This window comes from Mucilaginibacter rubeus, from assembly GCF_014643835.1.
GTDB classification, from domain to species: domain Bacteria; phylum Bacteroidota; class Bacteroidia; order Sphingobacteriales; family Sphingobacteriaceae; genus Mucilaginibacter; species Mucilaginibacter rubeus.
On record NZ_BMKD01000009.1, the window covers coordinates 57672 to 115342 of the forward strand.

Genomic DNA, 57671 nt, shown 5'->3' on the forward strand with positions numbered 1-57671 from the left:
TCATCAAGCGAAGCCATCATGCCAACCAACGAACCTTCGCTGTGTCCCAGAATAATTATCCGTGAAAAACGCTCATCTGACGAAAGCATGTTAAGCAAGGCGGCGGCATCTTCTACATAATCCTCAAACCTGATCTCGTTTTCCTTAATGGATGTAGTGCTTTGCCCTACCAAACGTTTATCATAACGCAAGGATGCTATGTCTTTTTTTCCCAACTCGTTAGCTATCATCTTATAAACATTGGCATGGAGGCCCAGTTTTGGACTGTTACCATCCCTGTCGGTAGGACCAGAGCCTGCAATGATCAATACCAACGGCACCTTTCCGCTAGCGTCCTTTGGTATAGCTAATGTTCCGGATATTGAACCCAATAAAGTTTTAACCGTTACAGGCGACTCGACCAGAGAAGGATCGGTAGCTATGGTTGTACCCGCCGCGGTACTTGCCGCAGCAGTTGTAGCCGGCGCTTTGTACGGTGTCAATGACAGGCCCGTAAATTTATTATCGGCGTTTAACGACAGATTTAATAAAAAAACACTTTTCTGAAATGTAGCTTTATAATGCGCTATCGGGGTTTCATAGCTTTCAAGATCGGCCTGTAACAATGGACCTAATTGTGTTTTTAACTGCACAGTTGTACTTTTGAAATCGGCTTGTGAAAGTGCCTTCTTCATTTCTGGCCCAAACAAGCTGTATATGCTATCCGGCTGATTGTTATTGTATAGCTGTTTAAATTTATTTAAAGCTGTAGCATAATTGTCCGGAGGTGTTTGTGCAAATAAATTCCCTGCAAAACAGGCAACTAATATAAACAGACAAAGTGTTTTCATGTTATAATGGTCAATATACAGTACGATGATGTATTGAGGCCGAAAATAAAGAAAAAATCAGGTTGTTTTGTTTATTTATACTATTGCATGCTTTTTTGTAAACAATATTTGATGCTGCCCTGTAAAAACCTTTTACCCGGCATAATCCATACTAATGTTGCAACATTCTTTTATATTATATAATTAAAATACCAATACAATACATATAATTTTATATATATTGTATTATATTGCGGTACATTTTTATAATCTTTTAAACTATAGCAAATTTCTACATTACTGATTAATGAGGGTTTTAATAGCAGGCTTATTTTTTGCATTCCTGGCGGGAGGGTATTGTATTTCGTTCGCCCAAACAAAATCTTCAATAATACAGGGTAAAGTTTTAACAGAAAACAACCAGCCCGCCGATGCAGCTACAGCCATTCTCCTTGCGGCTGCCGACTCATCTATATTAAAATCAAACCTGGTAAATAAAAACGGGCAGTTTGAATTTACCGGCCTGCAGCCCGACAGCTATTTAATACTTATCAGTAAAATAGGATACGTAAAAGTTTATACGGGGCCATATAAGGTTAACGCTGGTCAAATAATAACTGCCAATGATATTGTTTTAAAACTTTCAAACAACCAACTGCAGGAAGTTAAAGTAGTTGCCCGGAAGCCTTACATAGAGGTAAAGCCCGGCAAAATTGTATTAAGTGTACAAAACAGCATCCTGGCCGAGGGAAATTCGGCCTTTGATATACTAAGGCAATCGCCTGGGGTAAGGGTTAACAGTAACGAAACTTTAAGTATTAACGGCAGACAAGCAGCATTAATAACCATCGACGGTAAACCTACCAACCTTACCGGCGATGATCTTACCAGTTTGCTCCGCAGTATGCAAAGCAGCACTATCGACCAGGTTGAAATGATCAGCAGCCCGTCGGCCAAATATGACGCCTCGGGCGGAGGTATCATCAACATCATTTTAAAAAAGGGTAAAAACCTGGGCACCAACGGTACGGTTACTGCCATGGCGGGTTATGGAAAGTATTACAAAAGTACAGCAGGCATTGTTTTCAACAACCGCACCAGTAAGCTCAATATTTTTGGAAATTACACTTACGATAATAATAAAGGCACACGCACTATTACAACCAACCGTAACATTACTTATAACGAAACCCTAAGTAATTACGATGTTGATTATAACAATATTCAAAAAACCACTAACCACAACTTTAAAATAGGGGCCGATTATACCATCAACCCAAAGCAAACTATAGGCTTTTTAGTAAGCGGAATTATCAGGAGTGATGATTTTACAAAGCACAACGACCTGTACATCGGCAATCAGCATCAGCTCGATTCAATAATCAGGGCCCGTTCAAACCTTGACAGGGGCAGCAACTATTTAAACTACAATATCAATTATAACGCGGTGTTGGATAAAAGCGGCCGCAGTATCTCGGTAGATGGTAACTATTCAACCTACACCCGCCACTCTAATGAATTTATTACCAATAGCTTTTTTACCCCGGCGGGCAATACTTACCGCGATGATCTTGAGTTGGAAAACCTTTCGCCGTCAGATATTCACATCTGGACATCAAAAGTTGATTTTGTTAACCCATTAAACAAAACCTCACGATTGGAGACAGGCATTAAATATAACAACACCCGCAGCAATAATAATCTCATTTTTGGCCCCAAAATAAACAACATATATGAGGCCGACCCCAACTTCAGCAACAGGTTCCTTTATACCGAAGCAGTGAACGCGGGGTACATCAATTATGTAAATAAAATAGGTAAGTGGGATATTACGGCAGGTGTACGTGCCGAAAACACTCATGCAACAGGTAAATCATGGGGATTAAATGAGCAGGTACCGGCGATAAATACCAATAATTATTTTAACCTTTTTCCGCAGGTACAGATAAGTTATGAGGCCGATAAAAAAAACATTATCGGTATTGGTTATAACCGAGGTATTCACAGGCCACTTTACGAAGATATCAATCCATTTTTGTACTACACCGACCTATATGATTATCGGGCCGGCAACCCACAGCTAAAGCCGGAATATACCAACACCATACAAATCTCCCATACCTATAATCAAACCTTTTCAACCGAACTGTATTATACAGTTACCAATAATGCTTATGATTTCCCGGTATATCAACAAAACGATTCGACTAAGGTTAACATAACTCTCCGTAAAAACTTCGGGCAGATCTTTGTTTACGGGGCTTCATTCTACGCGCCTGTACAATTTACCAGGTGGTGGTCGGGCAGTTTTAATCTTGATGCTATTTATGTGCGTTACAAAGCTTACGCACAAAACGGGGATTTTGACAGGGGTAAGCAGGATATTATTTTTGGCAGTACACAAAACTTCACCATCACCGGTACATTACTTGGTGAAATATCGGGCAGGTATGAAACCCCAACCATTTACGGCATCAATGAATTAAAAGCAAGCTATTCGGTAAACGCGGGTATCAGCAAGCAAATATTGGATAAGCGGGCCACTATTAAATTAGCACTAAACGATGTATTTAATACCGACAGGGGGCGCAACCATGCCAATTATCAAAACATTGATCTTTCGGAGGTAAATAAACGCGATACGCGCATCGTAAGGCTCAATTTTACCTATCGTTTTGGCAAAAGCACCATTAAATCGGCTAACAAACGCAATACGGGTAATGATGATGAGCGCCGCCGCACCGGAAATTAATGATGTGCGTACCTAACCTTTAACTCGGGGTATTTACCCTTTATACGGGTAACAAAGAAATGCCCAAGCGAATCGGAGCCAATAAACTTATTATAGGCAGATAAAGGAAAACCGAAGTACTGCCACACACCGCCATTTTCCCGAAATTCAAGTTCAAGAATGCGGGCGTCCGGATCGTAGCCAACGCTGCTTAAAGCCGATGATTGTACTGTACGTCGTTGCATTTATTATATATACTATATTAAATACAAAAAAGTTTTTAAAATATCAGCCCGCGTGACCGCTTATCATACTGGTTAAAATAATAAGCAGCACAAGTACTGTAATAGCCGTGTACAGGTAATCCTTTTCCATAATAAAACCAATAGCCGAAAATAACACCCGGATAACCGGTGTAGCTATCAGCAAAATTATCCCCGCCTGTATAATTGCCCGGCCGCGTAAAGTAAAGATACCGTGTATAATGCCACCAGGATTACTCACAAAATCGGGCACACCAACAAACTTGCTGTAATCAACATGGGTTTGCCCATGCCTGTACAAGTAAATAACCCCGCCAATAAAAATAACGCTCATTGATACCAGCACTCCCGCGCGCAGTATCCAGCCTATCACGGCCTGCATATCGGTATCTTTGAATTTGCTCATTTTATATCATTATGTCATTTGGTCATTAAGTCATTCTTACCCGCCATTGCTTTATTAAGTCATTTTTCTTATCAGGTCGACCAGCCATGTCACTTAACCTCACACAAAAATGACTTAATAACGCAATGACCTAATGACAAATTATATAGTCCCTGTAATTCCTTTATATATCATTTGCGATGCCAAAAACGTAACCACCACGGCAAAAACTACACGTAGCCATCCCGACGATGAAGTATGTACCAATATTTTTGATCCGCTTAAGGCACCTAATAAAACCCCAATAGCTACCGGCATCGAAAGCCCGGGATCAATGTACCCCCGTTGCAGGTAAACTACCGCGCTTGCTGCTGCGGTAACCCCTATCATAAAATTGCTGGTAGTAGTTGATACCTTAAAAGGGATGCGCATAACACCATCCATCGCCAAAACTTTCAGCGCTCCCGAACCTATGCCCAGCAAGCCTGATATTACCCCCGCAAAAAGCATCATGAAAAAGCCGCCACCTACGTTCCTTACCGAATAAGTAATTTCGCCTGCCGGGCCGGGGAAACTGCCGTTTAGTTTCAGCCTTTCGGCCAATGCACTTTTTTGCTGATGGATTTGCTGCGATTTTTTTCGTAACGACATTACAGCCGAGAGGATCAGGATCACTCCAAATAATACCGCTATAAAATTAGTCGGGATATAAACTGCTATCAGTGCGCCAACCATGGCGCCGGCCGTTGTGGCAATCTCCAGGAACATCCCCAGCCTGATATTGGTAATCCCTTCTTTAACGTAAGCTGCTGCCGAACCTGATGACGTGGCAATAACCGAGATCAGCGAAGCCCCGATGGCGTACTGAATATCCACTCCAAGTAAAATAGTAAGCAGCGGAATAATAACAACCCCTCCGCCCAACCCGGTTAACGAGCCCAGCAAACCCGCTAAATACGATCCAACAAGTATAATAAGCGTTAGTACTGTTACCGACATAGGGTAATTGATATTTACCGGCTAAAGTAAGGATTTTATCATTAGGTCATTGAGTTGTTGCCTATGTTAATTGAGCGTGAAACTTACCCGAAATGTCAATGACCCAATGACAATGAAATGAATGACCCAATGAACTAATTTCTTAATTTCGCACCTATGGGTTACTCAAGTTTACAAGCCTGCATTGCCGATCTCGAAAAAAACGGCCGCTTATTACGCATTAAGGAACAGGTGGATCCTTACTTGCAAATGGCGGCCATACACCTGCGTGTATTTGAAAACGAAGGGCCTGCCATACTATTTGAAAACGTAAAAGGGAATCGTTTTCCGGCAGTATCCAACCTGTTTGGTACACTCGACAGGTCGAAATTTATTTTCAGGGACACACTTGAAAAGATCAAGGTACTCGTCGATATTAAAAACGATCCGATAAAGGCCATCAAAAATCCTTTTAAATATGCGGGCATTGGGTTAACGGCGCTCTCGGCGTTGCCTATGAAAAGCGGCGCAGGCGCACCCATTAAATTTGGCAAATGTAACATCAGCGATATCCCGCAAATTGTAAACTGGCCTATGGATGGTGGCCCGTTTGTTACCATGCCCCAGGTGTATACCGAAGATGTGGATAAACCCGGCATCATGAACGCCAACCTGGGCATGTACCGCATCCAGCTTGCCGGTAATGACTATGTACAAAACCAGGAGATCGGTTTACATTACCAGATACACCGGGGTATTGGCGTGCATCAAACCAAAGCCAATGCCAAAGGGCAACCATTAAAAGTCAGCATTTTTGTAGGCGGGCCACCGGCACATCCCGTAGCTGCCGTAATGCCCCTGCCCGAAGGTTTATCAGAAATGACTTTTGCAGGTGCATTAGGGAACCGTCGCTTCCGATATTTTTATGATGCCGAAGGTTTCTGTATTTCGGCTGATGCTGATTTTGTGATCACCGGCACAGTTATGCCGCACGAAAATAAACCTGAAGGGCCCTTTGGCGATCATTTGGGCTATTACAGTTTGGTACATCCTTTCCCGCTGATGAAAGTACATAACGTTTATCACCGTAAAGATGCTGTATGGTCGTTCACTGTGGTTGGTCGCCCGCCGCAGGAGGACACCAGCTTTGGGGCTTTGATCCATGAAATTACAGGTTCGGCTATTCCTAAAGAAATCCCCGGCCTACATGCTGTGAATGCGGTTGACGCGGCAGGTGTGCATCCCCTGCTTTTTGCCATTGGCAGCGAGCGCTATACCCCCTATCTCAAAGAGCGTAAGCCGCAGGAGATAGTTACTATCGCCAATCACATATTGGGCAAAGGCCAGCTAAGTCTTGCTAAATACCTATTCATTGCCGCGCAGGAAGATGACCCAAAACTTAATGTAAACGATATTGGCGGTTTCCTGAAGCACATTCTGCAAAGGATAGATCTTACCCGCGACCTGCATTTTTATACCAATACAACTATCGATACGCTTGACTATAGCGGCGAAGGCTTAAACTCGGGTAGTAAAATAGCTGTTACCGTAGCCGGCGAAATCAAGCGTGAACTGTGGGCTGAGCTGCCCGATTGGTTTAGTCTCCCCCGCCCTATCAGCGCTTACAAAATGGCCATGCCTGGTGTGCTCATGGTTGAAGTGCCCAAACATGTAAATCACAAGGACATAGATAATATTATCAGCATTATAGAATACAGCCTGCAGGATGAAGACCTTACCGGCTTGCCTTTAATAGTGCTTTGTGATGATGCCGGTTTTGCCGCCCAAACCATTAACAATTTCGTCTGGGTAACCTTTACCCGCAGCAACCCGTCGCATGATATTTATGGTGTTGGCAGCATTACCGAGCATAAACACTGGGGCTGTAAAGGTCCACTGATTATTGATGCCCGGATAAAACCACATCACGCCCCCGTGTTGGAGCGGGTACCGGAAGTAGAGAAAACGGTTGATAAGCTGGGCGAAAAGGGTGGATCGTTGTTTGGGATTATTTGAGGAAAGGCTAAAGGCTAAAGGCTAAAGGCTAAAGGCTAAAGGCTAAAGGCTAAAGGCTAAAGGCAATGCGTTTTGAAATGCTTTGTTTTATTTTTTTTAAGGTTTTTGCTTAGGGATAGTAGCGGATACCGGCCATGAGCGGAATGCCTGCAGGCGTATGAGCGGATAGCCCGGCCGCAGGCAACGCCATTATTAATTTCGGATTTGAGATGTTATTGTACTAAAAAGTCACAAGTGAACCCTCACACAATCAACCGCACAACACTTGCGCCAAAAGAAGATACATACATCCCCGTTGCCGTGTCCCCACGGTAACCTTTACATTAGCCCAATATTTAAAGATGTATTTCAATCCATTCAAATTAAACATCCCAATTATCCAAAATCTAACTTTAAACGCAATCAAGGCACTTTTTCAAAAAATAAACCTCTAATAAACTCTTAATCTACAATCACTAATCACTATATTAGCATCCTTTTAATTTTAATCATGAATATATTTTACGGAACAGGGGTAGCTATGGTAACCCCTTTTCATGCGGATGGTCAAATTGACTACAACGGGTTGAGAAACCTGATTGAACATTTGATTGATGGCGGGGTGGAATACCTGGTGTCGTTAGGTACAACCGGCGAAAGTGCCACATTGAGCGAGGCTGAACGAAAGCAGGTTTGGGCTTTCACAGCCGAAGTGGTAAATAAGCGCGTTGGCCTGGTGGCGGGTATTGGCGGTAATAATACTCATGAAGTTGTTGAGCAAATAAAATCGTTTGATACAGAAGGCTATGATGCTATACTTTCAGCAAGTCCGCATTATAACAAACCTACCCAGGAGGGTATTTATCAGCACTACAGGGCTATAGCACAAAATACTAAACTACCTATAATCCTGTATAACGTACCAAGCCGTACAGGCAGTACCATCAGCGCTGAAACAACTGTACGCCTGGCAAAGGAGTTTAAAAACATAATCGGTATCAAAGAAGCATCGGGCAATTTCGACCTGTTTAACCAGTTGATGCGCGACAAGCCCGAGGATTTCCTGTTTATATCAGGCGATGATCCGGTTACTTTGCCCATGATGGCTTTAGGCGGAGTTGGTGCGATATCTGTTATTGGTAATGCTTTGCCGCGTCAATTATCTGACATGGTTAGGCTTTTGCTGAACGGCGATTACAAAGCAGCACATGCCGCGCATTTTGATCTGATTGAGTTTACCCGATTAATGTTTGCCGAAGGTAGCCCTGCAGGTGTTAAAACTGCCCTAAAACAATTAGGCATCTGCGGCGATACAGTGCGGCTACCATTGGTACAGGTAAGCGAAAAAACTGCCGGTGCTATTGTGGAAGAGCTTAAAAAGCTGGCTCCGGTAGCAGTAAAAGCATAAAATACAAGAATCATCCTCTACAGGCGTCATGGCGAGGTACGAAGCAATTCCCTATTAGCAGGTATACCCTGTAAAGTTTGCGATTGCTTCGTACATAGCAATGACGTTTTTTATATTCCCTGGAGGGCTTTTTTAGTCACATGTCGAAAGCTTTCCATAAAATAAAAAACCCGGTCCATGGACCGGGTTTTTTATTGGAATAAGATGATAAAAATCTTACTAAGCCTCTTTATTCTTCGCCTCCTGAACTTCAAGGCGGATTGCCTGTGCCAGGTTTTTAAGATCCTGCATACCTTTACGTACACGTGTACCGGCAGCGCTGTTTCCTTTATTGTAGAATTTGTCGGCGTCGGCCTCTAAAGCTGCTACAAGCTCTTTTACTTCAGTAAATTTTTTCATTTAATTACTCCTTTTAAATTTTGAGGTTTATTGTTTTAATTAAAGCTAAGCTAAAATGTTTTTTGGTAATTAAAAACTTTTGAAGCCAAAAAATACGGCCTTAACAGTGGTTTTTTTCCACATTTTTGCCCATTTTGATTTATTAACCGTTGCTTATTTTTTATTAAAAAGTTTAAATCAAACCTATATTTAAAAATAAGATTCATTAATAATTAAAATACAAGCCATAATTCGGCATAAATAATATTTACAGCAAACCATACAACTTAAACGTAGTATTTTAAATACTATTAAGTATTAACATATTCAGCTGGTTTAAAAAGTCTGTTGTAGTATGTCAGGGTAGTGTTCGTGCACTTTTAGTATCAATTCGCCAAATAAAGTGTTAGCCCAGGCAAACCATTTGCGGGTAAAGTCCTTTGCATCGTCTTTATTAAAGGATTCGTGCATGAAACCGGTGCCTGCATGTGTGCTTTTCAGCCATTTGATGCACTGTACAATCTCTGCTTTATCGGTTGATGTAATACCGCGCATAATGATTGCCATTGGCCAAATATAACCTATACCCACGTGCGGGCCTCCAATGCCTTCGGCAGCGGTGCCTTTAAAGTAGTAAGGATTACTATCGCTCAGTACAAATTTACGGGTACTTTGGTACAACGGATCATCAACTTTTACAGAATCAAGATAAGGCAGGGCCAACAGACTCGGTACGTTCGAGTCATCCATGAAAAGTTGATTTCCATAACCATCAACTTCAAACGGAATAACCTGGCCAAATTGCGGGTGATTACCTACAGCGTATTGCTTAAGCGCTACCTGAACTTCATTTGCTAATGCTTTGCAGGCATCAGCGGTCGCACTATCATGGCCTATAGTGCTGTACATTTCGGCCATCTGATTTAAGCTTGCTACCGCGAAATAGTTTGACGGGATCAGAAATGGATAAATGGTAGCATCATCCGACGGACGGAAGATAGAGCAGATCAAACCAACGGGTTTAACGGGATTCCCATAGCCTCTGTTTGGTGCGGTATCACTTTGTGTCTCGGTTTTGCGCTGGAAAAAGTAGGGGCCTTTACCATCCTTACGTTGCTGTTCTTTGAAAGTAGCCAGGATGATCTTACCTGCTTTTTGCCAGCTCTCGTCGAAAAAGCTGCTGTCGCCACTTATTTTCCAGTAATTATAAGCCAGCCTTACAGGGTAGCAAAGTGAATCTATTTCCCATTTACGCTCGTGCAATTCGGGTTTCATGGTGGTGCGGTCGCTGTCCCACTCGCTGCCGGTTGGGCCCTCGTTAAAGGCATTTGCATATGGGTCAATGATCACGCACTTAGCCTGGCGGCTCAATACACCCTGGATTAATTTTTTTAATGCTGGGTCATTTTTAATGAGTGGCAAATATGGCCAAACCTGTGCCGACGAATCGCGCATCCACATAGCATTAATATCGCCCGTGATTACGAAGGTATCAGGCTTACCATCTTTTTCAGAATAGTTTACGGTAGTATCTAAAGTGTTTGGATAGCAGTTTTCGAAAAGCCACGCAACTTCAGGGTCTTTAATATCGGCCTTAACTTTTTTAATGATGGCCTCAACCGCCTTACTGGTAAACTTACGGTCGGCCAGTTTTGGGCGCTGGCTTTCAAAGGCAGGAGCCACAGCCGAAGCAAATACAGGAGTTACACCTAAACCGATACCGGCAGCCGCAACGCTGTTAATTTTTATAAAATGTCGTCTGGTTAATTTCATGGTTTTGATATGGTAGGCGTAAAAATAGAAAAGGGTTTTTGTTAAACAAAAAAGCTTGCTAAAATAATTTAGGAACGTTTTATCAAGGATTTTCAAGGGGTGGTAATCTTCAACGTAGAGACGCATCACATACGTCTACTAAAAGGGCAAAAGCCCCTCGTAATTTATTCACCATAGCGGCATTTCAAACGAGAGACGCATGTGATGCGCCTCTACATCAGATGCAAAAAAAAACAAAAAAAGCCCCGGATCTCTCCGAGGCTTCTAAGTATTATCAAATGCGTTTAAGCAATTTCCAGTTTATTCTCTTTGTAATAACCGGCCTTTAATTTTTCACCGATAGCGCTGTACGCATCAAGGGTACGTTGTACATCCTCCAAACTATGAGCCGCTGTTGGGATCAGTCTTAGTACAATTAAGCCTTTAGGGATAACCGGGTACACTACTATCGAGCAAAAGATACCATAGTTCTCGCGTAAGTCTCGGGTTAGGGCTGTAGCCTCAAAAAGATCACCCTTTAGAAATACCGGGGTAACCATAGTGTTTGAAGCACCCAGATCAAAGCCACGTTCTTTTAAACCTGCCTGCAAGGTATTTGCAATCAACCATAATTTCTCGCGAAGTTCTGGTTGGGTCTTTAACATTTCAAAGCGTTTTTTCAAACCTAATACCATTGGCATTGGCAATGCCTTGGCAAATGTTTGCGAACGCATGTTATAGCGCAGATAATGGATAATATCCTGATCAGCAGCTACAAAAGCGCCAATACCCGCCATTGATTTGGCAAAGGTGGCAAAGTACACATCCACCTCGTCCATACAATCCTGCTCTTCATGTGTACCCGCACCGGTTTTACCCATGGTACCAAAACCGTGTGCGTCATCAACCAGTAAACGGAAGTTAAATTTCTTTTTAAGATCAGCAACTGCTTTAAGTTTGCCTTGAGCGCCCGACATACCAAAAACACCTTCGGTAATCAACAGGATACCCCCGCCGGTTTGCTCTGTTAAACGGGTTGCCCGTTCCAGCTGCTTTTCGCAGCTTTCAATATCGTTGTGCTGGTAAACAAAGCGCTTACCCATATGTAAACGTACGCCATCAATGATACAGGCGTGCGATTCGGCATCGTAAACAATAACGTCATTCCTGTCAACCAATGCATCAATTATCGATACCATTCCCTGGTAACCATAATTTAGCAAAAAGGCCGATTGTTTGCCAACAAAGGCAGCCAGGTTGTTCTCCAGCTCTTCGTGGTGAATGGAGTTTCCCGACATCATCCTTGCACCCATAGGGTAAGCCATACCGTAATCGGCAGCGGCTTGCGCATCAGCCTGCCTTACTTCAGGATGATTAGCCAAGCCAAGGTAATTGTTAAGACTCCAAACTAAATGCTCTTTTCCTTTAAACTCCATGTGCGGGCCTATCTCACCTTCCAGCTTAGGAAAAGAAAAATAACCATGCGACCACTTTTGATGCTGACCTATCGGCCCACCCAAGCTTTTTGTTATTTTATCAAATAAATCCAAAATGAATTGTTTTTATAAATTTAGTTGCAAATATAGCCGTTAAAACACCTTTAAACAATAGCTATAACTTTTTAGAATAGGTTATAACCTTTAGGAAAGAAGCAAGACTATTAGAATCAAGAGCCAAGACTACATCCGTATAAAACTCTTTGAGCCATTTCATTGCCAGGGACGAAACAATCGCGGACTGTACAGGGCGGACTTGCACTGCTACTCGGCCAGTATGCGATTGCTTCGCTCCTCGCAATAACATACTGGCTTAGTATCCAATAAAAAAAGGAGACCAACGCTCAGATATAATTCTTTTGTTGATCTCCCATTCAATTATTGTGGTTTCTCTATTCTTTCTTGTCTCTTGACTCTAAAAGTCCTGACTCTCTTAATCAGCGTTTCCGTGCAGGTACGAGTTATTATTCCTGATCTCCACGTTACCTTCGCTATCCTGCATCAGGGAAAAACGTGAGATCTGGCTTTCGTCAGATGCCGGGGTATCCTGCAGGGCTATCTCTTTACGTTTATAAGCCGGAACATTTTCCAATTCCTGAATATTACCTGTACGCAGTTTCATGCTCAGGTCTTTCAGTCTCATAATGCGCTCGCGCGATTTTTTTAACTGCTCTTCTATAGATTCGTTGGTTTTGTTATCATCAGCCCCAACAGGTTGCGGTGCAGGAGTTGGCTCTGGTTCAGGCTCGGGCATACGTGGCTGTTCCCTTACAGGCTGCTCATAGCTCACCGGCTCACTCATTTTAAAAGTGAAACCAGCAGTATCCGGCTCGTTATCAACCTCTGGCTCTTCATTCATTAGGCTATGCCTTACAACAGCAGGTTCTTCCTGGCGACTACCGGCAAACATATCAAACAACCCAGCTTGCTTTGCATCTTCTTTAGGTGCTTTAGCATAAGGCTCGGCAGGAGCATCAACCTTAACTGGTTTAATAAATTCGTTAACCGGCCTTGCCTGCTGAGGCTCTTCGGGAACCAGCATTGAAACTATTTTCTTGTTGCTGTTTTCCTTTTCGCGCTCATCTTTGGTTTGGAAACCGGTAGCAATAATGGTTACCGATAATTGCTCACCCAGGTTTTCGTCGATACAGTTACCCCAGATCAGGTCAGCAGCTAAGCCGGCTTCTTCCTGGATATAATCAGTAATTACGCTGATCTCATCCATGGTAACCTCTTTAAGGCCCGAGCTGATGTTCAGCAATATATACCTTGCACCTTCAATCTCATTATCTTTCAACAATGGTGATGCCAATGCACCTTCAACAGCTTTAAGGGCACGGTTTTCACCATCGGCGCTAAAGCTGCCCATGATAGATACACCGCTATCCTTCATTACCGTGCGCACATCTTTAAAGTCGACGTTGATATAGCCCGGCAAGGTGATGATCTCGGCAATACCTTTAGCTGCTGTAGTCAATATATTATCAGCCTGGGCAAATGCAGAGCTCATTGTCAGGTTACCAAAGATCTGCCGAAGCCTGTCGTTCGAGATCACCAGAAACGAATCGACATACTTGCGCAGTTCTTCCAAACCAGCATCCGCCTGCATTTTACGGCGTTTACCTTCAAAAGAGAAAGGTGTGGTTATGATACCCACCGTTAATATATCCATTTCGCGCGCAGCCTTGGCAATGATAGGGCTTGCGCCTGTACCTGTACCACCGCCCATACCAGCTGTGATAAACAGCATTTTGGTATTAACGCCCAACATCTGTTTAATATCGTCGATATTTTCAATAGCCGAATTTTTGCCTACTTCGGGTATTGAGCCTGCACCCATGCCCTCGGTTAAACTGGCACCCAATTGCACCTTGTTAGGTATAGGGCTCAGCTCCAATGCCTGGGCATCAGTGTTGCATATTATAAAATCAACACCGGTAATTCCTTGCCTGTACATATGGTTTACCGCGTTACCACCACCACCGCCAACACCAATTACCTTGATGATTGACGATTTTTCTTTTAACATTTCAAAATGCATAATCTTCGTTTTCAGCTATATGTAATTCAACCCAACATTAGATTTTACCATCGTAATAATAACACTTTTTCAACAAGATTTATCCACATTTGTGAGCAATGTGAATAAGTTTAACCCTTGTGAATAAATATTATTTCAGAAAGTCCTCATCCTTAATGTCATCCTTAATAAATGTGATGCTTTTTTTCAGCAGCCTGTCTAACAAGCCCCCTTCTTTACTTTTCGCATCGTACTTTGGCTTAGCCGTTTTCACTTCGGCAGGGATCGCTTCATTCATGTATTCCATTTTCTGGATCCCTTTAATGAGCAAACCAATACCGGTAGCAAAAGTTGGGCTCTGCAATTCTTCGTATGTACCTTTCGGCAGCACTTCGTTTTTAGCCAGGTGCTCGGTTGGGTAACCTACGCGGCAATCCAAACCGGTAACAAACTCAACCAGTTGACGCAAGTGTTTCAACTGCGCACCACCACCTGTTATCACGATACCAGCAATCAGCTTTTTCTCGTAGCCTGATGATTTGATCTCGTAGTAAACATGCTCCACGATCTCTTCCATACGGGCTTGAATTACATAAGCCAGGTTTTTCACCGAAATTTCTTTTGGCTCACGGCCACGCAAACCTGGCACACATACAATCTCATTTTCCTTGTTCTCATCGGCCAGGGCAGATCCAAACCTTACTTTCAGTTGCTCGGCAATGTTGCGCATTACTGAACAGCCTTCGCGGATATCCTCAGTTACACTATTGCCGCCAAAAGGGATAACAGCTGTATGGCGAATGATACCTTCATGGAAAATAGCTACGTCGGTAGTACCGCCACCGATATCAACCAAAACCACGCCGGCTTCTTTTTCCTCTTCGCTCAAAACAGATTCTGAAGATGCCAGCGGCTCAAGGATCAGTTCCTGGCTCTCCAGGCTGGCCTTGTTAACACATTTTACAATGTTTTTAATGGCCGTAACCTGACCAGATATAATATGGAAGTTAGCCTCAAGCCTAACGCCAGCCATACCTATCGGATCTTTGATCCCAGGTTCATTATCCACAGTAAACTCCTGTGGCAACACATGGATGATCTCCTCGCCCGGAGGCATCACCAGGTTATACATATCCTCTATCAGCTTATCAATATCCTTACGACCGATCTCTGATTGCAGATCGCGACGGGTTATTAAACCGCGGTGTTGCAAGCTTTTGATGTGCTGACCTGCAATGCCTACGTTCACTACCCTGATTTCTACATTTGATTGCGAGCCCGCCACCTCCACCGCCTGATGAATGCCTTGTACTGTTTTATCTATATTTGACACCACGCCGCGCGTCACCCCCGCAGATTCGGCCTTGCCAATCCCTAAAACCTCAATCTTCCCGTTCTTGCTCCTGCGCCCAACAATGGCACATATCTTGGTAGTCCCGATATCCAATCCTACTACAATTGGCGAACTTTTTTCCTGAGTTGAGCTTTTGTCCATATTACAATTTAATTTGAGATGTATCCCTTTTCGTCCTAAGCGAATCCTGTTTGGCAGTTTTAGCTGCCTTAATTGAATCTGCTTTTATATTTTCATTTTTTATACCAATAACCTGGTTGGTATATTTTACATTGATCACTTTATAAGTATCCCAGCCTACCTTTGGCAGCACCTGCTTGTAAAAAGCCTGCAGGTTGTTCAACTTTACGTTAAGCGAATCCGCATTACCGATCAGGATCCTTTGGTTGCCCACTCTCGGAATCAGCTCTATCTCGCGCTCACTGTTCACATACATCTGCGCTATCTGTGCATCCCAAAGCGAATCCTTACGGATATAATCAGCCGTTTTAAACAAATCTTTAGCCAGGCGCGTATGTAACGAATCAACCCGGTTGGTAAACAGCTCTTCGATAAAACCATTAGCTACCAATACCCTCGCGGTAAAGTTTGATGATAGCGGAATCTTTAAGCCGTTTTGATCTACATAAAAATCCATATCATAATGGTTCATGATGCGCAATATCGGCTGGCGCTGGCTTACTTCAACCCTCAGTACACCGTCCATTTCGGTATAAACTTTAGCAAACTCAATAAACGGGTTCGCTTTCAATTTATCTTCCAGTTCCTGGATATTGATATTTTCGATAGGCCTGCCTACCAATGAGTGACTGGTAACTTCAATAATATGATCAACCTCCTGCTTGTCAATAAAATATTGCCCGCCGGGGATGCTTACGTTTACCGCGGTACACTTTACACCCGCTTTTTTTGTTTCAATAAAACTCATAAGCACCACAAGGCCACCCAGGCTTATTACCCAGGCACAACCTATTAACAGACGCTTCCAAATGAGTTTTTTATTCATTGCTTAATACTTGTTTTAAAGGTTGTACCAGCGTGTCAATATCACCGGCACCTACCGTTAACAATAGTTCGGGCTTTTCGGCAGCTACAGCGGCTACCGCGGCCTCTTTACTCAGTATCTTTTTATTTTGCAATTGCATGCGGTTAAGCAGCATTTGCGAGTTAACCCCTTCTATCGGCAATTCGCGCGCCGGATAAATTTCCAGCAATATCAGCTCGTCTACCATATCCAGCACCTCGGCAAAACCATCGGCAAAGTCGCGGGTGCGGGTAAATAAATGAGGCTGAAATATGGCCGTTAACTTCTTAGCCGGGTATAATCTTTTTATTGATGATATACAAGCCCTCAGTTCCTCGGGGTGATGTGCGTAATCATCAATGTAGATATGCTCCGGTGTTTTAACAATGTATTCAAACCTGCGTTTAACTCCTCTGAAGGATGCCAGCGCTTCTTTAATATTTTCCGGTGATATAGCCAGTTTCAGTACCGCTTCAATGGCTGCTACGGCGTTCTCCACATTGTGGGTGCCGGCTATGCCCATTTTTATATCCGTGATATTTACCGCATTACTGTTATAATCGAAATAGAAATCGCCGTCAATGATCCTCACGTTTGAAGCATGTGCATCAGCAGTTTCATCTTCGAAAGCATAGGTGTAACCACCATCCAAAGGCAAACCATTTTTGTGCACCAGCGTACCACCCGGTTTTATCTGCGAAGCGAACAGCTTAAACGATTCGGTTAGATGCGCGTGATCACCATAGATATCCAAATGATCGGCATCCATTGAGGTGATGATAGCCACATCCGGATATAGGGTAAGGAACGAGCGATCATATTCATCGGCCTCAACCACCATTACGTTGTTTTTGCCATACAGCACATTGGTTTGGTAATTTGATGAAATACCACCCAAAAAAGCAGAGCAATCATTACCCGATGCCTTAAGCAAATGCGCTACCATGGTTGAGGTGGTAGTTTTGCCATGTGTACCCGCCACAGCAATAGTAAATGAGCTCTTGCTGATCAAGCCTAAAACCTGCGAGCGTTTATAGAGCTCAAAGCCGTGGTTTTTAAAATAGTTAACAATGTGCGAATCCTTCGGTACCGCCGGTGTATAAATAATCAGCGTATCGTTGCATGGTTTTTGGAAACTCATAGGGATATAATCCGCATGATCTTCAAAAACAACCTGGATCCCCTCGTTGTGCAACTGGTTTGTTAAATCAGTCGACGTTTTGTCATATCCGCAAACAATGCAACCCAAATGATGGAAATAGCGTGCCAGGCCGCTCATACCGATGCCGCCTATGCCTATGAGATAAACTCTTTTTATATCGTGCAGTTCCATTTCAATTTGTTTTAAAAAGGCCCTCCTCCCTTTGGAAGAGGAGGACCATCATTTTAATTGTTACTTATTATTTGGATAAGTTCCTTTGCTATTACTTCATCGGCATTTGGCATGGCCATTTTACCAATGTTTGTGCTCAATTTTTTTTGCAGGTCGCGGTCTTCCAGTAATTCAAGCGCCCGGTCAACCAGTTTTGCCTCAGCATCTCTGTCGGCAACAAAAACGGCTGCGTTTTCATGCACCAGCGCTAACGCGTTTTTTGTTTGATGATCTTCGGCCACATTTGGCGAAGGCACCAGGATCACCGGCTTTTTAATGGCACACAGCTCGGCAATAGTGCCTGCACCCGCCCTTGATATGATAATATCGGCGGCGGCGTAAGCCAAATCCATCCGGGTTAAAAACTCCCTGATCTGCAGATCGGGGTGATAATTTTCGCCCAACTTTTCGATAATGCTTTTATAATAAAACTTACCGGTTTGCCATATCACCTGTACATCGGCAGCCAGCAGTTTATCTATACCGTTCATGATACTATTGTTCAGCGTACGCGCGCCAAGACTACCGCCGGTTATCAGTATCGTTTTTTTAAAGTGCGACAAATGGTACAACTCCAAAGCCTGCATATGCTTACCGGCAATGTTCACCGCATCCTTACGGATAGGGTTACCAGTTTTGATGATCTTATCGGCAGGGAAAAACTTCTCCATACCATCAAAGGCCACGCATATTTTTTGGGCATGTTTACCTAACCATTTATTGGTAATACCTGCATACGAGTTTTGCTCTTGTATGAGGTATGGGATCCCTTTCAGTGATGCAGCATATAATAACGGACCCGATGCATATCCACCTACACCTACTGCAGCATCGGGCTTAAAATCTTTAATGATTTTGATAGCCTTGCGTACACTATTGGCAAGTTTGATAGGGAACATCAGGTTTTTTACGATAGAACCGCGCTGAATCCCCTGAATATCCAAACCGATGATCTTGTAACCCGCCGCCGGCACCTTATCCATTTCCATGCGGCCGTTAGCGCCCACAAACAGGATTTCGGTATTGGGATCAATATGTTTTAAAGCATTGGCAATAGAGATAGCCGGGAAGATATGTCCTCCTGTTCCGCCACCGCTTATGATGATACGCGGCGACGCCCCCCCCGCCCCCTGAAGGGGGTGCTTTTGATTGGCTGCTTTCATATCATTGCTTTTATCTGCCACTTCTTATTAATTTTTATATAACCTTGTCAATCGTTCCTCCTTTAGGGGGGTTACGCCGTCCTGATCTCTCCCACTATAATCTTATTAGGCCCGGCATTGTCCTCTTTAATAGTCTTATCTTTTTTAGGTTCTTCAATATCTTTACTCACCGACAGTATAATACCAAAGGCGATGCTTGTAAACAATATCGAAGTACCACCCATACTTACCAACGGTAGCGGCACGCCGGTTACCGGCCCTAAGCCTACAGCTACAGCCATATTGGCAAAAGCCTGTATTGTTAAACTAAAACTTAAACCACAGGCCAGTAGTGCCCCAAACGCTTTCGGAGCCTTCGTTATGATCTTGATACATCTATACAGCAGGAATACATAGATCCCTACTACTATCACTCCGCCTACCAAACCATACTCCTCAACTATAATGGCGTAGATCTCATCAGAGTATGACTCGGGCAGGTAATTTCTTTCTGTGCTGTTCCCTGGGCCTTTGCCAAATAACCCGCCTGTTGCGATGGCAATTTTTGCGTGATCGCTTTGGAAAGATTTATCGGCCTTTGCCAGTTCGGGGTGCATAAATACCTTCATACGGGATACGTAAGTATGCCTCCTCGGCCCCAAGAATATTACGCCCAGCAACAATATAAAACCTGCAGCACAGGTAATAGCTATTTGCCTGATACTGATCCGGCCGATGATCAACAGTAATATGCTAACCCCAAATAACATTAACGCTGTTGAAAGGTTAGCTAATGCAATCAGGATAAACACCACACAAACCGAACCCATGATAGGCAAAAAAGATTCTTTAACATTCTTAATGTTTTCCTGCTTGCGCGATAATGTACGGGCCAGATAAGTGATCAATGCCAGTTTGGCCAAATCCGAAGTCTGAAAGCTTAACCCTGTTCCCGGGATAGCTATCCAGCGGCTTGCATTATTAATATGACTACCAAAAACCAATGTATACAGCAACAGCGGAATGGTAACGATCATCATTACCTTAGAGATACCTGCATAATAGCGGTAATCAAGCTTGTGCGAAAAATACATCAGCGCAATCCCACCTACTATCATGAACACGTGTTTCATGAGGATGATCTCGACCCCCTTACCCTGCTTAAATGCCAGCGTACCAACCGAACTATATACCGCCAACAAGGATATAACAGAAAGCAGTATGACTATAAGCCATATCCAGCGATCTCCTTTTGTGTTATTTAATATCCTATGCATTGCAACTTTATTTTCTTTATTTGTCCATAGCCCATAGTCGATAGACCATGATTTAATTTTCATAATCTATGGACTATCGACCATCGACTATGGACTGTTTTACTTACAATTCCTTCACAGCGTCCTTAAACTGCCTGCCGCGGTCTTCGTAGTTTTTAAACAGATCGAAGCTGGCGCAAGCCGGTGATAATAGCACCGTATCGCCTTTAGTTGCCAGGTGATAAGCTACGGTTGCCGCTTCCTGGGCTGATGACGTGTTTACTATAATTTCAACCATATCATCAAAGGCTTCGTGGATGCGTTTGTTATCCTTGCCTAAACACACAATGGCCTTTACCTTTTGCTTAACCAGATCATTAAGCATACTATAATCATTTCCTTTGTCAACACCACCCAAAATCAGCACTACATCGCTGGTCATACTTTCCAAAGCGTACCATGTTGAATTAACATTGGTAGCTTTTGAATCGTTGATGAAGCGGATACCGGATATATTGGCAACAAACTCCAGGCGGTGCTCAATGCTTTTAAAGTTGCCCATGCTCTCCCTCATCGTTTCGTTGCGTAGCTCCAACACTTTTGCCACAATACCCGATGCCATGGAGTTGTAAATATTGTGTTTGCCTTGCAGGGCCAGATCTTGAATTGACATTGTAAAATGTTCTTGTGTTGTGTTAATGACAATATTGTCGTTGTTATCCAGGTATGCCCCCGGTTCAAATTTTTGCTGTATGGAAAACGGCAACAGCTGTGCCCCGAACGTTCGCTCTTTCATTCCCTTTATTGTTTCCGGATCATCGGCACAATAAATGAAATAATCGGCTGCAGTCTGGTTCTGCGTTATCCTGAATTTGGATGCCGCATAATTTTCCAGTTTATAATCATACCTATCCAAATGATCAGGTGTGATGTTTAGTAGTACCGCTATATCAACTTTAAACCTGAACATATCATCAAGCATAAAACTGCTTAGCTCCAGCACATACCAGTCAAACTTTTCGGTAGCAACCTGGTAGGCAAAGCTTTTGCCGATGTTGCCCGCCAACCCAACATTCATCCCCGCATCTTTTAAAATGTGGTAGGTTAAGCTGGTGGTGGTCGTTTTACCGTTTGAACCTGTTATACCAATGATCTTTGCATCAGTGTACCTCCCGGCAAACTCAATCTCCGATATCACAGGTGTCCCATTTTCATGCAGTTTTTTTATGATCGGGGCCTTATCCGGAATACCGGGGCTTTTGATCACTTCTACCGCATTCAGGATCAGTTCTTCAGTATGCTGTTTCTCTTCAAAAGGAATATTCCAATCTTCGAGTTGCTTTTTGTAGTTATCGGCAATGCCGCCAAAATCCGACACAAAAACATCAAAGCCTTGCTGCCGCGCTAAGTAGGCTGCTCCAGCACCGCTCTCTCCCGCACCAAGGATTACTATCCTCACTTTAGGAATTGACTGCGTTGATATGTTATTGTCCTGACTCATTTCTTTTTTCTTTTGGGATTACACCGATCTTTTGGTGATTCCACCGATTTCTTTTTGGTGATTCAATGATATCACCGATTCGCTTTTCTAATATTTTTCTTTCCCTAACCTCTAAGCTTCAATCACTAACCTCTAACGAAGTTTCAACGTTATCACCGTCACTATCGCCAGTATGATACAGATGATCCAGAAGCGGGTAACAATCTTTGCTTCATGGAAACCCTTTTTCTGGTAATGGTGATGCAGCGGCGCCATTAAAAACACGCGCCTGCCTTCGCCGAATTTCTTTTTGGTGTATTTAAACCATGAAACCTGGATAATCACCGAAAAATTCTCTACCAGGAAAATACCACACAGCAATGGCAGCATCAGTTCCTTACGGATCATGATAGCAAATACCGCTATGATACCACCTATAGCCAAACTACCAGTATCACCCATAAACACCTGTGCCGGGTACGAGTTGTACCATAAAAAGCCTACGCAAGCCCCGACAAAGGCACCGGCGAAAATTACTAGCTCACCCGAGTTAGGGATATACATGATGTTCAGATAGTCAGCAATAACCGTGTTACCCGATACATAGGCCAGGATAGCCAGCGTAATGCCGATGATAGCCGAGGTGCCCGTCGCCAGGCCATCAATGCCATCTGTGATGTTGGCCCCGTTGGATATGAACGTGATAATGAGGATCACGAAAAACAGGAATACCACCAGCGCGTATTGCTCGTAACCTTTCCCTAAAAACTTCAACACCTTGGCATAATCAAACTCGTTATTTTTGTAGAATGGCATGGTTGTTTTGGTGGAGTGCACATCCTGGGTATAAACCGGGGTGCTGCGCTTCATGTGAAACTCAACCGGGGCATCGTCCTTAACGGGTAATACAACCTCCTGCCGGATGATGATATTACTGTTGAAATACATTGTCCACCCAACAATGAGTGATAAACCTACCTGACCAATGATCTTAAACCTGCCTGCTAAACCCTCTTTATTCTTTTTAAATACTTTAATATAATCGTCCAGAAAGCCGATGGCACCCAGCCAAACGGTGGTAATGATCATCAGGATCACATACACATTCTCCAGCTTGGCAAACAGCAGTGTTGGTATTAAAATACCCAGCAAAATGATGATACCACCCATAGTTGGCGTACCTGATTTTTGCATCTGGCCTTCCAAACCTAAATTCCTTACGGTTTCGCCCACCTGTTTAAAGCGTAGATAATCTATTAGCCGCCTGCCATAAACAGTAGTGATCAGCAATGAAGTAATTACAGCCATCGCCATCCTGAACGTGATGTATTGAAATACACCTACCCCGGGGATACTGTAATTTTTGCTTAAATAGTTAAACAGGTAATACAACATTGCTTTTTCAATTTGCAGATGTGCAGATTTCAGATGTGCAGATGATTGACTTGCTCATCTTAGTTCTTGCAGATTTGCGTTTTTAATTCCTTTTACTCTCTATCAATTAGTTGATGGTTATACCAAATCCTGGAATTGCCTTTCCAGTTCTTCCATATCATCGAAGTGGTTTTTCACCCCGTTTATTTCCTGATATTTTTCGTGCCCTTTGCCCGCTACCAGGATAATATCACCCGGATTTGCCAGCATACAGGCTGTTTTAATCGCCTCATGCCTGTCGATGATGCTTACTGTATGACGCTTAAATGCCGGGTCGACACCTTCTTCCATTTCCTTGATGATCTGCGCCGGATCTTCGGTACGCGGATTATCGGATGTCAGGATCACTTTATCACTCCACTCACATGCGGTTTTGGCCATGATGGGGCGCTTGGTTTTATCCCTGTCGCCGCCGCAGCCAATTACCGTAATCACCTTTTCATTTCCCTTGCGGATATCATGTATAGTGCTCAACACATTCTGCACAGCATCCGGCGTATGGGCATAGTCAACTATACCTACAACTTTGTTCGGTGCTGTGATATATTCAAAGCGGCCTTCGGCACCTGTAAGTTTGCTCAGGCTCGTAAGCACTTTCGCTTTATCCTGCTCAAGCAGCATCGCGGTAGCGTAAACACCTAACAGGTTGTAAGCATTGAATGTGCCCACCATTTTAAACCATACTTCCTCGCCGTCAATTTGCAGTAATAAGCCGCTGAACTGATTTTCGAGGATTCGGGCTTTATAATCGGCCATGGTTTTAAGGCCATAGCTTTTTTTATGTGCTGCTGTATTTTGCAGCATTACATTACCATTTTTATCATCGCTGTTGGTAAGCGCAAAAGCATCTTTAGGTAAACCATCAAAAAATTCCTTTTTGGCATTCAAATACCTCAGGAAGGTTTTGTGATAATCCAAATGATCGTGCGTTAAGTTGGTAAACACACCACCCGCAAAAACCAAACTCTCGATACGTTTTTGCGAAATGGCATGTGAGCTTACTTCCATAAAGCAATAGTCACAACCGCTGTCTACCATTTCGGCAAGCAAACTGTTTAGCTCAACCGGATCAGGCGTGGTATGGGTTGATGGGATTACTTTACCATTGATCTGATTTTCGACAGTTGAAAGCAAGCCACATTTATACCCAAGATCGCGGAACAGCTGATATAACAACGTTGCGATAGTTGTTTTGCCATTAGTACCAGTTACCCCAACCAGTTTCAGTTTGGCTGATGGATTATCATAAAAATTAGCAGCTACAATGCCAAGCGCCACAGCCGAATCGGCCACCATCAAAAAGTCAACCTCGCCGGTAGTATGGGCAGGCAGGTCTTCGCAAACCACTGCTACAGCACCTTTTTTTATGGCCTGGTCAATATAGTCGTGTCCGTCAACAACGGTGCCTTTTACGGCAACAAACATGGCCCCGGGGATCACTGCCCTCGAATCAAAAGCTATCGCCGTGATCTCCACATCAGCACTTCCCTGCAACTCAGTGAAGGCCAGTCCATCAATTACATCGCTTAAATACCTCATTGCAGTTCTATTAAAATTCGTGATCCTTTTGGTATTGCACTTCCTCCGGTAACCGATTGATTGGTTACTATACCGCTACCGCGTACAGTAACCTTATAGCCGGCGTTACCCATTACATATAACGCATCGCTAAGCCCCATGCCTGTTACCGAAGGCACGGTACCATTTTTATAATTTACCTCTTCAAACGGGATACCATTGCTTGTATCAACAGTGCTGTTAGCCGAAGCATACAACGGTTTAACACCCAATTTTGAATAAACCTTTTTCAGGGCCTTCATATTGCCCTGTTTTACCTGCGGCATTACCGTATTGCCTACATAATGGGCCTGCGGGGTTTGGTTAATGTCCAGATCGTTGGCATAAACCCTGTCGGCCACTTCCCTAAATACCGGGCCGGCAACCTTTGCAGCCAGGTAGTCGCCCTGGGTTGGATTATTGATCACCACAATCATCGAATATTTAGGATGATCGGCCGGAAAATAACCGCAAAAAGAGGCCTGGTATTTTTTATCCTTATAACCTTTTGTTCCGTTAGCCACCTGTGCTGTACCGGTTTTACCCGCCACACTGTAAAGCTTATTTTTAATAACATTTTTGCCGGTACCATTAAGTACTACACCTTCAAGCATACCACGTACCTTACCCAGCGTAGCTTCCGAACATACCTGCTCATTGATCACCCGGGCCTGGAATTGCTCAATAGGGTTACCCAATCTCCTGATCTCACGAACCAGCAGCGGGGCTATCATTTTACCATTATTGGCCACTGAATTGTAATAAGCCAGCATTTGCAGCGGCGTAATATTCATTTCATAACCATAAGCCATCTCAGGCAAACTGTAATTTTTGTTCCAGCTGCGGTTTGATGGATTTTTGATCACCGGCCTGCCTTCGCCGGGAATTTGTAACTGAAGCTTTTCATTCAAATGATAGCTGTACAATTTATTGATATACTGCCACGGGTTATTATGGTAAAATTTATCGACCAATTTTGCCGCAGCCACGTTTGATGATTCTTCAAAAGCACGTTTTACCGACATTTCATAGTTATCATGCTCGGTATCTGTAATTGTCGGCCCTTTCGGGAATTTATATTTACCACCCTCAGCATTAACTATGGTGCTGGTGTCAATCTTATGCTGATCGAGCATGGTCATGTACGATGCCAGTTTAAAGGTCGACCCCGGATCGATAGCGTTACTGATAGCATAGTTCATTTGCTCTTTGTAATCACCGTCCTTAGTACGCGTGTAATTAGCAATAGCCCTGATCTCGCCGGTAGATACTTCCATAAGCACAACGCAGCCATGATCGGCCGCGCTTTTAACCAATTGTTTTTTCAACGCATCCTGAGCCACATCCTGAAAATTCACATTGATGGTTGAAATAATGTCAGCACCATCCTTAGGTGCTATTTCATCATCATCGTCAACCGGCATCCAGATACCGCCAGGTATCCGCTGCATTAAACGCCTGCCGCTTTCACCATTTATATATGATGAATAAGCACCTTCCAAACCAACCGGGTTCTTTACGTTTTCGTTTTTATAACCGATAGTACGTGCCGCCAGCGACTGAAATGGCAGGATCCTTTTATTTTTTTGAATAACGATCAACCCACCTTTGTATTTGCCCATGTTAAACACCGGGAACTGGCGGATCTTTTTCAAATCCTGGTAAGATACCTTACGCCTGATCAACACATAGCGTGAACTATCCCGGCGGGCCTCGCGCAATACACGCGAGTATTCCCTTGCCGATCTGTCACCAAACATACCCGATAGCTTTGCAGCTAACAGATCGATATTGTTGTTAAACGCCGTATCCGATGCAATACCACTGGCCAGCATGTCCATATGCAGCTCATACTCCGGCACCGAAGTAGCCAGCAAGCTTCCATCAACAGAAAAAATATTACCCCTTGCCGCTTCAACGGTTTGGTATTGCGCCGAAAGATCGGCAGCCATAGCTTTCCACTTATCGCCCTGAACATATTGCAGGCGGCAAAGCTGTACCACAACGGCAATGGCCAAAAGCAAAACAAGACCAAAGGCTAAATAAACCCTGGCCAGTATGTTAGTCCTAATTCCCATCTGCAACCTCCTTCACTGTTATTTTTCCCGGTGGATCAACGGATTGACTTAAGCCTAATGTATCTGCCCGCTTGGCCACTTCGGTAAGCGTACTTTTAAAAGCCATATCGGCCTTTGTCGATTTATAATCCCAGCCCAGTTCCTTAACCTCTTTGGTAAGCGCATCAATTTCACGCACCGATTTTTCGGCATAGTGCATATTTCCTATATACACCATCCCCAAAAAGGCTAAAAACAAAATAAAGGGCAAAGCATTGGTGGCCTTCTCGGTTGTAAGAAAGCCTTTGGTAAAAAGTTGCGTAAAAAAGTTATCAGGCAGCTCCCTCGCAGGCCTCTCCTCAATTACCTCTTCAACTTCTTCCTCCTCCTGAATTTCTGTACGTAAACGATTGGTCATTTTTTTACAGCTATCCTTAATTTAGCGCTCCGTGCCCTGTTATTTTTGGTTATCTCTTCTGCCGATGCCGTTACAGCCCCGCGGCTCACTGCGTCAAGCGGTTTATTATCGTTTCCATAAAGGTCTTTCTCCACCTCGCCGCTGAACTTGCCTTTGGTTATGAAGTTTTTTACCAGCCTGTCCTCAAGCGAATGGTATGACATTACCACCAACCTGCCTCCAACACCTAAAACCTCGGCCGACTGCGTTAAAAAATCTTTTAAAGCCTCCAGCTCCTGATTAACCTCTATCCTTAATGCCTGAAACACTTGTGCCAGGTATTTATTTTCTTTTCCTTTCGGGATGCGTGCGCTGATCACATTTTTCAGATCAGCAATGGTAACTATTGGCATATTCAACCTCGCGGTAGCAATAGTTTCGGCCAATGATTTCGCATTCTGAATTTCTCCGTAAATGCCAAAAATCCGGTGCAGGTCGGCAACCGAATAGTTATTTACCACATCCTTTGCAGTTAGCTCGCCCAACTGGTTCATGCGCATATCCAGCCCGGCATCAAACCGAATGGAAAACCCTCGATCCGCCTCATCAAACTGGTGCGATGACACGCCCAAATCGGCCAGAATCCCGTTTACCGGGATAGCCCCATGTAAACGGCAAAAGTTTTTGAGATACCTGAAATTCTGATCTACAAAAACAAAACGTTCATCATCAATTAAATTCCGCTGCGCATCGGCATCCTGATCAAAAGCGATCAGCCTGCCGTTAGGCCCCAGGTGTTTTAAGATCTCGCGCGAATGCCCGCCACCGCCAAAAGTCACATCCACATAAGTACCGTCCGGATCAATGTTTAGCCCATCAATACATTCCTTCAGCATTACCGGTACATGGTACTCACTCATTCCTGCTCCTTACTTTTATTGCCCATCACCCTTTTTGCCAGCGCTCCAAAACTTTTTGGCTCATCATCCATCAGCTTGCGATGCGCTTCGGCATCCCAAACTTCAATTTTATTCAGCTGGCAAGCCAACACTACATCACCTTTTATACCCGCATATTCCAACAGAAACTTTGGCAATAATACCCTGCCGGCAGCATCAGGCATAAGCTCGGTGGCACCACGGGTAAAATATCGTATAAAGGCTATATTATCCTCTTCGTATTCATTAAGTTTGCTCAGTTCTTCAAGTCGTTTATCCCATTCCTTTTTAGTGTATATGACAAGGTATTTTTCAAACCCACGATTGACCACCAGGCCTTCAGATTCCAGTTCAGGAAGCTTTTTTTTAAGGCCAGCCGGTATCATCATCCTAAATTTAGGATCAAGCTTACACTCAAATTCACCGGTTAAAAACGACATTGTATGACTTGGGCAATTTTGTAACGTAAAAGTAAATACTTTTACCACTTTCTACCACTTTCCCCCACTAAAAGTTTTCAACAATTTTTAGCCGGGTCTGTTTTATATTTTTTGAAGATTTTCCAAAATTTCACCTGCAACAAAACAGACTAATAACCAATTAGTTAAATCACATTTCAGTTATAAATATTGAATTATTAGAAAGTGGGAGAAAAACCCATTTATTGCGAAAGCATTACTTTGATAACCTCAGCTATCTGACCTGCCTTGGGGTACTAATATTTTGTATATTAAGCTATTGAACATAACAAATCGCATATACACCTATAAAGTACAAAGACCCGGCCTTAGCATAATGCAACGCACTCATTCCGTCCCTTTTGCATAGAAATATTACGGAATATTACCGACAACGAGCGGAAAAGCTGGAAATATTGGTAAGATATAAGAAAGTATGGGAGCCCTTACCGGCCTTATTGGATCAGGGTTGGGGAGCCGGTGAGATGAATAGTAAGTATTGATACCACATCCGTGATTGCAAGGTACGAAGCAATCATCGACTTAAATGGCGAACCTGTAGGGCCCTTTCCGCTTCGTACCCTATAATAATATTGTAAAAACGAGATTTCCTTTATAAGCCCGAATGATAAATCCCTTATGATATTGTATTATACCGTTGCCTCAGCAGATACCACTCTCATTCTGCCACGAACTGGTTTTTCCTTCTTTTTACGAATCCGGTTTAACCACATCATAACCCCGGTTACCGGGAAGATCAGCGAAATAAGTGTAATAAGAAAAGCTAAAACCTGGGTAGGCCAGCCATAAATGGAACCTGTATGGATTGGTTTAATTACCCCTCTGATACGCTGCCCGAGACTTTTGTCAGCATACAAAATAACTCCGGCAAGCTTGCCGCTGTACTGATCGATATAATAAGTATCAGTGGCCAGTTCAGCGGAACCTTTTTTAAGCACATTAAAAGTATAAACCGCTGCCGTATCGCGCGGATAACGGATGGTGTAATTTTCGGCATCAGCTATTTTGTTGCCTAAGGCACTAACAGCCGCATCTGGCGAGATGGCGGTAACGCCGGGTTGATGAACAGAAAGCAGAGCCTTGATATCTTCTTTACCAGCAATTTTTGAGTTAGTAAGGAAAAACAAAGTGTTATTTGCCCACTTAAAGGTCATTACCAAACCCGAGGCAGAAATGATGATCAAAAATATAGAGGTATAAAAACCGGTGACAATATGCAGATCATGCGTGAGGCGCTTGCCGCTGCCGTCCCATTTTATCTTAAGCCGCTGCTTCATAATGGCCTTGGTTTTAGGCCACCAAAGTATTACGCCCGTAATCAGTATCCCCAGGAAAAAGAGGGTTGAAATACTGATCACCCAATCGCCCACACTATTCTTTCCGCCTAACAGATAACGGTGAAACATTTCTACCGAATACAGGAATGTTTGCCTGCGGTTAAACCGATCAACTATTTGCCCGGTATAGGGGTTTACAAAAGCTATAAGGTTTGCGCGTTCGGCACCTTTTGCTTTGATATCTTTTTTTCCATGAGCTCCTGCATGCCTGTTTGCTTTTGGGGCGGCAACCGATTTATTATTTTTCTTTTCGGGCACAATAAGCCCAACCTCTACCGCACGCGCAGGATCATCATAAACCATAACCGTTGCCAGCTTTGATTTATGGATTTGTTTTAATACCCCTGCTGTTAAATCAGCCAGCAGCAACCTCTTTTCCTGCGGCTTTACGAAGTACCGCTGCGGATGAAGTGCCTGCTGAATTTCCTTTTCAAAAACCAGCATTGTACCTGTTAAGCACGAACAGAAAATAACCACCCCGGCAGCAAGGCTTAAATAAAGGTGTATGGTGCGAAAAAAAACTTTCATCGGTTGTTATAAGCATAAAAACCGGGCATGTTGCCATGCCCGGTTAGTTTAATTAATTAAAATTTATAACTCAATGTGGTCAGGAACTGCCTTGGCGGTATAGGGTTAATGCTATAGTTTTCGTGCACATTGTAATTAAGCACGTTGCCAATATTAGAGATCTTACCAATAATGGAAATCTTTTTATAAGTATAACCCACCGAAGCATCAACCGTTGTAAAGCCCGGCACATTAACTAATCTTGATATAGTTTGGGCTTGACCAACTGTATTGGTATTACCCGCAACACGATCGCCCAGGTAATAAACAGACGCACCTACTTTGAATCCTTTTAAATCGCCATTGTAAAAGGTATAAAATATGCTTGTATTGGCGGTGTGTTTTGGTGTATTCAGCAAAGGCTGGCCGGCTATGTTACTGCCCAGCGCGGTTCCTGTTTTAGTATATTTGGCATTGGTATAGCTATAGCCCGCCAATACATCCAAGCCCTTTACCGGGTGACCGGCGATATCAAGTTCCACCCCATCGCTTTTGGTTTCACCGCTCAGCACTTTGATGTTGGTATTGGTGTTCTCTTTCCCATCGGGACCGAAAGGTGCAGTTTGGGCCAGGTTATTATTTTTAATACGGTATGCTGTTACATTTACCGACAGGTTGCCATTCAGGAAATCATTTTTAACGCCAACTTCATACTGGTCAACTATCGACGGATCAAGCGGAGCGCCATTAATATCAGACCCCGTATTCGTAATGAAAGAATTGGAATAGCTTGCAAACAAGGCAGTATTTGCTATTGGTTTATAAACGATCCCAACACGCGGCGAAAACGCTTTATCTTCTTTCCCGGCAGCTGGTTTGGCTGGGGCAATAGGGCTGTAATTGGTAACTGTCGTAGGCGCTACATACTGGTATGACCAACGGATTCCCGCAAGCACCTTAACTTTTTCAGATAAACTGATCAAATCGTTAGCATAAGCGCCAAAACGATTGGTAGCCGTTAAAATGCTATAAAACGGGTTCATCTGCGGTTTATCGGTACGGAGGATATACTTATTAAGGTCAAAAATGTTGATGGTATCATAAACCGCTTTTTGCTTAGTATTTGTTTGGTCAAGATAAGTCGAAACCCCATCTACGGTGGTAACGTAGGTATAAGCATTATTGCGGTACCAATCGGCATCAACACCGACCAAAATATTGTGTTTTATAGCACCTGTGTTAAATTGTCCGGTAATATTGAACTGGCCGGTATAATAATCTTCAAGCGTTTTAGCCCGGTTCAGTGTGCGGCCCCAGTCACCATTGGGGTTAGGCAATACACGTTCGGTGGTTTGGTATTGGCGGTTAAAGTGCTGGTATGAAAAACCGCCGCTTAACTGCCAAAGGCTATTAAGCTGATGGTTAATGGTTGCCGTTGCGGTAGTTTGTTTGGTATTACCGGTTGACCATGATGCACCCAAATACCGATTACGAGGAGCGTTGGCAATAACGTTATTGATTTGCCCGGTTCCGAAATCGGGGGTAAAATCGTAGTTAAGATAATCACCTTCAACAATTAAAGTCGTTTTATCACTTATTTTGTACAGGAATGAAGGATTGACGTATTCTTTTTCTGATTTTACATTATCGCGAAAGCTTTTGGCATTTTCATAGGTACCATTTACGCGATATGCTAATTTGGAAGATATAGGGCCGTAAACGTCAAACGACGGGCGGTAAAGATCATAGCTGCCGTAGGTCATCGACACCTGGCCGCCCTGCGTAAATAAAGGTTTTTTGGTTACCATATTCAGGATGCCGCCGGGCGCAACGTTACCGTATAACAATGCAGCACTGCCTTTCAATATTTCAACACGCTCCAGTGAACTGATTTCCGGCACAACGCCCGAGTTAACCCTGAACCCGTTTTTAAAAATGTTATTGCTTCCAAAATTATAACCACGGGCGCCAAATGTTTCCTGGGTATTGCCCCTTCCACTGTACAGGTACACGCCATTTACGTTTTTGATAACATCGCTTAAACGCAATGACTGCTGCTGATCAAGCACATCGCGGCCTATTACAGTAACGCTTTGCGGCAAGTCCATTGGCGATACGTTCATTTTGCCGATGCTTAACTTTTTACGGTTGATGGTTTTTGTTGAAGAAACTACCACCTCATCTAACTGGGCCGAGCTTTCATTAAGTTTAAAGGATACTTCGGTTGTTTTATTTGCGAAAACTTTTACAGTTTGCTCTTCGGTTTTTGTACCAACATATGAAGTAACCAGGGTGTAGGTGCCCGGTTTAACGTTATTGAAAGCGAATGATCCGTTATCGGTTGTGGTGGTACTTTTATTTAATCCTTTAATGGCAACATTTACAAATGAAGCCGGCTTATCGTCGCTGGTTTTAACAACACCGGTTATTTTGCCGTTATTGCCTTCGTCATCAGCTTTAAGGATCAAGATATTTACAAACAGGAATAAAATTAAAAAGGGGATTGTGCGCAGGTAATAGTAAAGATTATTCGTCATTCTATTTAGATTAAGTCTAATTAAGCGCAAAAGTATAAAAAGACTTTTTATCTGCAAGTTTTATTTATAATTAGTTTAAATAAGCGCAAGCATAAAGGCCGCAATTTTCACTTGCAGCCTTTTATCGTAGGAAAAAAATGTATTAATTAAGCACTATAGTAGCCGGACCGGATACTTTAGCTATATGGCAATTACATCCACCCGAAATTTTAAACAGCGCGGTTTGGGTGGCACCTGTTTGGATATTGGTTACAGTAAGCTCCACGTCATCGCCTTCGGTCGAGAACTCATTTTTATTATTATCTGTAGCGATGGTATACAAATGCGGGCCTACAGTTGTTGAAGGAGGCCCCGGGTTTCCTTTAGCTATTACGGTTTGTTTGGTACGTAGATTTACAACCTTTACATCTTTTCCAAATGCCATTTGACCATCCTTATCAACAAAATTTACATATAGCGATGCGAAGTTCAGCGTGCAGGCCTGGCTTGGACAGCCGGTTTGCTGATTATGTTTTTTACAGCCCAATAAGACTGAAGCTATCATAAAAAGGATGATATATTTATACATGGCTATAGGTTTAATTAATAACCTTTACGACATTATGGTATAAAATGCGACAGCCCCATGTAAATACATGAGGCTGTCGTACTTGCATTGCAAGTATTTTATTCCATAACCCTAACCTTTAAGTAACTTGGGTTTGTTTTGGATGTATAAACTTTATGTGTAGCCTTTTTAAAATCGGTATCTTTTGCCTTCATAATATCCTGAAACTGCTGTGTGTTCCTATCAATAAGCGGGAACCAGGTACTTTGTATCTGAACCATCATGCGGTGCCCTTTTTTGAAGGTGTGCAGCACATCCTGTAATTCAAAATTTACCGGCGTTACTTTTCCAGGCACAAAAGGTTCGGGCTTATCAAAACCGTTGCGGAACTTGCCGCGCATGGCCTCGCTGCGTACCATTTGCTGGTAGCCACTCAGGTACACCTCCTTGCCAGCCCATTTGGTATTTTTGGTAGAGTCGGGATAAACATCAATCACTTTAACCACCCAATCAGCATCTGTGCCAGTAGTTGATACTTTAAGATTGGTCCAGATATTACCTGCGATGGTTACATCCTTATCTAAAATATCAGTTTCGTAAGTAAGCACATCCGGACGTTGCGATGCAAAACGCTGATCGGCGGTCATGTATTCGCGCTTCATATCCATATCAATACTATTGATGAAAGGCACCGGTTTGTTAGGGTCGGATATAAACTCATCAAAAGTATTTGCAACTGCTACAGGGGCTGCGAAAGACAACTTGCCACCGGGAAGCAGGTATAGATTTTTTTCTGTAGCTTCTTTTGGAGGCCAGGTGTTATAGGTTTTCCACTGATTAACACCGGTTTCAAACGTTGATACCGGCTTCAGGTCAAAGTCAGCAGTACCTTTTAAATAGTGGCTAAAAAAGGCGAACTCAATTTTTTCACGGTAGAAAGGGCCTGTAGGGCCGCCGAACCCCACATCGCCCAGGTGATCCCCGTCACCTCGTGCCCAGCCCCCGTGCACCCAAGGGCCCATGGTAAAGTAAACCGGGGTTTTAGGATTTTCTTTAACCAGCGTTTTATAGGTATTGATAGCTCCGTATAAATCTTCGGCATCGTACCAGCCGCCGGTTACCAGTACCGCTGTTTTTATATCATGCAAATGATAAAGCACATTACGGTCTTTCCAATGCTGATCGTAGTTAGGGTGATCAAGCATTTCGTTCCATAAACGGATAGTATCCTTATAGTATTTAGTGTTTGAATTTTTTACCGATCCCATCTTCAGGAAAAAGTCATACCCATCTTCGGTGCCTGCGTCAAAGCCTTTGCCACGGCGCTGGGTTGGTTTATCGTCCTGCCTGTTGGTAAAGCCCGGATAAAAACCAAAGTTTGCTACCAGCATAAAGGCACCGTTATGAAATGCGTCATCGCGATACAGGTCGGCAATTGGAGCCTGCGGCGATGCGGCTACCAGGGCCGGGTGACGGCTTAACAAAGCTGTTGTGGTATAAAAGCCCGGATACGAAATACCCCACACACCAACCTTGCCATTGTTATTGGGGATGTTTTTCAGTAACCAGTCGATAGTATCGTAAGTATCCGTGCCTTCATCAACATCTTTATTGGTTTTATGATCTTCCTTTTCGGGGGTCATTTCTTCGTAAATACCTTCACTCATCCAACGGCCACGTACATCCTGGTAAACAAAGATGTACCCATCGTGAGCGAATAATGATGATGGCCCAAGGCTGCCTTTATACAGTTCTGTACCATAGGGCGCTACGCTATACGGGGTCCTGTCCATCATAAAAGGATATTTTTTTGACTGGTCCTTAGGTACATATACCGAGGTAAACAGCTTTTTACCATCCCTCATTGGGATCTGGTATTCATATTTCTGGTAATTGGCTTTAATGTAATCAGCATCCGGCGCTTTGGGCTGCGCGTACAGGCCTGATGCCGAAAGCAAAAGGCAGAAAATGAAAAGTAAATTTTTCTTCATAAAATTTTTGTCAGTCAATCAAATGTAGCCGAATAAAATAAAAAGGACAACTAACCATACGGCAATTTACAAAAAGCCTCTTTTTTGTTACAGAACAAAGGTTTTTGTTATAGTTAAAATTAAGTGTAATAAGCACATTTATTAACCATAGTAATATTTTTATAAAATAATAATTAAAACCTGTAGGCGATTATACACGTTTAATGGTCTATTACTTTGAACCAAATAATACCGGAGCGAGGACCTAAGCGCCCGGCAACCTAAAATATTTAAACAGTTTTTTTTTGAGATAGTGACTATCCCCTGGCTATGCCATGGGCCGGCTTTATGCAAACCAGTTATGCTAAAACAATTTATCTTTTTATAAACAATTTAACAAACACACCAATTATGAGAACAAACTTTAATCTACCACTTACAAAAACACTAACCGCCTTATTCGGCGCAGTTGTACTCCTCACATCCGCCTGTAAAAAAGAAAAAGCGGCACTGCCTACTGATGCCGGCAACACTCCGTCAAAGTTAAGCACCAATGCCATAGGCGTGGCCGGGCCTAAGGGTGTTTGCTATGTGGAGGTAAATAATAATGATATCCGCAATGTGGGTAATTATACCCTTTCAACCGGGGAGCAGCTTTTTGATATTGCTATTATATTTGCGGCCAACATCAACTATGACACCGGCACGCAAAAAGCAGTGCTGTACTTTAACCCGCAAGTAACCAACGTACTCAACAATAAAGCCACTTATATTCAAAGCCTGCAGGCTAAAGGTATTAAGGTATTGTTATCTATTTTGGGCAATCACCAGGGCGCGGGGATCTCTAATTTTCCATCTCAGGCTGCCGCAAATGATTTTGCTCAGCAATTAAGCAACGCCGTTACCACTTACGGCCTGGACGGTATTGACTTTGACGATGAATATGCCGACTATGGCACCAATGGTACCGGTCAGCCAAACGACAGCTCATTTGTTTACCTTGTTACTGCCTTACGTAACCTGATGCCTACCAAAATAATTTCGTTTTACTTTTATGGCCCGGCTGCGTCACGGCTGAGCTACAATGGTGTAACGGTAGGCTCAAAAGTTAACTATAGCTGGAACGCTATTTATGGCACTTATTCTGTTCCAAATGTTCCGGGATTAACCGCAGCCAACCTTGGCCCGGCCGCTATTGATATTCAAAGTACCAGTTCATCAACAGCAGCATCACTGGCAACCCAAACTGTAAATAACAATTATGGCATCTATCTGTATTACAATTTGCCTAATAGCGACGTACATACTTACCTTTCGAGTGTATCAAACGCGTTATACGGCAAGTCTACTGTATATACGGGAACCAGTACTACAGGGATAACTTTTTACCAGGACATCAATTACGGCGGTACAGTAACGAGTGCCATACCTAAGGGCACTTATACCCTGGCACAATTGCAGGCTTATGGCTTTGTAGATAACTGGGCTTCGTCGGTAAAGATCCCAACCGGTTGGACAGTGACGATGTATGCAAACGATAACTCTACCGGTACATCCTGGACACGAACATCAAACACAGCTAATTTTACCACCCTATTTCCAAATGCAAATGATGTGGTGACTTCGGTTAAAATTCAATAATTAAATAAAATGAGCGTTTCCATATTGGGAACGCTCATTACTTATTATATACTTTGCTGCATTACGTAATAATCTCCAAGGCTGTCAGTGCCGCTATCTCTCACTTCCCAATTTAAAGCCCGATAAAATTGAACCGCTGCCTCGTTTTTAATGAGACATTTTAAACTAAGCGGAGTTGGGTAAGTTTGAGCTGCTAAAGCAAGCAGTGCTTTCCCAGTACCTTTTCCCCTGTATCTGGCGTCGATATACAAATGATGAATAAAAGCATCGGGAGGCCATACTGCCATAAAGCCTGCTATCTGATCATCATATTCGGCTACCCATATATCTTCATCACGTGTGTGAGCGTCAAAGTCATTCAACGTAAACAAGGAGCTGTCTGTCCAGTAAAAAGTCTGGATCCGGCAAAGCAGATAGATTTCACTAAGTTTTTGGCGGTCTTTCTCTTCAAAACTCCGGATATGTAGACTAACCAATTTCAATATCTGCGAAAATACTATTTATCAATCATCCAATCTATCTGAAAACCAGATAAGTAATCTGTCAATAGGCTTAACAGAAAGCCAAGCACTAAATATTATTTTTCCGCAATTCATCAACAGCATAATTTGCAGCCCTCACAGTAAGGGCCATGAAAGTTAAAGAAGGATTTTGAGTGCCGGTAGATGTCATACAAGCTCCATCGGTTACAAACACATTAGGACATTCATGCAGCTGGTTCCATTTATTTAGCAACGAGTTTTTGGGATTGGTTCCCATCCTTACCCCTCCAACTTCGTGGATATCTAAACCAGGCGCCTGTTTGCTATCATTAGGGGTGATATTTTTACATCCAGCCTTATCAAGCATCTCAGCACCCTGCTGCAAAAAATCATTTAGGGATTTTACATCATTATCATCATAATCTACCGAAACTGACAGTAACGGTATTCCCCATTCATCTGTTCGGTCTTTACTCAGGCTCACCCTATTTTCGGCCTTGGGAATGGTTTCGCCCTGCATCATCATATATACATTCCAGTTGCCCGGTTCGGAGATATTTTCCTTATAGTTAGCCCCAATCTGATCGCCATCAACAGCATGCCCCCAACTGCTCCTTGTAGCGCTATAAAACGTCATATACCCTCTTAAAAAGTCGGTTTCCTGCTTGTAAACATTTCTGAAATTTGGCATCATAACCGCAGCAGGCCTCCGGCCATAATAATAGGTATCCAGGTAACCATCAATGGTTGCCGTTAACGATCCGCGATAATTATGAAATGCAATATACCTGCCAAGCAAATCATTATCGTTTCCTAAACCGTTTGGAAACCTGCCTGATTTTGAATTGAGTAAAATAAGGTTAGAGTTTAACGTAGCTGCGTTTACAAAAATAATACGGGCATAATATTCGGTAACCGATTTAGTGTGTGCATCTATTACCCTGACACCTGTTGCCTTTCCCTTTTTTTCATCGTAAATAATTGAATGTACTACGGCATCGGGCCGGAGGGTAAGATTCCCCGTTTTGGCCGCCCATGGCAAGGTTGATGAATTAGAGCTAAAGTAACCCCCAAACGGACAACCGCGCTCACATAAACTCCTGGCCTGGCATTGCCCCCGGCCCTGTTGTAAATGAACTGGTTGCGGTTTGGTTAAATGCGCGCACCTGCCAATAACAACATGCCTGTCATGGTATGCATCCATTATTCTTTTTTGAATCTGCTTTTCAACCACATTCATTTCCCATGGCGGTAAAAACTCGCCATCCGGCAGCGTTTCCAATCCATCCTTGTTACCGGCAATGCCGGCAAATAACTCTACATGACTATACCATGGTGCAATATCGTTGTAACTTATAGGCCATGCTGTAGCAAAGCCATCTCTTGCCGGGCCCTCAAAATCAAACTTGCTCCAGCGCTGGGTTTGCCTGGCCCACAGCAATGATTTCCCTCCCACCTGGTACCCGCGAATCCAGTCGAACGGCTTTTCCTGAACATACGGGTGTTCTTTATCTTTAACAAAAAAATGAGTTGTAGCCTCGCTAAATGCGTAACACTTTTCAGCTATCGGATTTTCATTTTTTATAGCTTCAGGTAAATGCCCGCGATGAGGGAAATCCCAGGGATTTTTAGTAGCTGTTGGATAATCCCTTAAATGTGTAACATTCCGGCCACGTTCCAGTACCAATGTTTTCAGCCCTTTTTCGCACAGCTCTTTGGCAGCCCATCCGCCGCTGATACCCGATCCAATCACAATGGCGTCAAACGTGTGTTGAGCCTCTCCTCCCGAATTAATGTTGATCATATTTCATAATTGGCTTAAACAACAATGCAAAACTCAATTTGAAGTTAAGATAATTATCAGGGAATAAATTGATCAGCAACGGATTTAAACAAAAAAAGCCCCGTTACCGGAGCTTTTTTTGTCTGTTTTAATCCTTATTAGTCGTTGATTGCTTTTACACCTGGCAATTCTTTACCTTCCATGTATTCAAGCAAAGCACCGCCGCCGGTTGATACGTAGCTTACTTCATCGGTCATGCCAAATTTGGCTACCGCAGCGGCAGAATCACCACCACCTATCAGCGAGAAGGCACCGTTTTCAGTAGCTTTGGCCACAGCTTCGGCAATGGCTTTGGTTCCGCCTAAAAATTTCTCCATTTCAAAAACCCCCATCGGGCCGTTCCATAAAATGGTTTTTGATTCTTCAACCACCTTGCTAAATAAAGCAACCGTTTCCGGGCCGATATCAAGACCCATCCAGTTATCTTTTATTTCGCCGGTTTTGGCAACATCCGTGTTAGCATCATTTGAAAATGCATCGGCAATGATGTTATCTAAAGGCAATAACAGGTTTACACCTTTTTCTTTAGCTTTTTGCCTTAGGCTGATTGCCAGATCAAGCTTGTCCATCTCAACCAGTGAGGTACCAATGTTACCACCATCAGCTTTAGCAAATGTATAAGCCATGCCACCACCAATAATCAGGTTATCCACTTTTTCAAGCAATTTTTCAATAAGCTCTATTTTATCCGATACCTTCGAACCGCCCATAATAGCTGTAAATGGCTTAGGTGCGTTGTTCAGGATCTTTTCAGCATTGTTTAATTCGGCTGCCATCAGGTAGCCAAAGTATTTGGCGTCAGGGAAAAACTGAGCGATGATAGCGGTTGAAGCGTGCGCTCGGTGAGCGGTACCGAATGCATCGTTCACATATACATCACCTAATTTTGATAATTTTTCGGCAAAGGCAACATCACCTTTCTCTTCTTCTTTATAAAAACGAAGGTTTTCTAATAATAAAACCTCGCCGTTACCAAGCGCTTTCGCTTTTTCAACAGCCTGCTCGCCGATACAATCATCAGCAAACTGTACCTGCTGACCAAGCAGATCAGACAAATGAGATACGATATGTTTTAATGAATATTTTTCTGTAGGACCATCTTTCGGTCTGCCTAAGTGCGACATCAGAATAACTTTGCCACCATCTTTCAATATTTTTTTTATGGTTGGCAAAGCTGCCGTCATACGGTTATCGTCGGTAATATTGTAATTCTCGTCAAGAGGCACGTTAAAATCAACCCTGATGAGGGCTTTTTTACCTGCAAAACTAATTTGATCTACTGTTTTCATATCTATTAAAGGGTCATTTGTTATGAACGGGCGCAAATTGGGCATTTTAATTCAAAATACTGAACGAAAAACGAAAAAAGCTGTTTTAATCGGCCAAAATTTCATCTTATTTTAACATACATTACATAATGAGGACCAATGCCCGGCACCTCAAATTCGGGCAAAACGACCTCAAAACCAAGGTTGTTATAAAAGTGCACTGCTTTTTTACGGGCATTGCACCACAGATAATCGGCCTTATGCCCTCGCAGGTATACCAAAGCAAAGTTAACCAACTGATTGCCGAAGCCCTGCCCTCTATATTTTTCGATAGTGGCCATACCCCTGAGCTGGTATCCTGTACCGTTAAATTCGCCATAACTTTGCGGGTGAAACGAAGCAATACAAGCCAGTTCATCATTAACAAAATAGCCAAGGTGAAAATTGCCTTCATTATCATCTGACGGGAAACGGCATTCATCAAGAGTGAGCCTGCCTTCGCGCAGTACCTCATTACGTAGATGCAGCAGCTCATCAACTTTTACAAACCTGATCATGCAGCAAAATTGAAAAAATTCATGGAACAGGAAATTTTAATTCCATTAAATTAAAGCAGCAACGCTTATTTCGCGTATACCGGGCGCTACTCAAAATTATACAGAAAATAACTTATACTATTGTTTAGGCAGGCTGTTTTTTAAGTTCGGCTATTCGTACTACCAAATCGGCCAGCCGGCTGCTGTATCCCATTTCATTATCATACCAGCCAACAACTTTTACAAGGCCACCCACTATTGACGTTAGCTGCGCATCAAAAATGCAGCTGTGCGGATTATCCAATATATCAGTTGACACAATGGGGTCTTCAGTGTATTCAAGTACATTTTTCATTGGCCCGTTGGCAGCTTGTTTAAATGCTTCATTAATTTGAGTTATGGTTGGCTGCTTTTTGAGGCTGCAGGTAAAATCAGTTAATGAACCGTTAAGTACCGGTACACGAATCCCTGCTCCGCCCAAACGGCCGTCCAAATGAGGGAATATAGCTGTTATTGCTTTAGCAGCCCCCGTAGTGGTGGGTATAATAGAAGCCGATGCAGCCCTTGCCCGCCTAAGATCTTTATGAGGTGCGTCATGCAGGCTTTGATCGCCTGTCATAGAGTGAACGGTGGTAATGTAACCATCAATGATGCCCCAGTTTTCATCTAATATTTTTACCATTGCGGCAACATTATTAGTTGTACATGATGCGTTTGACAGCACAGGAGATTGTAGGTCAACCTCCTGGTCGTTTACGCCAAGCACTACAGTTGGTACATTTTTATCGGTTGATGGTGCAGATATGATAACCTGCCGTGCCCCGGCGGTTAAATGAGCCTCAGCACCCTGTTTGGAAGTAAATTTACCGGTTGACTCTATTACGATATCAATATCCAGAGCCTTCCAGGGCAGGTTAAAAGGGTCGCGCTCGGCAAATACCCGTATACAGTTACCGTTAATAACAAGATTGTTATCATCAAAACTCACCGTACCCTTAAACCCTCGATGAACAGAGTCATACTTAAATAAATGCGCGAGGGTTTGCGTATCGGTAAGATCATTTATAGCTACCACCCGTATTTCGGGATGTAATAAAATATTCCTTAAAAATATGCGGCCAATGCGACCAAACCCGTTTATAGCTATCTTCATGGTATGCTGATAAATAAAGCATCAAAGTTAATGAAGATGGATGGTTAATTTGCTTATTTACGGTATTACTACTTGCAGGTTACAATTGGTTATTAGTCGCTAAAATTCCGGACTACCAGGGCTTCGCCTTTTTTTGAACGGATAAAATAAGTGATCATCCCGTTAAAGGATATCGACAATAAAAATATAAGAACAATAAGCCAGGAGTTATTTAAATTATTAAATACCAGCACCATTACTATCGAAACAAGGTTCAGGCATCCTAAAACAAAAGTAGTTTGCAGATGCGTTAAACCCATTTTTAACATACGGTGGTGGATATGGTTGCGGTCTGCATCAAAAGGGGATTTTTTGTTTAAGATCCGGATAGTAAAAACCCTTAGCGTGTCAAAAACAGGACCTATAAGTATCGCTACGATTAATGCCGGTGCTGTATATATGAAAGGCAGTTTGACCGTCGAAACTTTACTTAACTCAATAAATTTAATAGCCATTACTGCCGATACCAGGCCAATGAGTAGGGCGCCGGTATCGCCCATAAATATTTTAGCAGGAGTTACGTTAAAACGCAAAAAACCAACCACCGCCCCAACCATGGCAAGTGAAATTGCTGCAAGCTCGTACTGGTTCATATAAATAAAAAGCGCCGCAAAAGCGCTGTTGGCAATAATCCCGGTAGTTGCAGCCAACCCATCAATACCGTCAATAAGGTTAAAAGAATTGATGATAAGCATAATAACAAGTATTGACAATATTACACTGGGGATATATGGCAGCGATGCAATATCAAACACCCCATACATGCTGCTGATCCGGATATCTCCGGGGATAACAAGTATGGCGGCAACCACAAACTGGATCATGAATTTGGTACTTGAATTAACCCCCGAAAGATCATCCTTCAGCCCCATTGCAAACAAAATAATACATGCGGTAAGCAGGTAACTAATCGGCAACGATTTGTCGATAATACTGAATAACAAAACTGTAATAGTAAAGCTTACAAAAATAGCAACACCTCCTAAGCGGGGAATACCATGATCATGTTGTTTCCTGAAATGGCCAACATCATCATATAAATGGCGGGCACGCGCAACATGTAATATTGAAGGGATACATAATAATGTAATAAGTGTTGAAAATACAACTATTAGCACATTATAAACAAAATGATAAGAGCGTAGAAATTCAAGCATATGCTATAAATGTGTTAGTGACCGGCTTATTCATTTATAAATACTTATACGACAGGAAACACAAAAGGTTAACTAAAGATTAAAGAAATTGTGAAATTTTCCTAAGGGGCTTCAGCACAATTGCCAAAACGGGTAAAAACACATTATTTTTACGCATCGCTTTCAAATCAAATGACCACGCCTTAAACCTGCTCATTAAATTGCTGTTGCTTATACCCCCTACCTGCATTTTAACCATAACTTTGTTAAGATAAAAGCTCCTTACCTGCCATTTATGCAGAAACCTCGCCATTAATTCATAATCGCCTGCAGAACCGTATTCAAGACTGTAAAAGCCGTGCTTTTCAAACAAATATCGTTTACAGTAAAAGGTAGGATGTGGGGGCATAAAACCACGGTTAAAGGAATTTTTTCCACAAGCGTGACTTTTCCATTTACGGGTAATTTTCCCTGCAGAATTTATATAATCAAGGTTTCCGTAAACGATTCCGGCTACGCTGTCTGAAAAAGCCTGCGCTACTGCTGATATAACTTCCTGATTAGCAAAAAAATCGTCGGCATTAAGCGTTCCAACTATTTCGCCTGTTGCTAAACGGATCCCTTTATTGACTGCATCATAAATGCCCTGGTCAGGCTCAGATATCAAAACTTTGATGTGCGATTTATATTGCTTAATTATTTGCAGGGAACTATCTGTTGAGCCGCCATCAATTATAATATACTCAATGTTGTTGTAATTCTGGCCGATAACAGATTCGATACATCTTTTAATAGTATCCTGGGCATTGTAAACAACAGTGATAACCGAGATCTTCAACCTTGCAACTTTGGGAAAAATACAACGTATTAATACCTCGAAATTATGTAATTTTGACTTTGAAGCCTAATTATATTAAATATAACTTGGAACTTTATAGCTGAACATGCGCAACTATACATTTATCTGCTTAATTACTGGGATACTTTTTTTGTTAACCTCCTGCTCAAGCAAACAATATCAATATCTTTTTGAACAAAAGAATAATGTTACTGATACCTTATCAAAAGCAAGCGATGTCGCAATAAGCCCGTACCGCATTAAAGCACAGGATATATTACAGATCAGGAACCTGCAAAGCATAAAATATATAGTAGATGAAGCGCCTTCCACTAATGCGGGAGGAGGGGGAGGAGGAGGCACTGCCGGACAAACGTTCCAGGTTGAAGACGACGGCACTGTTGCGCTGCCTGTTATCGGCCATGTAAAAGTTGCAGGCCTTACCAGGCCAGAAGCAGCAAAACAAATTGAGGGGCTTTACCGTACAAACCTGTTGAAAGACCCCATCATTGAACTAAAGATAATTAACCTAAAGGTTACCATGCTTGGCGAAATAAAAGGGCAGGGAAATTATACGTTAACAAAAGACAGGACCACTTTAGTTGAAATGATTGGAGAAGCAGGAGGCCTGACAGATAAGGCTAATGAAGCAAATGTAAAAATAATAAGAGGCGATCAAAAAAATCCCCAGGTTACTGAAATTAACCTGCGGGATATCCAATCAATAAATGATCCCCGTGCTATACTTCAAAGTGGAGATGTTATTTATATAGCACAAAACAAGCGCACCATACGCAATGATAAATTGCAAAACCTTTCGGTAATAACGCAGCCGGTTTTACTGTTGCTTAATACTGCCTTAATTATTTTTACGCTTTCTCATCGGTAAATGGAAGAGTTAGAAAAAGTACAAAGAAAGCTGCCCAACCAGGAAATTGACTATTTTAAGATCGGCAAAATACTACTCAGCCGCTGGTACTGGATATTGGCATCCGTTGTTATTACATCAGCTATCTCGTACACTTATTTATGGTATACACCTAAAACATATGCTACCGGGGGGACGCTTAAGGTAGAAGAAAAAAAATCAGAGATTTCTGACATTATCAGTGTAATGACCACGCCCGAACGCGGCCCGTCAAAAATTCAGAGTATAACTTCAGTATTAACCAGCCGTACCCTCATCCTAACAGCAATAAAAGACCTCGACTATCGTATCAGCTTTTATATCTCGGGCAGGGTACGTACCTCCGAAACCTATCCGCAAAAGCCTCTCGGTATTACTCTGGTAAAGTTTGATAGCCTTAATTTTTTCCATAGCCTGATAACTTTTAAGCCGATCAGTGCTCAAAACTTCAATCTTACCTATAGCATAAACGGTAAGGAGATTCAAAACAACTACAAATACGGCGATATTGTAACCATTGGCAATACCAGTTTCAGAATTAAATACCCGGGGTTAATTCCATCCAAAACAATTTATTTATTTAAGTTCAATATCCCCGAAGATTTTATCGGCCGGGTACAGGGTAATTTATATGCTGGCGAAACAGCAAAAAACTCAAATATAATTGCCATTCAGCAAACAGATTCCAATCCGCAGTTTGCAGCGGATGTACTTAATGCGATCATGAACAATTATGTGATTTTTGACCGGAACCAAAAGGCGCAGTCAGCTTCACAAATGATCGATTTTATTGACAGTCAGCTGGATTATCTGTCGGCTGAAGTAAAAGGCTCTGAAAACTCGATAGAAAAATACAGGAAAAAATCCAAGATCCTTGACGTTACATCCGCATCAACTACTTCTGTAACCAAGGCAACCGAGCTTGAATCAAACAAATCGTTACTAAAAATACAATTAATAGCACTCGACCAGCTTAGCAGCGAAATAGCCAAGGAAAAAAACAATGTAACTTTAAACTTTAATGTAGGCAGCGCTAATCTACCATCGTTAGAAGTTATGGTAAGCCGCCTGGACAACCTGATTACAGAACGGGCAAGTTTATTAACTACCTATAATGCCGATTCGCAGCCTATTCAAAACATTAACCAAAGCATTATCCAAATTAAAAACACCGCTTTAAACAATATAAAACAGATCCGGGCTGGCATTGAAAAAAACATTCAATATCTTGATAATCAACTTGGCCAGGTTAACTCAACTATAGCGGCATTGCCTGCCGCCCAGCGTGATATGGTGAGCCTGCAGCGTGATTTTGATATTAATGATAAGGTATACTCTTTTCTGTCCGAAAAAAAACTGGAAGCGCAGATCAGCCGTGCCGGGATTTTGCCTGGTGCAACTATTATTGAGCTGGCTCAGCCAAACTTTAATCCAGTTTCGCCCAATGAACATAATATCCACCGTACTGCTACTATATTAGGTCTGGCTATAGGCCTGGGGCTTATCATTCTCATCAGGATATTAAACCCCTATATTTATGATAAGGAAACCATTGAAAGTCTAACCAGCATACCTATCCTGGGCGTTATCCGAAAATTTCCGTATGCCCTTGACGAAAGCAGCGAACAAATCCTTGCTATCAGCAAACCCAAATCAATTTTTGCCGAATCGGTCCGTTCTGTACGTACTAATCTTAGCTTCCTTTCGTCAGAAAAAGCAAGCAAAGTTATTTGTATAACCTCGGAAGTAGCCGGCGAAGGCAAATCATTTGTTGCCGTAAATTTGTCAAGCACACTTTCACTTATTGATAAAAAAGTAATATTAATAGGAGCCGATTTACGTCGTTCAAGGCTGCATAAAACTTTTCATGTGGCCAATGATATTGGCTTGACCAATTACCTTGCACACCAAACTGAAATTGATGATATCATTCATCACTCTGAACAGGAAAACCTTGATTTTATAGTGTCGGGGCCCGTACCGCCTAACCCATCAGAGCTACTACACAGCAAAAGGATGAACGCTTTAATTGAAACACTTAAAACGATGTATGATATAGTGATGATTGATACCGCTCCGATCGGACTGGTATCAGATGCTATACCGCTTATCAGGATAAGTGACATCAATGTTTTTGTGATCCGGTCGGGCAAATCAAAATATTATGCCGCAACTGTGCCACAGCGCATAGCGCAGGAATATCACCTCGATAATACCGTGATAATTTTAAATGCATTCGAAGAAGATTTGCTGCATTCAAGATATTACACTACCAAATTTACCGGCGAAAATACAGGCACACGATATTACTATTATTCAGATTACAGCGGCTACGAAGGTTCGGGCTATTATCTTGATGATGAAAAGAAAAAATGGTGGAATTTAAAACGATGGTTTAAATAAGCTTGTTTATTTAAAAAGATTGTTACTAAAATCAATATGGCAGTAAACAAATGGTATCCGGTTTACACCAACCCACGAGCCGAAAAAAAGGCATATGATGCATTAGTGAGCAAAGGCATTAATGTTTACCTGCCACTGCACCGTCAGCTTAAACAATGGAGCGACCGCAGAAAATGGGTTGAGGAACCATTGTTAAAATCATACCTGTTTGTAAATATTGCCGAACAAGAGCAGGCCGAAGTGTTAATGACCAAAGGTATTGCGCGGTTCCTTTATTTTTCGGGCAAGCCTGCAGTTATGCCTGATAAGCAGATCCATGAACTTAAATTACTCATGGCAAGTCCATATGAACTGGAGGTAACAGAGGAAGACCTGCAGCCGGGCGAGAAGATTATCATCAGAGCAGGTGCACTAAAGGGCATGACAGGCGAAGTTGTATCACGCAGATCGCAAAAACAACTGATATTACGACTGGAAAGTATTGGTTACTCCATTATCGTTAATGTTGCTGCATCGCTCATTGAGCGGTTTTAAAATAAAAGGAATTGTTTTGGACAACAGATAATATTTCATTATTTGCGCCGAAAATTCAATAAATAGACAGCTTGTGCCCTGCAACACAAGTAATTAATAACTAATTAGTTACAAGATATCAATGTAACTTACGGGGCGAAGCTATGAAATTTAATGAACAATGTGCCGTATAGCAGGAATCGTTTCTGAAAAAATATCCCAAAACGAGATCAGGAATAGCGTAAAATTAATGTGCCGCGCGTTACAGCATGGGGGGCCGGATGATGAGGGCATATTTGAAGATGAAAAAGCCAGCCTTGTTTTCGGTCACCGCAGGTTATCAATTATTGACCTCAGCAGCAACGGGCATCAGCCCATGGCAGATGTAGGTCAAAATGCATGGATCACCTTCAATGGCGAAATTTACAATTACCCCGAATTAAGACAGGAATTGCTAAGATCAGGAGCACAATTTAAGTCAGGCACCGATACCGAAGTTATACTCCAGGCCTATCTTAATTGGGGCACCGCGGCTTTTGCAAGGTTCAGGGGTATGTTTGCTTTTGCCTTATATGATGTTGGCAAAGCCCTGACTTACCTTGTACGTGATACCACCGGTATAAAACCGCTATATTATTCGGCTGCAAACAACGAGCTTTGTTTTGCATCTGAAGTACGGGCATTTAAACAGTCGGGACTGAATATCGAAAAAGATCCGGACTGGCCGGTAAGGCTACTGGCATTTGGCCATATTCCTGAACCCTATACCACATTAAAAAATGTATTCAGCTTGCCCAAAGGACATTTTTTATGCTGGGACCACAGGAGCGCGGGGTATACTTTAAGCAGATATCATATTGATGGTTTGCAAAGTGTAATAACCGATAAAAATGAAGCGCATCGGATAATCTACAATGCACTTAGTCTGGGTGTGAAAAGGCAATTAATTGCCGATGCACCCATAGGTGTATTTTTAAGCGGGGGGATTGATTCAAGCCTGCTCACACTCCTGGCCAATCGGCAAAAAAAAGAGCAACTTAAAACCATTTCTATATTTTTTGATGAAAAAAGTTATGATGAACGCAGCTATCAAAACATCATTAACAATAAAATAAATGGCCAAAACTTTTCACACCTGGTAAAACAATCAGATTTTGAAGCGGTTTTTTCGCAAATTATTGGTGCTATGGATATGCCTACCACTGATGGCATTAACAGCTGGTTTATTAGTAAATATGCCCATGACGATGGTTTGAAGGCCGTATTATCAGGTGTGGGCGCCGATGAACTTTTTGGAGGTTATCCCTCATTTAACCGCATAAAATATCTTGGCTATCTGCGTAAACTGCCATCATGGATGTTAAAAATATCCGGTCATTTTTTGCCTGATCATTATAAGAGATTGGCATTCCTCGCTGTTAACCATCCCGTAGCTGATTACCTGGCTTTGCGTGGATTATTTTCATTGGCTGATGTTTCTGCTTTACTGGATACAAGCATTGATCATATTAATGATGTATTGTTCGGCGCAGCTTTGTCGCCCGCACCACACGGTTATAATAACGAGCATGCAGAATGGTTTGAAACGCATTTCTACATGCAAAACCAATTGCTTAGGGATACCGACATAATGAGCATGAACCATGGTCTTGAAGTCAGAGTTCCGTTTTTGGATGAAGATTTTAATCGTGCAGCCCGGAATATCGCACCAGCCATCAGATTTAATAAACGCCAGCCGAAAAAACTTCTTATTGAAAGTTTCGACAACCTTATTCCGCCCGAGGTTTGGAACAGGCCTAAAATGGGTTTCACATTCCCCTTACAAAAATGGATGAAGGAGCACCAGCTAATTAGCGATACTGATAATTACAAAGGGAAAGCGGCACAAAATGCTATAAAACAGTTTAAAAACGACAGCATTCATTGGTCAAAGGCTTTCGCCTTGTACCAGGTTCAAAATGATGGCTAAAAATGTAATTCTTTTTACTTTACAAACATTTAGCACTACCGGCGGCATCCAGAAAATGACACGCACACTTGGTCATTCCTTGCATCGTGCTGCCTTAAAAAACAATTGGAATTTTGAGCTTTGGTCGGCTTATGATAAGCAGGATGACCTGATGGCGCAATATTTACCTTCTGCAAATTTCAAAGGGTTTGGCATAAACCGGGCAGGTTTTGTTTTAGAAACCATTGGCCATTCCGCAAAGCCCCATGTTGCTATATTAAGTCATATTAACCTGGCTATCATTGGCCTGTTAATTAAACTGATTAACCCTAAATGCCGGCTATGGCTTGTAGTACACGGTATTGAGGTTTGGCGTCCACTTTCGTTTTTAAAGCGCCTAATGCTTAAACACTGCGACAGCGTAATTTGTGTAAGTAATTATACCAAACAGCAAATGATAAAAAGGCATAACCTGAATGCAGATAAATGCATTGTCCTGAATAATGCCATTGACCCTTTTATGCGTTTGCCCAATATCTTCACGAAGCCACAAAAACTGTTGCGCAGTTATGGTTTAAACCACGATGATTTTATCATATTTTCGTTAACACGCATGGCATCTACCGAGCTATACAAAGGGTATGACCAGGTAATTAATGCTCTGGGGAGCCTTAAGTCAAAATTCCCGCAAATAAAATATATACTTTCGGGCAAATATGATGAGCAGGAACACATCCGTATAAAAGAATTAATAGCGGCGCATGATGTAAGGGAACAGGTAATTTTAACCGGCTTTATTGATGAAGCCGAACTTACCGACTATTTCCTGCTGGCCGACCTGTTTGTTTTACCAAGCAAAAAGGAGGGCTTTGGCATTGTATTTATTGAAGCCCTTGCCTGCGGCTTACCCGTTATTTGTGGCAATGCCGATGGTAGTATTGACGCCATCCGGAACGGCGAACTGGGAGAAGCCATTGACCCGGACAACCTTACCGAACTTAACAAAGCAATAACAAAGCATTTGCAAAAACACTTAGCTGCTGATACCCGCAAAAGCTTACAGGAAAAATGTTTAAGCCATTTTAACGAGCGCGATTATATGACCAAACTTGAGCAGCTGATAAATGACTGATTTGCATCCTGAAAAATGGGACATCGAAATAAATGCGAAAGGCAGCTTGCTCGACCTTAAGCTTAAAGAGGTGTGGCATTACCGCGACTTGCTTGTGCTACTCGTTAGGCGCGATTTTATTTCCTTTTATAAGCAAACCATTTTGGGCCCGGTGTGGTTTTTTATTCAGCCGGTTATTACTATCCTGTTTTATACCCTGATATTTGGCAATTTGGCCGGCATCCCGGTTGATGGCCTGCCCAAGCCACTTTTTTACCTGGCCGGCACCATCATTTGGAACTATTTTGCCGATTGCCTGAACAAAACGTCAACTGTTTTTAAAGATAATGCCGGTATACTTGGCAAGGTATATTTTCCAAGACTTATTATGCCCTTAAGTATTGTGCTTTCAAACTTGATCCGTTTCGCGGTTCAGTTTCTACTTTTCATAATCCTGTACATCATATTTATCTTAAAGGGCGAACATATTATTCCCAATATAGCAGCCTTGCTGCTGCCATTACTCATTATCATGATAGCATCATTGGGTTTAGGCTTAGGTATGATCATATCGGCTGTTACCACAAAATACAGGGATATAGCGTTTATAGTGGCCTTTGGCGTACCACTTTTAATGTATGCAACAACGGTTATATACCCTTTATCGGTGGCACAGGCTAAATATCCTAAATACAGCTGGCTTATTAAGTTTAACCCCATTACGGCCATAATTGAAACGTTCAGGTATGGCTTTTTAGGCAAAGGAAGCTTTAACTGGGAGCTGTTAGCTTACAGTATCGTTAGCACTATTGTAATACTGCTTACAGGCATAGTAATATTTAATAAGGTTGAAAAAACTTTTGTTGATACTGTATAAATGAGTAAGGCAATAAAAGTTGAAAACTTATCAAAAGCCTACCAACTAGGCGATTTTGGTACGGGCACTATCTCCCGCGACCTGGAGCGCTTTTGGGCACGTCTGCGGGGTAAGGAAGATCCTTTTTTAAAAATAGGCGAAGTGAATGATCGTACCATCAAAGGCGAAAGTGATGTGGTATGGAGCTTGAACGATATTAATTTTGAAGTTGAACAGGGCGATGCTGTTGGCATTATAGGCCGCAACGGAGCAGGTAAAAGCACCCTGCTTAAAATTTTAAGCCGTGTTACCTCTCCTACTACCGGTTCGGTAAAACTAAAGGGCCGGATAGCCAGTTTACTTGAAGTAGGCACAGGTTTCCACCCGGAACTGAGCGGGCGGGAAAATATTTATCTCAATGGTGCCATACTGGGGATGCGCAAGGCCGAGATCAAACAAAAGTTTGATGAGATCGTGAGCTTTTCGGGGGTTGAAAGATACATCGATACGCCGGTTAAGCGTTACTCGTCGGGAATGTATGTACGGTTGGCCTTTGCGGTGGCTGCGCACCTTGAAAGCGAAATTTTGATAGTAGATGAAGTACTGGCAGTTGGCGATGCCGAGTTTCAGAAAAAATGTCTCGGTAAAATGGGACAGGTGAGCAAAAGCGAAGGGCGCACGGTTTTGTTTGTGAGCCACAATATGGCCGCTGTGAAAACATTATGTAACCGGGGCATTGTACTTGCCAACGGACAGCTAATATATGAAAACCGCCAGCTTGAAGCCGTTAGCTTTTATCAAACCAATAATAATACCCGGTCAACATTTGAGCATCATGGTGATCTAAGCTCAGCGCCGGGAAATGAAAATATAAGGGTGCTTAAATTTATTATCCGCCCGCTTACGGGCGACAGTATTTCCATTTCGACAGGTGTTAGCTTTGAGATGATCTTTTTTAATCAAAAGGCAGGTATTAACCTCGATGCCACATTTGAGTTAAAAAACAGCGATGAGATTCCGGTATTTCATAATGGCGTACTTATATCAACCAATAACAATTCAAAAACCGGCTTGTATACGATTAAGTGTACTATCCCGCCTAACCTGTTGAATGCCGGTAATTATTCATTCAAGTTAATTTTCGGTGAAAATCAGCGCTACCTGTTATTCGGTGCTGATGACTTTATCGGGTTTGAGGTTGAAAATGAAAGCAGGGGGAGTAACAGTGCTTTAGCTCCGGGAGTTATTCATCCTAAACTTGACTTTAACGTTAGTTACCAGGCATAAAAGCATATATAAGCCCCGCATATCATACAATTGCCCAAATTGTTAAACGACAGAGGTAACGTTCATAGAAGAAAACAACTCCCCTCCTTTGCAATGCGTAAAATTTTAATTGTAAATGGCCATCTGGTTATAGGCGGTGCCGAAAAGCTCGTCTATGAATTGGCTGTTTTCGCCCAGAAAAATAACATTGCCCCAACCGTTCTTATAATTGATAACTACATCAGGGAATACTACGATCCGATATTTAAACAAAAGAAAATAAAAGTAGTGCGAACCAGGCTCAGCACCATACGAAACTTCAGGGCTCCTTTAAAAATGCTAAGGTCAATGTACTGGTCGCTTAGGTTAAAATATTTTGCCAATAGTGTATATGATAGTGTCCATGTCATCGGTTTGCATAACATTTACAGGGCAAAAGATTTCATTAATCATAGTAACCGGTTTTATTGGCATGTAACCAATGCAGCACAGGGTGCTTACAACTATCCTGAAAGCTACTTCGATAATCCCAATGATACGCTGGTTTGCATCAATCAATACCAGGAAAATGAACTCGACAGCCATTACGGGAATGATGTATTTAAATGCAAAAGGGTTTTATTCCCGCTTTTTTTGAATGATTAATTTAAACGTCGTATCACGCATCTCTGATGATAAGAATTATTTTCCCGATCTGTTAGAAACATTGTACTTGTTAAAAAACAACGGGATCACTGATGTTCATATACTATTTATAGGTACCGTATATAGCCCGAAAGTTTACCAAAACATTCTTGATACGGCCAGCCGGCTTAATGTTTCTTCAAACATCGCGTTTACAGAAAGGTCTATCCCGATGAATGAACTAAATGATGAAATAAAAAGCGGATATTTTATCAACTTCACTATTGGTGAATTTACCGGCTATTCAGGTCTGGAAAGTATCAAAAACGGGTTTAAGACAATTTTTTATAACATTGATAAGTCGCTTAAAAATGATCACAATGACTTAATCACCTACTGTCACACGCTTGATGAACTAACGGCCCTGATTATAAATATCAGCCGGGAGCAGGCTCTTATAAACAAAGAAATTACAGCTTGTAACCATGATATGCTTAACAGGTTTGTACTAAACAGTACCAAGAAGCAGCAATTGCTTTCTATGATGTTGCCAAAACATTAATTATTAAACACATTAGCCCAAATGAGTAAGGTTGCCTTGATAATTATTTACAACCACCAGTACAATAAAAACATACCTGTTTTAGAAAAAATTTATCATAATAGATTTACCAACATCTACCATTTGGTTCCTTTTTATACCGGCGATTTATCCAATGTAATTTCTGTTTATGAAAACTCATTCTACTTTCAGGGATATGTTACCCAGAGCTTGGGTTCTTTTTTTGACGATAAATATGATCACTATTTTTTCGTTGCAGATGATCTGCTGTTGAACCCCGCAATAAATGAGAACAACTATGCGGGCTTTTTTAAACTAAAAGCCGGCACATGTTTCATCCCTGAGCTTATCAACCTGCATGAAACCGACCTAAACAAGCGTTGGGAAAGGGTGGCCGATGGCTTTAATTATAACATAGAATTGAGTGGTGTTGAAGCGAAAAGCTTTCTTCCCGATTACAACACCGCTTTAGCTATATTCAATAAGTTTGGTTTATCGGTAGGGCCTTTGAATTTCAGGCAAATTTGGGACGCCCCAAAAACACTGAAAGACTGGTTTACAATGCCACTGCGGGAAGTATTGCGCTATTTAAAAAACCTGATCACTAAACAACAACACCATCTTCGGTATCCTGTGGTTGGTGGTTATTCAGATGTGTTTATTATAAGTGCCGATACCATCAAACAATTTAGTCATTATTGCGGCATAACAGCCGTAACTAAATTGTTTGTGGAGGTTGGTTTGCCTACCTCGTTAGTATTATCGGCAAATGAAATCGTTACCGAAACAGACCTTAACTTAAAAGGTTTCCCATTGTGGACAGCTCAAGACTATACCATACTCGATAAATACAACAATAGCCTTACCGATCTTGTAAATAATTTCCCGGAAAATTTACTTTACATCCATCCCATTAAACTTTCTAAATGGAAAGCCTAAAAAAAGCAATTGTAATAACATCAATATTTGAACCAACAGAGGCCGTCGTTTCTTTTTCAAAACTGTCCGATTATCACCTGATAGTAGTTGGCGACAAAAAGTCGCCCAAAGATTGGCACTGTGATAATGTTGAATATCTTTCTGTCGACCGGCAGGAAACATTACCATATCAATTATCAAAAGTGCTGCCCTTTAACCATTATTGCCGTAAAATGCTCGGTTACCTGGCGGCCATTGGGCAAAAAGCAGCATATATAATTGATACCGATGATGACAATTACCCAAAGGGGAATTGGGACTTTCCGGTATTTGAGAGTGAATTTGACATGATAGACGGGCCTGCAGGATTTGTTAATATTTACCAATACTATACAAAACAAAAAATATGGCCCCGCGGGCTCCCGCTCGACCTTATCAATACCGATTTTCAGATTGAAAAATTTACTTCAAGACAAAATTGTAATGTTGGGATCTGGCAGGGCTTAGCGGATGAAGACCCTGATGTAGACGCGATTTACCGCTTAACAGATAATACCCCATGCTATTTTGATGACAAGCCACCCATTGTTTTAAACCGTGGAACGGTTTGTCCGTTTAACACTCAAAATACCATAATACGGAAAGAGTTATTTGCATTGCTTTATCTTCCAACATATGTAACATTCCGCTTTACGGATATTCTTCGTGGTTTAGTGGCACAGCCAGTTATGTGGCTTTATGGTTATCAGCTTGGTTTTATCAATGCCACGGTTGTGCAAAAAAGAAACCTGCATAATTATATGGATGATTTCACATCAGAGATACCCATGTACCAGCATTGTAACAAAATAGTGGATTTAGTAACTACTGTTATATCTGCGGATAATACAGTTGAGGTTAATCTGCTGAATGCATATAAAGCATTGTTAGAAAATAATATAGTTTGCGAAAAGGAAATAATTACACTGGAAAGCTGGCTCGCAGACATCACATCGCTCCAATAAAACAATCAAGTCGGGAAAAAGACGAGCAGTTATATATTTTACCCCATCAATAATTTGAGCCCCGGTATATCCGTCATAGTTTGCTGTTACAATAGCAGCAAACGGCTTCCCTTAACCATTAAACACCTGGCCTTACAACAAGCAGCTGTTAATTGGGAAGTTATTATCGTTGATAACGCCTCAACAGATGGGACAGCTACCACAGCTGCGGCCGAATGGGAGAAATACAAGCTAACCAATGTTCCGTTCAGTGTTTTGAATCAACCGATTGCAGGATTGAGCCATGCGCGAGACATGGGCTTGAGCTATGCCCGGTATGAATACCTTCTTTTTTGCGATGATGATAACTGGCTTTGTGATGATTATGTTGAACGTTGCTTCATGATTATGAACGATGATAGCCAAATTGGTGTATTAGGGGGATGTGGAGTGATAGAAGCTGAACAACCAGCCCTGATTACTGAAGATCTACTGAAATTCACCACGGTTTGGGGCCCTCAAACATGGGCAGCGGATAGCCATTGGGTTTACGGTGCCGGGGCTGTTTACCGGAAAAGTATCCTGCTTGAACTAAAGAACGCCAATTGGAGGCAGGTAACAACCGGGCGGATAGGTAAAAAACTGCTTTCGGGCGAAGATGTTGAGATCTGCCTGATGAATTATTTGATGGGCTATAAGATCCTCGCCGATGATAACCTAAAATTTAAACACTTTGTTCCCCATCAAAGGCAAAATATCGACTATATATTAAAGGTTGCATTTTGGTTAAATTACAGCAGCGTTTTGCTCAATGGCTATTTTGCACTGGTTAATGATAATAAACGGCCTATCGAACAGATCATAAATCACGATCTGCTTTCCGCAGCAAAATCCTTAATCAAGTTAACGGTTAACTTGTTTTATCAAAAGGTTAATAGATCCCGGCCTGTAAACGTCGAACAAAAAATTTCATACTACAAAAAATCTGGCCAGCTCAAATCGCTGTTAACTAACAGGCAACTGATAAAAAATCAGTACCAG

The 57671-nt window shown here is 42.3% G+C and carries 47 protein-coding genes (2 of these 47 cut by a window edge); 16 read left to right on the plus strand and 31 right to left on the minus strand.

Going from position 1 to position 57671, the window contains the following annotated elements:
- Positions 1-830, minus strand: partial view of a serine aminopeptidase domain-containing protein gene (locus IEX80_RS24070; RefSeq protein ID WP_188834407.1) — the 5' portion only. 487 nt of this gene lie to the left of the window's left edge; only the first 830 of its 1317 coding nucleotides appear in the window; its start codon is at positions 828-830; its stop codon lies off the left edge, out of view.
- Between the two features lie 286 nt (positions 831-1116).
- On the opposite strand from IEX80_RS24070, the gene IEX80_RS24075 reads away from it, so the two are divergent.
- Entirely contained in the window at positions 1117-3561 is a 2445-nt protein-coding gene (locus IEX80_RS24075; protein WP_188834408.1) for an outer membrane beta-barrel family protein, read from the plus strand.
- On the opposite strand, the gene IEX80_RS24080 is transcribed toward IEX80_RS24075, so the two are convergent.
- The 3 genes from IEX80_RS24080 to IEX80_RS24090 all read right to left on the minus strand — a co-directional run bounded on the left by IEX80_RS24080 (position 3558) and on the right by IEX80_RS24090 (position 5187).
- A complete protein-coding gene (locus tag IEX80_RS24080; RefSeq protein ID WP_090529865.1) occupies positions 3558-3785 on the minus strand; it encodes a KTSC domain-containing protein in 228 nt (75 codons plus the stop codon). The two genes, IEX80_RS24075 and IEX80_RS24080, sit on opposite strands and share 4 nt — an antisense overlap.
- A 43-nt stretch (positions 3786-3828) precedes the next feature.
- Entirely contained in the window at positions 3829-4209 is a 381-nt protein-coding gene (locus IEX80_RS24085; protein ID WP_188834409.1) for a DUF1634 domain-containing protein, read from the minus strand.
- Positions 4210-4350: 141 nt separating this feature from the next.
- Entirely contained in the window at positions 4351-5187 is an 837-nt protein-coding gene (locus IEX80_RS24090) for a sulfite exporter TauE/SafE family protein (RefSeq protein ID WP_090529871.1), read from the minus strand.
- A 156-nt stretch (positions 5188-5343) separates the two neighbouring features.
- On the opposite strand from IEX80_RS24090, the gene IEX80_RS24095 reads away from it, so the two are divergent.
- Positions 5344-7182, plus strand: a complete 1839-nt coding sequence (locus tag IEX80_RS24095) for a UbiD family decarboxylase (protein ID WP_090529875.1) — start codon at positions 5344-5346, stop codon at positions 7180-7182.
- Positions 7183-7672: 490 nt separating this feature from the next.
- Positions 7673-8569, plus strand: a complete 897-nt coding sequence (gene dapA, locus IEX80_RS24100) for a 4-hydroxy-tetrahydrodipicolinate synthase (RefSeq protein ID WP_090529878.1) — start codon at positions 7673-7675, stop codon at positions 8567-8569.
- A gap of 219 nt (positions 8570-8788) precedes the next feature.
- Here the strand turns inward: dapA and IEX80_RS24105 are convergent, their stop codons facing one another.
- From IEX80_RS24105 to IEX80_RS24200, 20 genes are all read right to left on the minus strand, one after another.
- Positions 8789-8968, minus strand: a complete 180-nt coding sequence (locus IEX80_RS24105) for a BF3379 family histone-like protein (RefSeq protein ID WP_090529881.1) — start codon at positions 8966-8968, stop codon at positions 8789-8791.
- A gap of 315 nt (positions 8969-9283) precedes the next feature.
- A complete protein-coding gene (locus IEX80_RS24110) occupies positions 9284-10720 on the minus strand; it encodes a glycoside hydrolase family 125 protein (protein ID WP_188834410.1) in 1437 nt (478 codons plus the stop codon).
- A gap of 284 nt (positions 10721-11004) precedes the next feature.
- Positions 11005-12249 (minus strand): aminotransferase class I/II-fold pyridoxal phosphate-dependent enzyme, encoded by a 1245-nt coding sequence (locus IEX80_RS24115; protein ID WP_090529883.1) that lies wholly within the window; start codon positions 12247-12249, stop codon positions 11005-11007.
- 379 nt (positions 12250-12628) lie between these two features.
- Complete coding sequence (gene ftsZ, locus IEX80_RS24120; RefSeq protein ID WP_090529886.1) at positions 12629-14236, minus strand: cell division protein FtsZ; 1608 nt, start codon at positions 14234-14236, stop codon at positions 12629-12631.
- Between the two features lie 130 nt (positions 14237-14366).
- Positions 14367-15710, minus strand: a complete 1344-nt coding sequence (gene ftsA / locus IEX80_RS24125) for a cell division protein FtsA (protein WP_090529889.1) — start codon at positions 15708-15710, stop codon at positions 14367-14369.
- Between the two features lies 1 nt (position 15711).
- Positions 15712-16575, minus strand: a complete 864-nt coding sequence (locus IEX80_RS24130; protein WP_175490020.1) for a cell division protein FtsQ/DivIB — start codon at positions 16573-16575, stop codon at positions 15712-15714.
- Entirely contained in the window at positions 16568-17926 is a 1359-nt protein-coding gene (gene murC, locus IEX80_RS24135; RefSeq protein WP_188834411.1) for a UDP-N-acetylmuramate--L-alanine ligase, read from the minus strand. The genes IEX80_RS24130 and murC overlap by 8 nt, the downstream gene beginning before the upstream one ends.
- A gap of 53 nt (positions 17927-17979) precedes the next feature.
- Positions 17980-19128 carry an undecaprenyldiphospho-muramoylpentapeptide beta-N-acetylglucosaminyltransferase gene (gene murG / locus IEX80_RS24140; RefSeq protein ID WP_090531263.1) on the minus strand — a complete coding sequence of 383 codons (1149 nt, stop codon included), beginning with the start codon at positions 19126-19128 and terminating at the stop codon, positions 17980-17982.
- A gap of 71 nt (positions 19129-19199) precedes the next feature.
- Complete coding sequence (locus IEX80_RS24145) at positions 19200-20384, minus strand: FtsW/RodA/SpoVE family cell cycle protein (protein WP_188834541.1); 1185 nt, start codon at positions 20382-20384, stop codon at positions 19200-19202.
- A gap of 103 nt (positions 20385-20487) precedes the next feature.
- The gene (murD, locus tag IEX80_RS24150) at positions 20488-21864 is read right to left on the minus strand and encodes a UDP-N-acetylmuramoyl-L-alanine--D-glutamate ligase (RefSeq protein ID WP_188834412.1); all 1377 of its coding nucleotides are present in this window, start codon (positions 21862-21864) and stop codon (positions 20488-20490) included.
- Positions 21865-21996: 132 nt separating this feature from the next.
- Positions 21997-23238 carry a phospho-N-acetylmuramoyl-pentapeptide-transferase gene (mraY, locus tag IEX80_RS24155; RefSeq protein ID WP_188834413.1) on the minus strand — a complete coding sequence of 414 codons (1242 nt, stop codon included), beginning with the start codon at positions 23236-23238 and terminating at the stop codon, positions 21997-21999.
- Between the two features lie 117 nt (positions 23239-23355).
- Positions 23356-24816, minus strand: a complete 1461-nt coding sequence (locus IEX80_RS24160; protein WP_091173855.1) for a UDP-N-acetylmuramoyl-L-alanyl-D-glutamate--2,6-diaminopimelate ligase — start codon at positions 24814-24816, stop codon at positions 23356-23358.
- Positions 24813-26912, minus strand: coding sequence for a PASTA domain-containing penicillin-binding protein (locus tag IEX80_RS24165; protein WP_188834414.1), 2100 nt, complete (start codon positions 26910-26912; stop codon positions 24813-24815). The genes IEX80_RS24160 and IEX80_RS24165 overlap by 4 nt, the downstream gene beginning before the upstream one ends.
- Positions 26902-27309: an FtsL-like putative cell division protein gene (locus IEX80_RS24170; RefSeq protein ID WP_091173863.1), complete on the minus strand. Its 408-nt coding sequence runs from the start codon at positions 27307-27309 to the stop codon at positions 26902-26904. Before IEX80_RS24170 ends, IEX80_RS24165 begins: the two co-directional genes overlap by 11 nt.
- Complete coding sequence (rsmH, locus tag IEX80_RS24175; RefSeq protein ID WP_188834415.1) at positions 27306-28208, minus strand: 16S rRNA (cytosine(1402)-N(4))-methyltransferase RsmH; 903 nt, start codon at positions 28206-28208, stop codon at positions 27306-27308. The genes IEX80_RS24170 and rsmH overlap by 4 nt, the downstream gene beginning before the upstream one ends.
- Positions 28205-28666, minus strand: coding sequence for a division/cell wall cluster transcriptional repressor MraZ (locus tag IEX80_RS24180; RefSeq protein ID WP_188834416.1), 462 nt, complete (start codon positions 28664-28666; stop codon positions 28205-28207). The genes rsmH and IEX80_RS24180 overlap by 4 nt, the downstream gene beginning before the upstream one ends.
- A gap of 668 nt (positions 28667-29334) precedes the next feature.
- The gene (locus IEX80_RS24185) at positions 29335-30570 is read right to left on the minus strand and encodes a PepSY-associated TM helix domain-containing protein (RefSeq protein ID WP_188834417.1); all 1236 of its coding nucleotides are present in this window, start codon (positions 30568-30570) and stop codon (positions 29335-29337) included.
- 56 nt (positions 30571-30626) lie between these two features.
- A complete protein-coding gene (locus tag IEX80_RS24190; RefSeq protein ID WP_188834418.1) occupies positions 30627-33086 on the minus strand; it encodes a TonB-dependent receptor in 2460 nt (819 codons plus the stop codon).
- 142 nt (positions 33087-33228) lie between these two features.
- Positions 33229-33654 (minus strand): hypothetical protein, encoded by a 426-nt coding sequence (locus tag IEX80_RS24195; RefSeq protein ID WP_090529918.1) that lies wholly within the window; start codon positions 33652-33654, stop codon positions 33229-33231.
- 98 nt (positions 33655-33752) lie between these two features.
- A complete protein-coding gene (locus IEX80_RS24200; protein ID WP_188834419.1) occupies positions 33753-35624 on the minus strand; it encodes a CocE/NonD family hydrolase in 1872 nt (623 codons plus the stop codon).
- A 390-nt stretch (positions 35625-36014) separates the two neighbouring features.
- Here IEX80_RS24200 and IEX80_RS24205 point away from each other — a divergent pair, with 390 nt between their 5' ends.
- Positions 36015-37244: an endo-beta-N-acetylglucosaminidase H gene (locus tag IEX80_RS24205; protein ID WP_188834420.1), complete on the plus strand. Its 1230-nt coding sequence runs from the start codon at positions 36015-36017 to the stop codon at positions 37242-37244.
- Between the two features lie 44 nt (positions 37245-37288).
- Here IEX80_RS24205 and IEX80_RS24210 read toward each other — a convergent pair whose 3' ends face one another.
- From IEX80_RS24210 to IEX80_RS24240, 7 genes are all read right to left on the minus strand, one after another.
- Positions 37289-37720 carry a GNAT family N-acetyltransferase gene (locus IEX80_RS24210; protein ID WP_188834421.1) on the minus strand — a complete coding sequence of 144 codons (432 nt, stop codon included), beginning with the start codon at positions 37718-37720 and terminating at the stop codon, positions 37289-37291.
- 94 nt (positions 37721-37814) lie between these two features.
- Positions 37815-39530, minus strand: a complete 1716-nt coding sequence (locus IEX80_RS24215) for a GMC oxidoreductase (protein ID WP_188834422.1) — start codon at positions 39528-39530, stop codon at positions 37815-37817.
- A 137-nt stretch (positions 39531-39667) separates the two neighbouring features.
- Entirely contained in the window at positions 39668-40858 is a 1191-nt protein-coding gene (locus IEX80_RS24220) for a phosphoglycerate kinase (protein ID WP_090531276.1), read from the minus strand.
- A gap of 101 nt (positions 40859-40959) precedes the next feature.
- Complete coding sequence (locus IEX80_RS24225) at positions 40960-41394, minus strand: GNAT family N-acetyltransferase (protein WP_188834423.1); 435 nt, start codon at positions 41392-41394, stop codon at positions 40960-40962.
- Between the two features lie 124 nt (positions 41395-41518).
- The gene (gap, locus tag IEX80_RS24230; protein WP_188834424.1) at positions 41519-42526 is read right to left on the minus strand and encodes a type I glyceraldehyde-3-phosphate dehydrogenase; all 1008 of its coding nucleotides are present in this window, start codon (positions 42524-42526) and stop codon (positions 41519-41521) included.
- A gap of 92 nt (positions 42527-42618) precedes the next feature.
- Entirely contained in the window at positions 42619-43722 is a 1104-nt protein-coding gene (locus IEX80_RS24235) for an MraY family glycosyltransferase (RefSeq protein ID WP_090529935.1), read from the minus strand.
- Between the two features lie 79 nt (positions 43723-43801).
- A complete protein-coding gene (locus tag IEX80_RS24240; RefSeq protein WP_229701746.1) occupies positions 43802-44539 on the minus strand; it encodes a glycosyltransferase family 2 protein in 738 nt (245 codons plus the stop codon).
- A 151-nt stretch (positions 44540-44690) separates the two neighbouring features.
- On the opposite strand from IEX80_RS24240, the gene IEX80_RS24245 reads away from it, so the two are divergent.
- The 12 genes from IEX80_RS24245 to IEX80_RS24300 all read left to right on the plus strand — a co-directional run.
- The gene (locus IEX80_RS24245; RefSeq protein WP_188834425.1) at positions 44691-45428 is read left to right on the plus strand and encodes a polysaccharide biosynthesis/export family protein; all 738 of its coding nucleotides are present in this window, start codon (positions 44691-44693) and stop codon (positions 45426-45428) included.
- Positions 45429-47849 (plus strand): GumC family protein, encoded by a 2421-nt coding sequence (locus tag IEX80_RS24250; protein ID WP_188834426.1) that lies wholly within the window; start codon positions 45429-45431, stop codon positions 47847-47849.
- Positions 47850-47885: 36 nt separating this feature from the next.
- On the plus strand, positions 47886-48383 hold the full coding sequence (locus tag IEX80_RS24255; RefSeq protein WP_090529947.1) for a UpxY family transcription antiterminator: 498 nt from the start codon (positions 47886-47888) through the stop codon (positions 48381-48383).
- Between the two features lie 160 nt (positions 48384-48543).
- Entirely contained in the window at positions 48544-50331 is a 1788-nt protein-coding gene (gene asnB, locus IEX80_RS24260; RefSeq protein ID WP_176625111.1) for an asparagine synthase (glutamine-hydrolyzing), read from the plus strand.
- Positions 50321-51442: a glycosyltransferase family 4 protein gene (locus tag IEX80_RS24265; protein ID WP_176625113.1), complete on the plus strand. Its 1122-nt coding sequence runs from the start codon at positions 50321-50323 to the stop codon at positions 51440-51442. Before asnB ends, IEX80_RS24265 begins: the two co-directional genes overlap by 11 nt.
- Positions 51435-52298 carry an ABC transporter permease gene (locus IEX80_RS24270; RefSeq protein WP_176625115.1) on the plus strand — a complete coding sequence of 288 codons (864 nt, stop codon included), beginning with the start codon at positions 51435-51437 and terminating at the stop codon, positions 52296-52298. Before IEX80_RS24265 ends, IEX80_RS24270 begins: the two co-directional genes overlap by 8 nt.
- Positions 52299-53564, plus strand: coding sequence for an ABC transporter ATP-binding protein (locus IEX80_RS24275; RefSeq protein WP_188834427.1), 1266 nt, complete (start codon positions 52299-52301; stop codon positions 53562-53564).
- Positions 53565-53657: 93 nt separating this feature from the next.
- Positions 53658-54188, plus strand: a complete 531-nt coding sequence (locus IEX80_RS24280; RefSeq protein ID WP_188834428.1) for a glycosyltransferase family protein — start codon at positions 53658-53660, stop codon at positions 54186-54188.
- Complete coding sequence (locus IEX80_RS24285) at positions 54181-54729, plus strand: hypothetical protein (RefSeq protein WP_176625121.1); 549 nt, start codon at positions 54181-54183, stop codon at positions 54727-54729. The genes IEX80_RS24280 and IEX80_RS24285 overlap by 8 nt, the downstream gene beginning before the upstream one ends.
- A 21-nt stretch (positions 54730-54750) precedes the next feature.
- On the plus strand, positions 54751-55668 hold the full coding sequence (locus tag IEX80_RS24290) for a hypothetical protein (protein WP_176625123.1): 918 nt from the start codon (positions 54751-54753) through the stop codon (positions 55666-55668).
- On the plus strand, positions 55656-56651 hold the full coding sequence (locus IEX80_RS24295; RefSeq protein WP_188834429.1) for an STELLO glycosyltransferase family protein: 996 nt from the start codon (positions 55656-55658) through the stop codon (positions 56649-56651). The genes IEX80_RS24290 and IEX80_RS24295 overlap by 13 nt, the downstream gene beginning before the upstream one ends.
- A 54-nt stretch (positions 56652-56705) precedes the next feature.
- Positions 56706-57671, plus strand: partial view of a glycosyltransferase family A protein gene (locus IEX80_RS24300; protein ID WP_188834430.1) — the 5' portion only. 57 nt of this gene lie beyond the right edge of the window; only the first 966 of its 1023 coding nucleotides appear in the window; it begins with the start codon at positions 56706-56708; the stop codon falls past the right edge of the window.

Excerpts from the sequence above, each read along its gene's own strand:
- IEX80_RS24075 (WP_188834408.1), top strand. The coding sequence starts at position 1,117 with ATGAGGGTTTTAATAGCAGGCTTATTTTTTGCATTCCTGGCGGGAGGG.
- IEX80_RS24080 (WP_090529865.1), bottom strand. The coding sequence starts at position 3,785 with ATGCAACGACGTACAGTACAATCATCGGCTTTAAGCAGCGTTGGCTAC.
- IEX80_RS24085 (WP_188834409.1), bottom strand. The coding sequence starts at position 4,209 with ATGAGCAAATTCAAAGATACCGATATGCAGGCCGTGATAGGCTGGATA.
- IEX80_RS24090 (WP_090529871.1), bottom strand. The coding sequence starts at position 5,187 with ATGTCGGTAACAGTACTAACGCTTATTATACTTGTTGGATCGTATTTA.
- IEX80_RS24095 (WP_090529875.1), top strand. The coding sequence starts at position 5,344 with ATGGGTTACTCAAGTTTACAAGCCTGCATTGCCGATCTCGAAAAAAAC.
- dapA (WP_090529878.1), top strand. The coding sequence starts at position 7,673 with ATGAATATATTTTACGGAACAGGGGTAGCTATGGTAACCCCTTTTCAT.
- IEX80_RS24105 (WP_090529881.1), bottom strand. The coding sequence starts at position 8,968 with ATGAAAAAATTTACTGAAGTAAAAGAGCTTGTAGCAGCTTTAGAGGCC.
- IEX80_RS24110 (WP_188834410.1), bottom strand. The coding sequence starts at position 10,720 with ATGAAATTAACCAGACGACATTTTATAAAAATTAACAGCGTTGCGGCT.
- ftsZ (WP_090529886.1), bottom strand. The coding sequence starts at position 14,236 with ATGCATTTTGAAATGTTAAAAGAAAAATCGTCAATCATCAAGGTAATT.
- ftsA (WP_090529889.1), bottom strand. The coding sequence starts at position 15,710 with ATGGACAAAAGCTCAACTCAGGAAAAAAGTTCGCCAATTGTAGTAGGA.
- IEX80_RS24130 (WP_175490020.1), bottom strand. The coding sequence starts at position 16,575 with ATGAATAAAAAACTCATTTGGAAGCGTCTGTTAATAGGTTGTGCCTGG.
- murC (WP_188834411.1), bottom strand. The coding sequence starts at position 17,926 with ATGGAACTGCACGATATAAAAAGAGTTTATCTCATAGGCATAGGCGGC.
- murG (WP_090531263.1), bottom strand. The coding sequence starts at position 19,128 with ATGAAAGCAGCCAATCAAAAGCACCCCCTTCAGGGGGCGGGGGGGGCG.
- IEX80_RS24145 (WP_188834541.1), bottom strand. The coding sequence starts at position 20,384 with ATGCATAGGATATTAAATAACACAAAAGGAGATCGCTGGATATGGCTT.
- murD (WP_188834412.1), bottom strand. The coding sequence starts at position 21,864 with ATGAGTCAGGACAATAACATATCAACGCAGTCAATTCCTAAAGTGAGG.
- mraY (WP_188834413.1), bottom strand. The coding sequence starts at position 23,238 with ATGTTGTATTACCTGTTTAACTATTTAAGCAAAAATTACAGTATCCCC.
- IEX80_RS24160 (WP_091173855.1), bottom strand. The coding sequence starts at position 24,816 with ATGAGGTATTTAAGCGATGTAATTGATGGACTGGCCTTCACTGAGTTG.
- IEX80_RS24165 (WP_188834414.1), bottom strand. The coding sequence starts at position 26,912 with ATGGGAATTAGGACTAACATACTGGCCAGGGTTTATTTAGCCTTTGGT.
- IEX80_RS24170 (WP_091173863.1), bottom strand. The coding sequence starts at position 27,309 with ATGACCAATCGTTTACGTACAGAAATTCAGGAGGAGGAAGAAGTTGAA.
- rsmH (WP_188834415.1), bottom strand. The coding sequence starts at position 28,208 with ATGAGTGAGTACCATGTACCGGTAATGCTGAAGGAATGTATTGATGGG.
- IEX80_RS24180 (WP_188834416.1), bottom strand. The coding sequence starts at position 28,666 with ATGTCGTTTTTAACCGGTGAATTTGAGTGTAAGCTTGATCCTAAATTT.
- IEX80_RS24185 (WP_188834417.1), bottom strand. The coding sequence starts at position 30,570 with ATGAAAGTTTTTTTTCGCACCATACACCTTTATTTAAGCCTTGCTGCC.
- IEX80_RS24190 (WP_188834418.1), bottom strand. The coding sequence starts at position 33,086 with ATGACGAATAATCTTTACTATTACCTGCGCACAATCCCCTTTTTAATT.
- IEX80_RS24195 (WP_090529918.1), bottom strand. The coding sequence starts at position 33,654 with ATGTATAAATATATCATCCTTTTTATGATAGCTTCAGTCTTATTGGGC.
- IEX80_RS24200 (WP_188834419.1), bottom strand. The coding sequence starts at position 35,624 with ATGAAGAAAAATTTACTTTTCATTTTCTGCCTTTTGCTTTCGGCATCA.
- IEX80_RS24205 (WP_188834420.1), top strand. The coding sequence starts at position 36,015 with ATGAGAACAAACTTTAATCTACCACTTACAAAAACACTAACCGCCTTA.
- IEX80_RS24215 (WP_188834422.1), bottom strand. The coding sequence starts at position 39,530 with ATGATCAACATTAATTCGGGAGGAGAGGCTCAACACACGTTTGACGCC.
- IEX80_RS24220 (WP_090531276.1), bottom strand. The coding sequence starts at position 40,858 with ATGAAAACAGTAGATCAAATTAGTTTTGCAGGTAAAAAAGCCCTCATC.
- IEX80_RS24225 (WP_188834423.1), bottom strand. The coding sequence starts at position 41,394 with ATGATCAGGTTTGTAAAAGTTGATGAGCTGCTGCATCTACGTAATGAG.
- gap (WP_188834424.1), bottom strand. The coding sequence starts at position 42,526 with ATGAAGATAGCTATAAACGGGTTTGGTCGCATTGGCCGCATATTTTTA.
- IEX80_RS24235 (WP_090529935.1), bottom strand. The coding sequence starts at position 43,722 with ATGCTTGAATTTCTACGCTCTTATCATTTTGTTTATAATGTGCTAATA.
- IEX80_RS24250 (WP_188834426.1), top strand. The coding sequence starts at position 45,429 with ATGGAAGAGTTAGAAAAAGTACAAAGAAAGCTGCCCAACCAGGAAATT.
- IEX80_RS24255 (WP_090529947.1), top strand. The coding sequence starts at position 47,886 with ATGGCAGTAAACAAATGGTATCCGGTTTACACCAACCCACGAGCCGAA.
- asnB (WP_176625111.1), top strand. The coding sequence starts at position 48,544 with ATGTGCCGTATAGCAGGAATCGTTTCTGAAAAAATATCCCAAAACGAG.
- IEX80_RS24265 (WP_176625113.1), top strand. The coding sequence starts at position 50,321 with ATGATGGCTAAAAATGTAATTCTTTTTACTTTACAAACATTTAGCACT.
- IEX80_RS24270 (WP_176625115.1), top strand. The coding sequence starts at position 51,435 with ATGACTGATTTGCATCCTGAAAAATGGGACATCGAAATAAATGCGAAA.
- IEX80_RS24275 (WP_188834427.1), top strand. The coding sequence starts at position 52,299 with ATGAGTAAGGCAATAAAAGTTGAAAACTTATCAAAAGCCTACCAACTA.
- IEX80_RS24280 (WP_188834428.1), top strand. The coding sequence starts at position 53,658 with ATGCGTAAAATTTTAATTGTAAATGGCCATCTGGTTATAGGCGGTGCC.
- IEX80_RS24285 (WP_176625121.1), top strand. The coding sequence starts at position 54,181 with ATGATTAATTTAAACGTCGTATCACGCATCTCTGATGATAAGAATTAT.
- IEX80_RS24290 (WP_176625123.1), top strand. The coding sequence starts at position 54,751 with ATGAGTAAGGTTGCCTTGATAATTATTTACAACCACCAGTACAATAAA.
- IEX80_RS24295 (WP_188834429.1), top strand. The coding sequence starts at position 55,656 with ATGGAAAGCCTAAAAAAAGCAATTGTAATAACATCAATATTTGAACCA.